Below are 52,649 nucleotides of genomic sequence, written 5' to 3' on the forward strand. Positions count from 1 at the left end.
GCCGGCCCGACGCCCCCAGTAGGCGTCGGGCGGTCATCGGCGCATGGGCGCCCTTGACGTGAACCAGTTCGGGATCGGCGAGATCGACGATGTCCGCCACCAGATTTGCGGTGGATTCGCTGACCATCACCCCGCCGGGCGGGGCGACCGACTCCATCCGCTGCGCGAGCCCCACCTGTTCACCGACCGCGGTGTAACTTGTTGGGCTCGACGTGATGTCACCGGTGATCACCTGGCCCGAGTTCAGGCCGACCCGCAGCTGAAACGGCAGCCCGTCGACCCGCTCGATCTCGGCGGCCAGCTCCCGCGCCTGCTTCTGCATGTCCAACGCCGCCAGGCAGGCGCGCAGCGCATGGTCTTCGAGGGCCGCGGGTGCACCGAAGACCGCCATGATGCCGTCGCCGGTGAATTTGTCGACGGTTCCGCCGTAGCGGGTCACCACCGCGGTGGCCCGCAGGACCAGGCCGGTCATGATCTCTCGCAGCCGCTCGGCCCCCAGCGCCGCGGCGATGTCCATGGACCGCACCACATCGGCGAACAGCACCGTGACCTGCTTGTACTCGGCAGGCAGATCGGCGTCGATCAGTGGTGCACCGCACGAGTCGCAGAATCGTGCGCCGGCGCGCGGGTGGGCGCCGCATGATCGGCACGTCGTCGATTCGACCCCCACTCAACGAGAATAGGCGGGTGCGCGCCGTGCCGACGGCTTATCGGACGCCGGAGGCCACCACTCGCCAGGCCGCCAGCTTGTCGGCATAGGCCATGGTGTGGGCCGGACTCGTCGACGGCAGCCGGTGCCCGCGCACGGGCAGGTCGAGGTTTAGCCTGGTGAAGTTTGCTTCGGCGGCTGCGCCGTTGAAGTACACCTCTTCGACGTGACGCTGGGCGGCGAAGAATGCGCCGAAGTCGTTGGCCACCATGCTGTCCGGTTCGATTGCGGAGTCCAGGCTGCCGACCCGTCTGCAGTGCTTGAGCACGTCCCAGACAGCGATGCCGTGCCGGTTGAGGACCGCGATCCGCTGGTCGTACGGCGCGTCGGGGGTGCCGCCGAACAGGTCGGCGATGATGCGCCAGAACGCATTTCGGGGGTTGCCGTAGTACTGCCCGCCGGCCAGCGACAGCGCGCTGGGCATGTTGCCGAGGATCAGCACCCGTGCAGTCGGCGAGCCGATCGGCGGCAGACCGTGCAGCAGCGGGGATCGTGGCATCGGCACCGACGGTATACGTTGGGTCGGTGACCGACGCCGTCGACCCGGAGACTGCTGGGCTGCTCGACGGGTTGACGGGCGACGCCCGCGCCCAGCGTGCCGAGCTGATCGTCTGGCTGCTCGAGCAGGGCATCACCGTCGAGGAGATCCGGGCTTCGTTCGCGCCGATGCTGCTGCCCGGACGCCGGATTTTCGGTGACGACGGCACCCGCCTGTCAGCCCGCCAGATCAGTGAGAGCACCGGTTTGGACATCGATCTGCTCACCCGCTTCCAACGTGCCAGCGGGCTGTCGACCGTCGACGACCCGGACGCGGCGGTGTTCCTGCGCCCCGACGCCGAGACGGCGGTGCACATCAAGCGTTTTCTCGATCTCGGTATCGACGCCGATCAGCTGCTCACGGTGGTCCGATTGCTGGCCGAAGGGCTTTCGCACGCGGCCGAGGCGATGCGCTACACCGCGGTGGCGACGACGATGCGACACCCGGGGACGACCGAACTCGAGATGGCCCGCGGTGCGAAGGAGCTGGTCGCCGCCGCGGCTCCGCTGCTCGGGCCGATGGTCCAGGACATGCTGGCGCTGCAGCTGCGGCACGCGATGGAGACCGAGGCGGTCAACGCCAACGAGCGGGCCGCCGGCGCTCCGCTGCCCGGTGCCCGTCTGGTGGCGGTGGCCTTCGCCGACCTCGTCGGGTTCACCAGGCTCGGCGAGATCGTTCCGCCCGAGGAGCTCGAGCAACTCGCCAACCGGCTGGGCGACGCCGCCCGCGACGTCGCGGTGCGACCGGTGCGGTTCGTCAAGACCATCGGGGACGCGGTGATGCTGGTGTCGACGAATGCGTCGGCGCTGCTCGATGCGATGTTGACCCTCGTGGAGGCCACCGAGGCGGACGAGGCGCTGCCGCAGCTGCGGGTGGGCGTTTCCTACGGGCCGGCGGTGAGCCGCGCCGGCGACTGGTTCGGCAGCCCGGTCAACCTGGCCAGCCGGGTCACCTCGGCAGCCCGCCCGGGTTCGGTGCTGGTGTCCGAGGCGGCTCGGGAGGCGATCGGTGACGACGATTCCTTCCGGTGGTCGTTTGCCCGGGCACGCCACCTCAAGGGCATCGAGGACGAGGTCAAGCTCTTTCGCGCCCGTCGCTCCGAAAACCCCTGAGCGGTCGGGGTTTCAGCGCTGATCGTGGCACCAGATGACGGTGTCGACGTCGCCGACCATGAGCTGGGGATCGTCCGAACACGGTCCGTGTCGCCGGACCTGAGGAGAACCGCCGCCACTTGCTGAACACCGTTCACCCTCAGCGAAGGACCGCTGACATACGGTGTAATGGTGTAATCATGTAATACATGAAACATCAGTACATGCATCGTCGGCCCGGTCGCCCCGGCGGGTGGCAGCAGGCCGACCAGCCCGACGCGTCCGATGCCGGCGAATGGTTCGCCGGCCGACTTCCCGACGGCTGGTTCGTCGGTGACCCCACGGTCATCGTCGACCGGGAAGAGATCACCGTCATCGGGCGGCTGCCGGAACCCACCGACACGCCGGCCAGCGAGGCGCGTGCGTCGGGCCGGGCGTCGCGGTTCCGGGAGGACACCCGGTCCGATCGGATTCGGATCGCTGAGGAAGCTCAAGACAAGTACGGCCGCAAGGTGTCCTGGGGAGTGGAGGTCGGTGACCCGGCGAATCCCGAGCGAATCCTGTTCACCCACATCGCCGTTCCGGTGATGACCAGACTCAAGCAACCCGAGCGGCAGGTGCTCGACACGTTGGTCGACGCCGGTGTCGCGCGGTCCCGGTCGGACGCGCTCGCCTGGAGCGTGCGTTTGGTCGGCGAACACGCCGAAGAGTGGTTGGCCAAGTTGCGTTCGGCGATGAGCGAGGTCGACAACCTGCGTGCCGAGGGGCCCGGTCTGTAGCCCGACCCGGAAATGCAGTAGCGCACTACTGCTTTGCGCCACTTCCACCCGAGCGATAGTTCTGCCTGAGAGCTGCTTCGGGGGGAGGGGCCGGCTGTGTTCAGTAGTCGACAGTGCGCGCGCAGAGGGTCGTCGGCAGTGTTCGCCGCCGTCGTTGCGGCCGTACTCGGTGTGATCGGGGTATCGGTGGCGCAGCCGGTGCGGGCGGCGACGGCGATCGTTCTCGGGACCACGTTCATCCCTGATTCGGCGCAGCCGAAATATGTCCGCGGCGCCATGGAATTCTTCGTCAAACCGACCACGTTGTGTGGCACGCAGCCGTGCACGGTCGCTCCGGTGCGGACTCCAGAACAGTTTTGGCCGCTGTCGGGCTGGCGGGACATGACGATCGATCAGTCGATTTCACGCGGTCTCGATATCGTCGACGATGCTCTGCTGCACCATCTTTCCGCCGACTCCGAGCCGGTCGTGGTCTTCGGTGATTCACAGAGCTCGACCATCCTGTCGCTGGAGAAGGACCGCCTGTCGGCATTGTCGGACGCCCAGAAGAAGCGGCTGGTCTTCGTGCTGGTGGCAAACCCGAACCGACCCAACGGCGGTCTGCTCGAGCGCATCGCACCGTTCACCATCCCGGTCATCGGTCTCTCCGGCAGTGGCGCCACCGCAACCGATGCCGGTATCAAGACGATCGACATCGCCTGCCAATACGATGGAATCGCCGACTTCCCGCGATATCCGCTGAATGTGTTCGCGATGCTGAACCTGGTTGCCGGTGCCGCGATTCACAGCAGCTACATCACCGGGCCGGTCGGATACACCGAGCAGGAACTCGACAGCGCCAATCAGTCACCGGCCAATCAGCAGATCTACGGCGACACCGTGTACATCACGATCCCGGCCAAGCACCTTCCGCTGGTGGTCCCGCTGCGGTCGTTCGGCAAATGGAGCGGTCTGTCGATGCTCACCACACCGCTGGCCGATCTGATCGAGCCGACGCTGCGGGTTCTCGTCGAACTCGGCTACGACCGCAGCGTGCCGTACGGCCGGCCGGCCAAGTTCGGGCTGTTCCCCGACATCGACCCGGCCACAGTCGCTTTCGATCTGGTCTCGGCCGTGCGCAGCGGCGTCGACGCCGCCCTCCGCGATATCGGGGTGGCCACGCCCGCGGCGGCGCCGCCGGTCGGGGCCGTCCCGGCGGTCAGCGCCCCAGCCAGGGCATCGGCCGTCCGGGTACCGGCGGGCATCCGCGCGACCGGGCGCTCGCCGCGTACGGTGCGCAAGGGCACGCCGACCGGGGCCCCGAAGGCCACAGACCCGACCGGGGCCCGGCCGTCGGGGGTCGGTTCCTCCGGTCGCCGACACGTGCGCTCCCACGGCGGCCGCCCAGTCCCGAGCCGGGCGGGCGCCGGCGGCGCGGACAGCTAGGCCTGGGTCATCGCGTAATAGCGCCCGCGGCGCGCGAGCAACTCCGCGTGGCTTCCTGTCTCGACGATCCGACCAGCCTCCATCACCAGGATGTTGTCGGCGTCGCGGATCGTCGAGAGGCGGTGGGCGATGATGAAACTGGTTCGTTCCCGGCGCAATTCGGTCATCGCGTGCTGGATTAGCAGTTCGGTCCTGGTGTCCACCGAACTGGTCGCCTCGTCGAGGATCAGCAGCTGGGGACGGGCCAGGAAGGCCCGGGCGATGGTGATCAACTGCTTCTCGCCGGCGCTGATGTTGCCGCCGTCGTCGCTGACTCTGGTCTGATAGCCGTCAGGCAGGGTGTGGACGAACCGGTCGACGTAGGCCGCCTGCGCCGCCTCGATCACTTCGTCCTCTGTCGCGTCCGGTTTGCCGTAGGCGATGTTCTCGGCGATGGTGCCGCCGAACAGCCAGGTGTCCTGGAGCACCATGCCGATCCGCGCGCGCAGCGACTCCCGGCTGACATCGGTGATGTCGATTCCGTCGAGCGTGATCCGCCCGGAGTCCACGTCGTAGAACCGCATCAACAGGTTGACCAAGGTGGTCTTGCCGGCGCCGGTCGGTCCGACGATGGCCACCGTGGCGCCCGGTTCGGCGACCAGCGACAGGTCTTCGATCACGGGCGTCCCGGGTAGGTAGCTGAACCAGACGTTCTGGAACTCGACCCGCCCGCGGGCATCGCCGGGAACGGCGTGTGGTGCGTCCGGAGATTCTTCGGGTTCGTCGAGGAAGTCGAAAACCCGTTCCGCGCTGGCCACCCCAGACTGCAGCGAGTTGTACATGCCGGCCACCTGGGTCAGCGGCTGGTTGAACTGGCGGACGTACTGGATGAAGGCCTGGATACTGCCGAGTGTGATCTGGCCGGTGGCGACCTGGTAGCCGCCGACCACCGCCACCGCGACATAGCTGAGGTTGCCGATGAACGTCGTCGCCGGGGACACCAGCCCGGAGAGGAACTGTGCGCCGAAACTGGCGTGATAGACGTCGTCGTTGAAGTCGCGGAACTTCTGCTGGGCGGCGGCGCGATGTCCGAACGTCTTGACCACGGTGAAGCCGCTGTAGGTCTCTTCGATGTGCGCGTTGAGCCGGCCGGTGTTGGTCCACTGCGCGACGAACATCCGCTGCGACCGTCGCGCGATCACCCGAGTCGCCCACAGCGACAACGGAACCGTCGCCACGGTGATCAACGCGAGTAGAGGTGAGATGCTCAGCATCATCGCCAGGACCGCCACCACGGTCAGCACCGACGTCAGCAGCTGACTGATCGTCAGCGACACCGACGACTGAATGTTGTCCACGTCGTTGGTGACCCGGCTCAACAGCTCGCCACGCTGGCGGGAGTCGAAGTAGGACAATGGCAGCCGGTGAACCTTGTCCTCGACTTCGGCGCGGAGCGCGGTGACGGTGCGTTGCACGATCACGTTGAGCAGCCGAGCTTGGCCCCAGACCAACAGTGCGGCAACGATGTACAGTCCCAGCGCGAGCAGCAGCGTGTGGCCCACCGCGGTGAAGTCGACACCGCGGCCGGGCACCACGTTCGTTCCCGACAGCAGGTCGGCGAAAGTGTTGTCGCCGCGGGCTCGGGCGGCGGCGACGGCCTGTTCCTTGGTGATGCCGGCTGGCAACTGCCTGCCGAGGATGCCGTTGAACAACAGATCGGTGGCGTGCCCGAGGATGCGGGGACCGATGACGCCCAAGGCGATTCCGGCGACCGACAACGCGATCACCGCCGCCGTCGGCCACCGTTGCGGCGTGAGTCGGCGGAGCAACCGGAGCGCGGATCCGGTGAAGTCGCGCGAGCGGGCCTGCCGGGGGTCCTGGGCCAGCGTGCGCATCCCGCCGCCGCGCATCGCCGGACCGGTCACGGCGTGCCCCCGACCCCGACGGATTGGGAATCGGCGAACTCGCGATAGGTGTCGCATTCGGCCAGCAGCTCGTCGTGGGTGCCTGCGCCGACCACCCGGCCACCGTCGATCACCACGATGTTGTCGGCCTGCATCACCGTCGAAATGCGTTGGGAAACAATGATCACGGTCGCGTCTGCGGAGACCTCTGCAAGTGCGGCGCGCACCCGCGCATCGGTGTGGACGTCCAGTGCCGAGAACGCGTCGTCGAACAGGTAGATGGCCGGGTGCCGGACCACCGCCCGGGCGATCGCCAGCCGCTGGCGCTGGCCGCCGGAGAAGTTGATGCCGCCCTGGGCCACCCGCATGTTCAGCCCGTCGCGGTGGGCCCGCACGAAGTCGTCGGCGGCGGCCACCTGCAGCGCCGACCAGATGTCGTCGTCGCTGACGAGCTGTCCCGGCGCCGCACCCATCCGCACGTTCTCGGCGACGGTGCCGGAGAACAGATAGCCCCGCTGCGGGACCAGGCCCAGCGTCGACCACAGGGTTTCGGGGTCGTAGTCGCGGACGTCGACGCCATCGACCCGAACCGCGCCGTCGGTGACGTCATAGAGCCGGCAGATCAGCGCGATCAGCGTCGACTTGCCGGAACCGGTGCTGCCGACGATCGCGGTCGTCGTCCCGGGCTCGGCGGTGAACGACACGCCCTCCAGGACCGGGCGCTGGGCCCCTGGGTAGCAGAACGTCGCGGCGTCCAGAGCGACGACACCGCGCGCGGGGCCGTCGGGACGCTGCGGCGCCGCCGGAGGGCCGATCGCGGTCTGGGTGCCCAGCACCTCGGTGATCCGCTCGGCGCACACCGCCGCGCGGGGCAGCATCACCAGGATGAGGGTGGCCATCAACACCGCCATCAGGATCTGCATGAAATAGGACAGGAACGCGATCAGCGAGCCGACCTGCATGTGCCCGGTGTCGATCCGCAGGCCGCCGAACCAGATCAGCGCGACGCTGGAGATGTTGATCGTCAGCGTGGTGACCGGCAGCATCAGCGCCTGCCAGCGTCCGGCGGCCAGCGCGGTGTCGGAGACCGCCCGGTTGGCGACCGCGAACCGGTTGCGCTCGAAGGACTCGCGGGCGAAGGCCCGGATCACCCGGATACCGGAGAGCTGTTCGCGCATCACCCGGTTGATGCCGTCGATGAGGCGTTGCATCCCGCGGAAGATGGGCAGCATCCGCGTCACGATCCAGTAGTTGGAACCGGCCAGCACCGGAACGCTGACCAGTAGCAGCCAGGCCAGCCCGGCGTCCTGGTGGATCGCCATGATGATGCCGCCGACGCACATGATGGGCGCGGTCACCAGCACGGTGGTGGTCATCTGGATCAGCACCTGGATCTGCTGGACGTCGTTGGTGGTCCGGGTCAGCAGCGACGGCGCACCGAAGCGCGCCGTCTCGCGTTCGGAGAACGTGGTGACGTGGTGGAACATCGCCGAGCGCAGGTCGCGGCCGAACCCCATGCCGGTGCGCGAACCGAAATAGACCGCGCCGACCGCACACACCACCTGCAGTCCGGTCACGGCCAGCATGACCAGGCCCAATTCGGCGATCAGGCCGGTGTCGCCCTTGGCCACACCGTCGTCGATGATCGCGGCATTGACGGTGGGCAGATATAAGGACGCCAGTGTGCTGATGGTCTGCAGCGCCATCACCGCCGCGACCAGCCACCGGTACGGCCGGACATACTGTCGCAGCAGTCCCAGGAGCATGTCGCTACTGTCGCATACCGACGCGCCGCCATCGGTCTCCACGGGCCGCGCCCTGTCGGCCGCCATCCCGGGAATGTGTGGCAAAGCGGCAGGTCAACCGGCATGTCGGTGGTTGCGGCAAGGGGTGGCCGCTACAGTGCATGCTGTGACACGCAGCAGGTGCGCATGACAGCGACGCGCAAACTCACGGTGGCCGCGGGGGCCGTGGCCATCGCCGTGGCGATTCCGGCGCTGGGCGCATGCTCCTCGGACTCGGGGAGCGGCCCGGGTCAGCCGGCACCCACTGCGGCCCCGGCGCCGCAGGCCGGCAACGCCAAGCACGGCCCGATGTTCCCCGAGTGCGGGGGCATCACCGACCAGACGATGGCCGAGCAGACCCGGGTCACCGGGTTGGTGAACACGGCGAAGAACTCGGTGGGCTGCCAATGGCTGGCCGGCGGCGGCATCCTGGGGCCGCACTTCTCCTTCACTTGGTACCGGGGCAGCCCGATCGGGCGTGAACGCAAGACCGAGGAGCTGTCGCGGACCAGCGTCGAAGACATCAACATCGAGGGCCACAGCGGATTCATCGCGGTCGGCACCGATCCGACTCTGGGGGACAACCTGTGCGAGGTCGGCATCCAGTTCGACGACGACTTCATCGAGTGGTCGGTCAGCTTCGCCGAGAAGCCCTTTCCGCCGGCCTGCGACGTGGCCAAGGAACTGACCCGGCAATCGATCGTGAACGCCAAATGAGCCCCCGCCGCTCGGCTGCCGCGGTGCTCGCGGTGCTCTCCGCGCTGGCCGTGGTCAGCGGTTGTGCGCGCACGGTCGACGGAACTGCGGCGAAGTCGGGCTCGGGCACCGTCCCGCGCAATGACAACTCCGCGCAGCAGTACCCGAACCTGCTCAAAGAGTGCGACGTCCTGACCACCGACATCCTGGCCAAGACCGTGGGCGCCGATCCGCTCGACATCCAGAGCACGTTCGTCGGCGCGGTCTGCCGCTGGCAGGCCGCCAACCCGGCCGGTCTGGTCGACATCACCCGGTTCTGGTACGAGCAGGGCAGCCTCGACAACGAGCGGGCGGTCGGCCAGTTCCTGAAGTACCAGATCGAGAACCGCTCGATCGCCGGTGTGCCGTCGATCGTGATGCGGACATCCGACCCCAACGGCGGCTGCGGGGTGGCCTCTGATGCGGGCGGCGTCGTCGGATGGTGGGTCAACCCGCAGGCGCCGGGTATCGACGCGTGCGGGCAGGCGATCAAGCTGATGGAGCTGACGCTCGCCACGAACTCCTAGGCCGGCTCAGCGCGGTACGTGGAACGAGGTCAGTTCGGCGCTGCCCAATTGCAGGCCGGGCCAACCGCCGGGCACGCCCAGCACGGCCATGGCCGACGTCGGGAACTTCATCGAGATGCGCTCGGCGGCTGCGCGGTCGGACCGGTTCGGTTCGGCCAGGCCGAGCGCCACGTGGCTCACCGTGGGTTCGTGACCGACCACCAGCAGCGTCGCGATCTCGTCGGCGACCTGGTTGATCTCGTCGATCATCGTTCCCGCGGTGGCGCCGTAGAGCCGCTCGGAGTAGGTCACCGGCGCGTCGATCCCGGTGCGGTCGAGGGTCTGCCGCGTCCTGGTCGCCGAGGAGCACAGCACCAGGTCGATCGCCGGGAGGTTGGCCCGCAGCCAGTCGCCGGCCAGACCGGCCTCCCGGATACCGCGGGCCGCCAGCGGCCGGTCGTGGTCGGCCACCCCGCCGGGGTAGTCCGACTTGGCGTGGCGCATCAGTATCAGGGTCCGTTTGGCGGCAGTCACGCACTAAAGGCTAGAACGTTCGCGCACATGCCGGTCGAGGTCCGCGGACTTGTCGGCGCCGCGCCATACACTCGCCGCAACACTGTCCGAGGAGACGGGAAGGAGGCCCCGGGATGCGATTTCTGCACACCGCCGATTGGCAGCTCGGCATGACCCGACACTTCCTGGAAGGTGAAGCCCAGCCGCGCTACTCGGCGGCCCGCCGCGACGCGGTGGCCGGTCTCGGGGCGCTGGCCGCCCAGACCTCGGCGGAGTTCGTCGTCGTGGCCGGCGACGTCTTCGAGCACAATCAGCTCGCCCCGAAGGTGATCAGTCAGTCCTTGGAAGCTATGCGAGCCATCGGCGTTCCGGTGTATCTGCTGCCCGGCAACCATGATCCGTTGGACGCCTCGTCGGTGTACACCAGCGCGCTGTTCGCGGCGGAGTGCCCGGACAATGTGATCGTCCTGGACCGCGAGGGGGTGTGGGAGGTGCGTCCGGGCGTGCAGCTGGTCGTCGCCCCCTGGCGGACCAAGGCGCCGACGGTCGACCTGACGGCGGCGGTGCTGGCCGACCTGCCCGCCGACGGGACCATCCGCATCCTGGTGGCCCATGGCGGGGTGGACGTGCTCGATCCGGATCCGGGCAAGCCCTCGCTGATCGCGATGGCCAATCTGACCGATGCCGTAGGCCGCGGTGCGGTGCACTATGTCGCGTTGGGGGACAAGCACTCTCGCACCTGCGTCGGCGACAGTGGACGGGTCTGGTACTCGGGTTCGCCCGAGGTGACCAATTTCGACGACGTCGAGGCCGACCCGGGTCATGTGCTGGTGGTCGACATCGACGAGGCGCAGCCCGCCCATCCGGTGACCGTCGAGGCGCAGCACGTCGGCCGGTGGCGGTTCGTCACGCTGCACCGCCAGGTCGACGACAGCCGCGACATCGCCGATCTGGACCTCAACCTCGACCTGTTGCCGGACAAGGAGCGCACGGTCGTGCGGCTGGGACTGACCGGCTCGCTCACCGTCACCGACCGCGCCGCGCTGGACGCCTGCCTGGACAAGTACGCGCGGCTGTTCGCCTGGCTGGGGACCTGGGAGCGGCACACCAGCATCGCGGTGATGCCTGCCGACGGGGAATTCGACGATCTCGGGATCGGCGGGTTCGCGGCAGCTGCGGTCGAGGAACTGGTCAGCACCGCCCGTAGCGGTGACGGTGATGCGGCCCAAGACGCCCAGGGTGCGCTGGGGCTGCTGCTGCGGCTGGCCGGCGGGAGTGCGGCGTGAAACTGCACCGGCTTGTCTTGACCAACTACCGCGGAATCGCACACCGCGACATCGAATTTCCCGAGCACGGCGTGGTGGTCGTCTGCGGCGCCAACGAGATCGGCAAGACCTCGATGATCGAGGCGCTCGACCTGCTGCTCGAGTCCAAGGACCGGTCGACCAAAAAGGAAGTCAAGCAGGTCAAACCGACCCACGCCGACGTCGGTTCGGAGGTGACCGCCGAGATCAGCACGGGCCCATACCGTTTCGTGTACCGCAAGCGGTTCCACAAGAAGTGTGAGACCGAGCTGACAGTTCTGGCGCCGCGCCGCGAACAGCTGACCGGCGACGAGGCTCACGACCGCGTGCTGGCGATGCTGTCCGAGACGGTGGACACCGGCCTGTGGCATGCGCAGCGGGTGTTGCAGACCAGCTCGACCGCGGCGGTGGATCTGTCCGGCTGCGATGCGCTCTCGCGTGCGCTGGACCTGGCTGCCGGTGACGATGCGGCGCTGTCGGGCAGCGAACCGCTCCTGATCGAGCGCATCGACACCGAGTACGGCCGGTATTTCACCGCGACCGGCAGGCCGACGGGCGAGTGGGCGGCGGCGCTCGCCCAGCTGCGCAGTGCCGAGGAGGAGGTGGCGCGGTGCGCCGCCGCGGTCGCTGAAGTGGACCAGCGGGTGCACCGGCATGCCGAACTGGCGGAACGGCTTTCCGGCCTGGCCGATCGACGGCGGGACGTCGCGGGTCGGGTGGCCGCCGCGCAGGCGGCGGCCGACGCACTGGCTGAGCTCGCCGCCGAGCTGCGGCAGGCCGAGCTCGTCGCCGCCGCGGCGCAGGGCACCTGCGCCGCGTCGAGCGCCGCGCAGGCCGAACGGCTCCGGCTGCGCGACGAGGTGGCCGCGCGCACCGCGGCGCTCGGCGAGGTCCAAGCACAGCTTCGTGACGCGCTGGAGGCCGAGTCCACCGCCGCTGAGGTCGCCGAACTGGCCGCTGCGGCAGCGGCGGAGTCGGCCGCGGCGGTGGCCGCCGCCGACGCTGCGGCCGATGAGGCGCGCCGGGTGGTCGATGCCCTGGCCAGTAGCGCGGAAGCCCAGCGGCTGACGGCCCGGCTCGAGCGGATCGAGACCGCCGAGCGGGAGCTGCGCGAGCTGACCCGTCAGCTTGCCGAGATCGCGCTGACCGCGGAGGTGATGGCCGACATCGAATCGGCTGCGGCCCTGGTCGAGCGGATCGAAGCGCAACTCGCGCTGACCGCGACCACGGTGGAGTTCACCGCGGTCGCCGACCTCGAGCTGACGGTGGGGGAGCACACCGTCGGCTTGTCTGCCGGGCAGCGCTGGGCGCCGGCGAGTTCGTCGTCGACCACGGTCGAACTGCCGGGGCTGCTGAGGGTGCGCATCGATCCCGGCGCGACCACGTCCAGTGCGCGCGCCAAACTCGATGCCGCGCAACGCGTTTTGGCCGAAGCGCTGCAACAGGGCGGCGCCGCCGACCTCGAAGGTGCGCGGACGGTCGAGCGGCGCCGCCGCGAACTCACCGCCGACCGCGATCAGGTGGCGGCGACGCTGGCCGGGCTGTGCGACGGCGACGGGGTCAGCGAGATGCGCGGTCGGCTGGCTGCGCTGCGCGCGGCGATCACCCCCGAACTGCTCACCGGCGGCATCGACAACGCTGCGGCGCGCGCGGCGTTCGTCGCCGCCATCGCGGCCCGGGAGAACGCCCGCGCCCAGGCCGATCTGCACGAGCGCGCGGCGGCCGAGGCCAGCGCCCTGCTCACGCAGAAGCACACGGCGACAACAGTTTTGCGGGCGAAGCTGGCCGACGCCACCGGTGAGCTCGACACCGCCACACAGCGTCTGGCCACGCTGCGCGCGGACGTCGGTGACCAGGAGATCGCCGCCCGCTCGGTGGCCGACGCCGAGGCGCAGCAGCAGGCCGACCTCGCGGTCGCCGCGCTGGCACAGCGGTACGCGGCCGCGGATCCCGCTGCCGTACACGCGGAGCTGGCTTCGGCGAAGGATGCCGCCGCGAACCTGGAGCGCGAGCACGCCGCGGTGGGGCAGGCGCTCAACGACATCACCGTCGAACTGGGGGTGATGGGCACCGAGGGGCGCAAGGGCAGCCTGGACCTCGCCCAGATCGCCCGTGAGCACGCCATGGCCGAGCATGCGCGGGTGTCGCGGCGGGCGCGGGCCGCGCAGTTGTTGCGCTCGGTCATGGCCCGGCACCGGGACACCACCCGGCAGCGCTACGTCGCGCCGTTCCGTGCCGAGATCGAACGACTCGGCCGGCCGGTGTTCGGGCCGACATTCGAAGTCGAGGTCGACAGCGACCTGCGCATCTGCAACCGCACGGTGGACGGCCGCACCGTGCCCTACGAATCGCTGTCGGGCGGCGCGAAGGAACAACTCGGCATCCTGGCCCGGCTGGCTGGAGCCGCGCTGGTGGCCAAGGAGGACTCGGTGCCGGTGGTCATCGATGACGCCCTGGGTTTCACCGATCCCGAGCGGCTGACGAAGATGGGTGCGGTGTTCGACACCGTCGGAGACCACGGCCAGGTGATTGTGCTGACCTGTACTCCGACCCGCTACTTAGGAGTGCAGGACGCCCACGTCATCGAGCTGACCGCCTGAGCGGGCAGTACTAGTCCGCCAGCGCCAGGACTTCGTCGAAACCCGCTGCCAGGCAGTCGTAGAACTCCTCGAAGTCCGGGATCGCGCCGGTGTCGACATCGATCCCGAGCGAGCAGGTGTCCACGTAGGTCAACAGCGTGACGTTGACTGCCGAGCCGATGGTCGGGCCGAACGCGTACTGACCGCGCACCCGGGCGCCGCCGAGATACACCTGCACCGGAACGCCCGGCACATCGCTGCACAGGAAGTCGACGTGACGCAGGATCGACCCGATGTACCAGCGCGGCATCATGTTGAGGGCGCCCGCGATCAACTGCGTGTAGGGCAACGACTTCTCGTGGCGCACCCGGCCGGTACGTTCGTGGATGCCGCTGATGCGCGCGGCCGGATCGGCCACCCCGACCGGGACGTCGAAGCGCATCAGGGTGATCCGATTGCCGCCCATGTCGTCACCGTCGCTGCGCAGGCTGATCGGCATCGTCAAGTGCAGATCGCCGACGCCGACGCCGTGCTTGTCGTGGTAGCGGCGCAGGCCGCCCGCCACCCCCGCGACGAACGCATCGTTGAGCGCCCCGCCGCTGCGATGCGCGGCCTCACGGAGCCGCGGCATCGGGACGTCGAGTACCCCGAGCCGACGAATCAGGGTGCGGTTCTTCATCAACGGCGAGCCCGTGGTGTTGACCGGACGAACGGTCCGGTACACCGAGGCGGCCAGCTCGCCTGCCGACTCCGCGGTCTGCAGTGGTTGTCGAATCGTGTTGAGCAGCAACCGCGGCGCGATCTTCACAGATTCGGCCACCACCTTGCCGACCAGGCCTGCGTTGTAGCGCAGCGCGTCGCGATAACCCGCCAGCGGCTCGGCGGCAGGCGCCACCGGCTCGTCCGGGACGGCGCCCATCGCACGCGGATCCTCGGTGAGGTCGAACAGCGTCATCGCGATCTGGACCCCGCCGACCCCGTCGGTCAGAGCGTGGTGGAACTTGCACAGCACCGCCGCGCCGCCGTCGTCGAGTCCGTCGATGAGCGTGGCCTCCCACAGCGGGCGGGCTCGGTCGAAATCGGCCATTGCCGCCAGCCGGGCCATCTCGAGCACACCGTCGAGATTGCCCGGCTCGGGCGCGGAAACCCGGCGCATATGGTAGTCCAGATCGAAATCCGGGGCGTACTCCCAGCGCGGCGGCGCGGGTGGCGGTGAGTTCACCACCCGCTGGCGGAACATCGGCAGCTCCCGGCTGACCAGATCGAATCGTGCCCGCACCAGGTCCCAGTCGGGCGACCGGTCGAGAAGGATGACTGTCACCACGGTGGATCGCAGCCGTGGATCGGCCTCCATCGACCAGGTGAAGGCGTCTGTGTTGCGCATGAATTCGGTCATGATGCTCCGTCACCAAACGTACGACGGAGACCTCATCGACAGAATATCCCGCGGCTGGTTGAGGACTTTCTCCCCTAACACTGGGGCCTTTCTCTGCGATTTCGGCGCGCACACGTTCGCTGAGCGACGGTTTGCGCGCCGAAATCACAGAGGCTCAGGTTCAGGCGGACAGCGGCACGGAGTGGGCACCGACCTTCGAGTCGGCGACGTCGCCCAGTCCGAGGTGGTCACGCAGCGTCGTTCCGGTGTATTCGGTGCGGAACAGGCCACGCCGCTGCAACTCCGGCACCACCGCGTCGACGAAGTCGTTGAAGGTCCCCGGTGTCGTCGCCGACGACACCATGAACCCGTCGGCCTCGCCGGCGCGGAACGATTCCTCGATCTGGTCGGCCACTTGCGCGGCGGTACCGACGAACTGGGGGAGCAGCACACCCTGCGCATACCATGCGCCGACATCTCGCAAAGTCAGGCTGTCCCGGTTGGCTACCCGGCGTACGGCGTCGAAAAGCCCTTGGGTGCCGCTGACTTGGACGTCCTCGACCGGAGCGTCCAGGTCGTAACCGGAGAAGTCGTGGTCGGTGTGCACGCTCAACGTGATCAGTCCGGAGATCGGATCCGCGAGCTCGTTGTGGTAGGCCTGCTTTTCGCGAGCGATGGATTCGGTCTCGCCGATGAACGGGATGAATGCCGGGAAGATCAGGACCTTGTCCGGGTCGCGGCCGAAGTTCACGGCCCGCGACTTGATGTCGTCGTAATATGCGCGCCGGCCCTCAGCAGTGGGGTCGATCTCGAAGATCGCCTCCGCCCAGCGGGCGGCGAAGTCCTTCCCGGTGTTCGACGAGCCGGCTTGAATCAGCACCGGTCGGCTCTGCGGGGAGTGCGGCACGTTCAGCGGGCCTCGGGACCGGAAGTATTGGCCGTGGTGGTTGACGTGCCTTATGCGGCTGGGATCGGCGAACACTCCCGATTCCTTGTCGAGCACCAAGGCGTCGGGCTGCCAGCTCGACCACAGTTCCACCGCGGTGCGGACGAACTCGTCTGCGCGTTCGTAGCGGAACTCGTGCCCGAGATGGTCGTCGTGGCCGAAGTTCTGCGCCTCGCCCTGGGTCAGCGAGGTGACGATGTTCCAGGCCACCCGGCCGCGGGTGAGGTGATCGAGGCTGGCGAAGATGCGAGCCAACTCGTAGGGGTGGAAATACGTGGCCGACTTGGTGATCGCCAACCCCAGTCGAGAGGTAACGGCGGCGATGCTGGCGGCCACGATGGACGGATCCAGGGTGGCGGTCGCCTGGGTTCCGCGCCGCAGTGGCTCGGCGATACCGTCGCCGAAGCGGACCGGCGCGGCGAGCAGGTCGGCGAAGAACAAGAAGTCGAACTTGCCCCGCTCCAGGATCCGTCCGATGCGGTGGTAGTACTCCGGCGTGAGGAACCCGGTGTCGGTGGCCGGGTGGCGCCAGGCGGCGTGGGAGTGGGTCACCTGGGAGGCGATCTGGAATCCGCCCAGGTGCAGTTGTCGGGTCATGGTGGCTCCATCAGGGATGTCGAGATCGACGAAATGGCTGGTTTTACTCGCACTTTCGCGGCGAAATGTCGGTTTGGGCGAGAGGGCGCTCAGAAGTAGGCGTTGGCCGGGATCGGTGTGCCGTGCAACAGGTTCTGGCCGATGACGCGCGCCTTGTACGCCACCGGATTGTGCAGGGTGATGGTGCGGACATTGCGCCAATGCCGGTCGAGATTGCGCTGACGGCTGGCGGCGCTGGCCCCGCCGAGCTCGAGCAGCCGGCTGGCCGCCGCGGGCGCGACATCGTCGAGGTGGACCTTCACCTTGGCTACTTTGAGCTGGGCCTCGACGGCCAGATCGGCGTCGGGCACCCCGTCACGCAGCGAGTCGGTTGCCGCCTCGACCGCCGACGCCGCGTCGAGCACCGCGGCCCGGGCGATGGCGGCGGTGCTGGCCAGCTCGCCGAGCTGGCGCTGATACAGCGGGTCGTCGGCCGGGCTCTCGGCCAGGGCGTGGCTGAAGCTGCGGGTCCGCGAGCGCAGCAGCTCGACACCGTCGTCGACGATCGTCTGCAGCACGCCGGCGACGATGGCGTGGATGTAGAGCTGCAGCGAGGCGTACTGCACGGTCGGCACCGGCTCGGCGTCGTAGGGGGTGTCGCTCAACACCTCGTCGGGTGCCACGTCGACGCTGGTGAAGATCGTGGTGCCGGTGCCGGTCCGGCGCTGGCCGAAGCCGTCCCAGTCGTCGATCAGCCGCACGCCGTCCCGGTCGGCGGGCACGATCACGGTGGCCACCGAGTCGTGGTCGGTGGTGGCGGTGACGGTCAGGTAGTCGGCGAACAGCGTTCCGGTGCTGTAGTACTTCTCGCCGGAGAGCCGGTAGCCTCCGGGAACGGGCAGCAACCGGGTGTTGAACACCAGGCTACCGACGGCGTTCGAGCCCTTCTCGCTGAACGCGTTGCCCACGATCGCGCCATGGGCGACCTTGGCCAGCCACTGGCGCGACCGCGGCTCGGTGAGGGCGCGTAGGCGCTCTTCGACGAACCAGAAGTGGGTGCGGAAGATATGCGCCACAATGGGATCGGCTGCCGCGACGTCGATCACTGTCGAAAATAGCTGGCGGATAGTGAAATTGGCGCCACCAAGCTCTGTGGGAAGACGCAGGGTGCCGAAACCCGCCCGCTTGAGCGTATCGACCTGGTCAAAGGGATTCTCGTCGTTGAGATCTCGGTCCTTGGCGCCGGACCTGATCTGGGCGAGCAGCTCGGCGAATTCTGGTGTGCCGGGCACGATGGCCTGGAGTGGCTCTGCAGTGGTCATCTTCCCGTTGTACCGACGGCCGCCGCGGCGGACACTGCTTTGGCTCACCCCGAACCTAAGCGCGCTGACGGGGCGCATTCCATTCCCGCCGCGGGCGAGGCAGAATCGACCCATGGTGGGCCCGCGGCGATGACGTTGAACGAGAAGCGGCGCCGCGCCCACGACAAACTCGCCGCCCTGCCCGGGGTACGCCCGGTGCGTCGCCCGGTCACTCCGGAGGGCCCCGACGAGTTCGACCTGTACTACGTGCGCACGGGCCGTAAGACCAGGCACCCGCTGGTCATCATCCCGGGCGGCCCGGGAGCCGCCTCGATCGCGCTCTACCGGGGCCTTCGCCGGCGTGCCGCCGCCGAGGGGCTCGACGTGATCATGATCGAGCACCGCGGGGTCGGGATGTCCCGGCACGACGACGCCGGAGCCGACCTGCCGCCGGCGGCACTGACGATCGAGCAGGTCGTCGACGACGTCGCCGCGGTGCTCGACGACGCCCAGGTCGACAGCGCGATCATCTACGGCACCTCCTACGGCACCTACATCGCCGCCGGGGTCGGCGTGCGTCACCCGAAGCGGGTGGCGGCGATGATCCTGGACTCCCCGCTACTGGCCGGTGACGACATCGAGGTGGTGCGGCACAACCTGCGTAGCGTGCTGTGGCACGGACAGCGCGACACCACCGAAGTCGCCGACAAGGTGCGCAAGCTCGTCGACGAAGGGGTGATGACGCCGGCGGCCGCGCAGCTCGCCGCAACCGTTTACGGGTTCGGCGGGGCGCGGCTGCTCGACCGCCAACTGGACCTGCTGCTGGAGGGCCGCAACCTGGTGTGGACGGCGATGGGGCGGGTCGGTGAGCTGATGGTGGGACGAAAGGCGCCGTACCGCAACGAGACCGATCTGGTCGGGCGCATCGGCTTCCGCGAACTCAACTATGCGGCCGACCCGGACGGGCTGCCGCTCGACCCGGCGGTCGCGATGCGTGACCTCGCGGTCGGCGAGGCACCCCGGTTCGAGGCCGAACCGTTCGACCTGGTCGCCGAGATGCCCAAGTTCAGCTGGCCGACGGTGGTGATCTCCGGTGGACGTGACCTCATCACCCCGCCCGCGGTGGCCGAACGAGTTGCCGGTCTCATCGACGGATCGGTGCTGGTGAACCTACCGACCACCGGTCACAGCGTGCTCGACACCAAGGAGCGGGCGGCGTTGCGGATCGCCGAGGCGACCGTCAGCGGCCGCATCGACACGTTGCCGGCCCAGGCGGCTGCGCTGGACGCGTTACCGAGCCGGCCCGCCGTGCGGCTGATGGTCTCGGCTCTGTCGGTGGCGGCCCGCGTCGAGGCCGCACTACCGGTGGCGCTGCAGGCCAAGCCGGCTACTTCATGAATCCGATTGCGGTGTAGTTCAAGTCGCCCAGGCCGGCCGGCCCGTAGTTGGCCAGGTTGCTGCGCACCGCTACGTTGCCTGCGGACTGGAACAGCGGCAGGCTGAACACCTCGCCGAAGATCAGCTTGTCCAGTTCGTTGGCCAGGTCGCGGGCCTTGTCCGGATCGAGTTCGCTGAACACCTGCTCGACCTTGGCGTCGATCTCGGGGCTGCTGATCTTGCCGAAGTTGCTCTCGGCGCCGGTGGTGTAGATCTGGTTCAGGCAGCACAACGCGAAAGCGTCACCCACCCACGAGAACTGCGCGATATCGAAATCACCGGGGATGATGTGGTTGGTGAAGAAGCCATTACCGGGCTTGGCGTCGATCTCCAGCTTCACTCCGATCTGGGCCAGGCTGTTCTGTGCGACGAGGGCCACCTGCCGGGTGGTCTGCGCGTCGTAGAGGACGTCGCGAATGACCAGCTGTTTGCCGTCCTTCTCCCGGAACTGCCCGTTGAGTTTCCAGCCCAGGGCGTCCAGTTCCTGCTTGGCCTTCTCGGGGTCGTAGGCCACCACCTGGCTGTTGTCCTGATAGCCCTTCTGCCCGGCCACGTAGATGTGATTGTTCAGCGGTACGGGCTTGTCGACCAGACCGCGTTGGGTCACGTCGGCGATCGCCTGCCGGTCGATGCCCTTGGCGACCGCGAGCCGCAGCGCCTTGTCCGACAGGATCGCTCCGGGAGCGCCGTTGATGGTGAAGTGATACCAGCTCAGACCCGGTGCCCGCCTGATCGAGACACCCGCAGTGCGCCGGGCGATGGTCAGCTCGTCCAGCGACCCCAGCCCGGTGGCGTCGATCGTGTTGTTTTGCAGCGCAGGGAGTCTCGCCGCGTCGTCGAGCACCAGGAAGGTGAACGAGTCCAGCAGCGGCGGCGTGCCCCACCATTTCGGATTACGGGTCAGCACGATGCGCTGGGCGGTTCGGTCCACCGCCGAGACCACGAACGGGCCCGCCGACGGCCCCGGACCGCTGCGCTGTCCCGTGTTGAACACCTCCGGGTCGCTGGTCATGCTCTTGGGCAGCAGCATCGTGTTGCCGGCGAACATCCCGCGCCAATCGGCGTAATGCTTGGCGAACGTCACCACGGCCTGACGGTCGTCGACGCCCTTGGTCACCGAGGCGACCCGGTCGGCACCGTTGGGCGAGGCGATTGCGAAGCGCTTGTCCTTTCCGCTGGTGGCGTTGATCTGGGCGGCGATGTCCTCCCAGGTGATCGGGGCGCCGTCGGACCAGACCGCCTTGGGGTTGATGGTGTAGGTGACGACCTGCGGGTCGGTGCCGGTCAGCTCGACAGCGGTGAAGTAATCGGGGTTGACCTTCATCGACCCGTCGGCGGCGATGATGAAGGCACGGGGCATGGTGGGCCGCAATATCGCGGCGGTGTCGGCCTCGTTGCCGTCGATGTTGAGGGTGTTCCAGTTCGACGGAAACGAGGACAGCGCCAGCCGCAGGTTGCCGCCGTTGCGCAGGGTGGCCGGGTCCTGCGGGTTGATGTCGCTGCTCGATCCGACTTCGGCGTTGCCGCCGGCCGAGGGCACCTCCCGCTTACTGCTCGAACAGCCGGCCACCACCAGACTCGTCACGACTGCCAGCACTGCCACTCGGCCGGCGTGCCGGCGGATCCATCTCCTCACGCCACTGATGCTAACGGCGAGTGGGATCCGGTTGCGGAATAGCGGCCAGCAACTTCTCGGTGTACTCGTGTTGCGGGTGGGCGAAGATGTCGTCGGCGTCGCCGTACTCGACCATCGCGCCCCGGTACATCACCACCACCCGGTGCGCGAGGTGCTTGACCACCGACAGGTCGTGCGAGACGAACAGATAGGACAGCTCGAATTCGCGCTGGAGGTCCAGGAGCAGGTTGATGATGCCGGCCTGGATGGAGACGTCGAGCGCCGATACCGGTTCGTCGAGGGCCAGGATCTTCGGCTGCAGCGCCAATGCGCGGGCGATGCCGATCCGCTGCTTCTGGCCGCCGGAGAACTCGCCGGCGAACCGGCTGGCGTCGGCGCGGCGCAGACCCACGATCTCCAACAGCTCGGCGACCCGCGCATCGATACTCGATTTGGCGAAACCGTTGGCGCCCAATGGTTCGGCGAGCAATTCGAAGACCGGTAGCCGGGGATCGAGCGAGGCCACCGGATCCTGGAACACCACCTGCAGGTCACGGCGCAGCTCGCGACGGCGGGCGGCGGTGAGGGTGGCGACGTCATTGCCGAGCACTTCGATCGAGCCGGACTGCGGCGCCGCGAGTTCCAGGATCTCGTGCAGGGTGGTCGACTTGCCGGAGCCGGACTCGCCGACGATCCCCAGCGTCTGACCCCGCAGCAGGTCGAAGCTCAGACCGTCGACCGCACGGACCTCGCCGATCTGGCGGCGGAACACCACCCCTTTGGTCAACCGGTAGGTCCGGACCAGGTCGCGCACCCGGATCACCACCTCGGACTGGGCGGGGACCTCGGCAGTCGCCGGCCGGGTCGACACGCCGTAGATCTCCGCGGCCGTTCGCCCGGTCACCTGGTCGGTCCGGATACAGGCCGCCGCATGGCCGTCGGACACCGGCAGCAGCGCGGGCTCGGCGGCGCGGCAGTCGTCGACGGCCAGGGGGCAGCGCGGCGCGAACGGACAGCCCGGCGGGAGGTCGACCAGCGTCGGGGGTGCGCCGGGAATCGGCACCAGCCGGGTGCCCTGCGGCGAGTCCAGCCGGGGGACCGAGCCCAACAGTCCTGCGGTATAGGGCATCCGGCGATCGCGGTACAGGTCGGCGACCGCCGCGACCTCGACCGCGCGCCCGGCGTACATCACCAGGGCGCGGTCGGCGAACTCGGCCACCACGCCAAGGTCGTGGGTGATGATCAGCACCCCGGCGTCGGTGACGTCGCGTGCGGTCTTGAGCACCTCGAGAATCTGCGCCTGGACGGTGACGTCGAGCGCGGTCGTCGGCTCGTCGCAGATCAGCAGGTCCGGGTCGTTGGCGATCGCGATCGCGATCACCACCCGCTGACGTTCGCCGCCGGACAGTTCGTGCGGGAACGCCCGCGCCCGCTGCGCGGGCTGGGCGATGCCGACGAGTTCGAGCAACTCGACGGCCCTGGCGCGGGCCGCCTGCTTGCCGATCGTCCGGTTGTGCACGGTGATGGCCTCGGCGATCTGATCGCCGACGGTGTAGACGGGTGTGAGCGCCGACATCGGATCCTGGAAGACCGTTCCGATGCGCAGTCCGCGGATCTTCGACATCTCGGCATCGGAGCGGCCGAGCAGTTCCTGGCCGGCCAGTCGCACCGAGCCCGACACGGCGGCGTACTCGGGCAGCAGGCCGATCACCGCCATCGCCGCGGCCGATTTGCCCGACCCGGATTCGCCCACCATCGCCACCACCTCGCGTGGCCGGACCTGATAGGTCAGGCCGCGCACCGCGGTCAGCTCGCCGGCGCCGGTCGGGAAGCTGACGGCGAGGTCGGTGACCTCCAGCAGGGGCTCGCTCATGACGTGGTGTTCTTCCGGCGGCTCCGGCGCAAGGTGGCGCTACCGGGGTCGAGGGCGTCGCGAAGACCGTCACCGGTGAGGTTGGCGCACACCAGGATCAACACCAGCACTCCGGCGGGGAACAGGAACACCCACGGGAACGTCGTTGCCGACTTGGTGCCGTCGGCGATCAGGGTGCCCAGCGAGACGTCGGGGGGCTGGATACCGAAACCCAGGAAGCTCAAACCGGTTTCGGCCAGGATCGCGACGGCGACGTTCAACGCGGCGTCGATGATGAGGATCGATGCGACGTTCGGGATGATGTGGCGGATGATGATGCGGCGGTTTGGCACACCCATGTACCGGGCCGCCCGCACGAATTCCCGCTCGCGCAGGCTCATCGTCAGGCCGCGCACCATGCGGGAACTCACCATCCAGCTGAAGCCGGCGAGTAGCACGATCAGCAGCGCGACGTTGGCCGAATTCTTGGTCAGCGGTGTGAGGATCGCGATCAGGATGAAGCTGGGCACCACGAGCAGCAGGTCTACCAACCACATCAGGGTGCGGTCGCGCCAGCCACCGAAGTAGCCGGCGATCGAACCGACGGTGGCCGCGATCCCGGTCGAGATCACCGCCACGCACACGCCGATCAGCATCGATTTCTGCATCCCGCGCAGGATCTGGGCCAGCAGGTCCTGGCCCAATGCGTTGGTACCGAACCAGTGGTCGGCGCTCGGCGGGTCCTGCAAGGCATAGAAGTCGAGATCGGTGTAGGACCAGGGCAGCAGCGGCGGCAGCGCATAACACCCGATGAACAGGACGACCAGGACGATCAACGACACCATCGCCGCCCGGTTGCGGGCGAACCGGCGCAACACCAAGGTGCGCCGGGAGGCGAACTCCTCGGGCTTGACGCCACTTTGGGCCGCGGTGGTGGTGGCTTCGGTCACGTCACCCTCACTCGGGGGTCGAGGATCGCGTAGATGACGTCTGACAACAGCCCGGCCAGCAACACCACCGCGCCGGAGAACACGGTGATGGCCGCAACGATGTTGGTGTCCTGGGTGGCGATGCCCTGGACCACCCACTCGCCCATGCCGTGCCAGCCGAAGATCTTCTCCACGAACACCGCTCCGGTGACCAGTCCCGCGACGCCGTAGGCGAACAGCGTGGCCATCGGGATGAGGGCGGTGCGCAGGCCGTGCTTGAACAGCGCCTGGCGCCTGGTGAGTCCCTTGGCGCGGGCGGTGCGGATGAAATCCTGCCCGAGGACGTCGAGCATCGCATTGCGTTGGTAGCGGCTGTAACCGGCGATCGAGCCGAGCGCCAGGGTGACGGTCGGCAGGATCAGGTGCTGCAACCGGTCGATGAACTGATTCCAGGGACCGCCGATGGCGTCCGGTGAGGTCTCCCCGGTGTATTCGAAAATCTGCAGCCCGAGAATCGAATTGGCTTTCAGCGCGGCCAGGATCATCAGGTTGGCGATGACGAACGTGGGCGTGCTGATCACCAAGAGCGACAGCAGCGTGATCACCCGGTCGGACAGCTGGTATTGGCGAATCGCCCCCCAGGCGCCGACCACCACGCCGATCACGGTGCCCAGCACGGAGCCGATCACCAGCAGCCGCAAGCTGACCCCGATCCGGCGCCAGAGTTCGTCCGACACGGGCTGACCGGTGACCGTCGTGCCGAAATCGCCGCGAACCGCACCCGCGACCCAATGGCCGTACCGCAGCGGTATCGGCTTGTCGAGATCGAGTTCGGCCGCCTTGGCGTCGATCACCGCCTGCGGGGGCCGCGGATTGCGTTGCAGCAGGCTGTTCAACGGCGTGAACGTCAGCGAGGTCAGCGTGAAGGTCAAAAACGACGCCAGCGCCAACAGCACCAGGTAGTTGAGCAGCCGGCGCGCCAGAAATCGCGTCATCGGCCGCTGTCCGCCGCAGGGTGCATGCAGCACAGGGTAGGAGATGACGGCCGAGAACGACGGGAAGCCGGGTGTTTGTGGCCGTGATGTGCGGGTAGGCCAACCAGGTGAATGGCCTCACACGCAGGGTGGCGGCACTGGCCGCGCCGGCGCTGATCGTCGTGAGCGCCTGCGCCGACAAGGGCAGCCCGGTGGAACCGACCACGACGAGCCCCAGCCCGATGACGGTGCAGACGTCCCCGCCGATGCTGCCGAGTTCATCGGTGGCCTCGGCGAGCCCGCAGCCCACCGCCGGGGGCTGACCGGCGAGGGTGCGGCCGGGGCCGAGAGGTTTCGGCCACACAGGTCACGGTTAACCCAATGCCAGCGGACTGGCAGGGAAGCCGGTCTGCGGACACCCACCGAAGACCGATTGGAAGTGTCGAGATGCCGAACATCAAAACGCTGTCCGCCGTGGTCGGCGGCAGTGCCATCGTGGCCATGGGAGCGTTGGCCGTAGCGGTCAGTGCCCCGGGTGGCGGCGGCACGATCGTGTCCGACCCGGGCACCTTCACCTCGCCGGTGACCTCCGAGATGACCACGGGGGAGACCACGAAGTCGTCCACCGCGGAGCCGACCCAGTCGCCCGAGGTGGCCACCCCGCCGGTCACCGCGACCACGCCGGAAGCGCCCTAACGCTCTGCGCTCAGCCGTGCCAGGTTTCGCGGAGCTTGGCCACCGACGCTGCGACGCGCTGCTGTACCGAGTCGACGTCGGCGGGCTGAGGTGCCGCGGCGAACGTGATTGCCAGACCGTCGGCCGCGCGGTCGGCCAGCGGTTGCCACGCCGCCACCCAGCCGTCGATGAGGTCGCGGTTGTCGGTGTTGTGGGCGATTGCATAGCGCGCCAATTCGGCGCTCCACGCCTGACTACGGACGGTGTCGACCCGGGATTCCTGCAGCAGCGCCGCGGTGAGACCGTCGGAATTGGCGGCGGCAAGGCTGACGAACGCCTCCTTGAGAAGGGCGTCGAGGGTGGGTTTGAGCACCAGGTTCAAGGCGGTGAAGGCCTCGCCCCAGTCGTAGGCGAGTAGCACCTTCTCCAGCGCCTCCCGGGCCGGTTGCCAGGCTTCGTCGGTCTCCCAGATTCGCCGGGTGGCTTCGGTATTGGCCAGGTGTGGTCCATGGGTCAGCGACAATGACTTCGCCCGGTAGGCGATCCACTGTAATGCCCGCAGTTCGTCGGCGGCCTGGAAGAAGGCCGCGTTGGTGATGTAGGCGCTGGGGGCCATCTGGCCGACGTACAGCCCGCTGATCTGCAGGATGTGCAGCGCGTAACGTGCTGGGAGGTAAACCCGTTCGAGCACCGCGACCCAGGCCGGGTCAAGGGTCTCGTCGTGGTTCAACTCCTCGTAGTGGTCGACCACACCTTCGGCGTACACCTCGCGGTCATGCTGCAGCGCGATGTAGCGGCGGTAATTCAGCGCCGCGGGGTCGCGGAAGCCCTCCCAATCCGGAGCCTGCAGCGGCGAGCCTTCGCGATGCTTGAGATACCACTGGTTGATCGCGCTGTTCGGGTCCAGGTCGAACGGTGCCGGGGTGCGGTTGAAGTGATAGTGGAATTTGCCGGTGACGGCCTCGTACTCAGTGGGCTTGCGGCGGGTGTCGCCGAGGATGCTCCAGGTCTTGAGCCGGCGGGGTGCGGCGGCGGTCATGTTCAGTCCTCTCGTTCCAGGAACCAGTGCAGTTCGTCGTCGCCGACGTAGCGCATCCGGCCGGCGAATCCGGCGATGGCCGGCTCCAGTGATGCCAACGGAATAGGTTGGCCCGCTGCGTCTTCCAAGCTCGCCCTGGTGACCCGAAGGAACCACGGCGCGTGGATGCGGACGTAGCCGGCATGATCGTCGATGGTGATCTCCGCATCGGGGTTGTCCACTGCGATCGCTTCGGTCAGGGCGTCGACCACGTCGGGGTCGAAGCCCCGCACGATCGGCCCGACAAGCTTGGGCTCGGTGCTTGTCATGTGCTCGCTCCATTCAGCAGGACCGCGATCTGGTCGCCGTCGCGGCGCACCCGGTAGTTGCGCAGCCGGCAACCCGGTGGGTTGACCCCGTTGCCGGTGGTCAAGTCAACTCCCAGCTGTGCGCCGAACAGGTCAGCACGTCGTCGACGACCTCGCCGTCACCGAGTGGGAATCCGGCGTGCGGGCAGGTGCCCTCGTAGGCGCGGATCTCCCCGGTGCGCAAGTGCGCCAACAGGATCGGCTGATCGTCCACGTAGAACTCGGCGACCTCGCCCTCCCAGAGCTCGTCGATGCTGGCCACCGGTGTCCACGCCAGCGTCTCACTCATAAAAGGCCTCGACGTGATCCAGCGGGCCCACTCCGGCCGCTCCGATCGGCGCCGCGGGATCAAGCACCGAACCGTTGTGCCGCAACCGGATCGGTGCATCCCGGCGAGCAACTCGTCGCCCGACCACGTGGTGGGCGATCTGCCGGCCCACCGAGTCGACGGTGTCGCCGTCGTCGACCGGGATGAGCAGTTCCAGGATGTCGCCCTCGAACAGGGCGGTCACGGGAAGCAGTGCCATGGTGTCTCCTACCTCTCGGCCCAGGCGTAGTCGTCGGCGTCGCGGCCCTGTTCGTCGGGGGACAGGCCGAAGTACTCCAGCACCGTGCCCAGGTCGGGCGGGCTGATTTCGCCGGAGAGCACCCGGTCGATCAGCGACTGGTGGCCGGCGAACCGCTCCGGGCGCTGGGTGAAGATCCATCGGCACGGCTCGGAGCAGAACAGGTACTTCCGGCCGTCGTGGACGTGGGTCAGCGGGGCGGGATCGGTGTGGGCGCCGACCAGCACGCCCGCGGACCGCACGATCGGCAGTTGGCACAGGTTGCAGGTGATCGGCAGCGTCTCCGGCAGGGTGGCGGCGATGTCGCCGTTGCGGACGTTCTCGGTGATCACGTCCCAGTGCTTGCCGAAGGTGCGGTTCCAACCGGGGTACTTCTCCTCGAGCCACAACCGTTCCTGAGCGGACACCCCGGCGTCGGGGTTCCACCACACCGTCGGGCGGTAGTTCCACACCCCGAGATGGATGGCGTGGTGATACCAGGTCAGCTCGTCGATGAATTCCTGCCAGTACCAGGGATAGTCGAGGCCGAAGTCGCGGAACTGGTCGGCGAACTGCTTGACCACCCAGTCCTCGATGAACTCCTTGAAGCTCATCCGGCGGCTCTCCAGCGGGGTGTAGTAGTCCATCGACAATCCGGTGAGCAGAGCGAAGATGCGCCACGACCGCCAGAACATGTGGTCGATCAGGAACTGACCCCACTCCTTCTCGCCGTTCTCGATGAGCACCTTGATGGTGGGCTCGCCCTGCTGGGCGTGCCGCGCCTCGTCGGTCTGGATCGAGGAGATCAGCGCGCCGAATTCCAGGTCGCCCACGTCGATCGCGTCGGCGGCCATCCCGAGGAACTGCAGGTTGGTGAACCCGGTCTCCAGCGTGAACGTCAGTTGCAGCGCGATCGAGGTGGCGTCGTTGGCCACGAACATGTCGTCGAACAGGTAGCGCACCGCCAGCACGATCCAGTCGTTGGTGTGAAAGGCCTTGAGCGCCCAGTCCCCGCGCGGCTCCTTGTCGAGCAGGCCGTACGGGAAGAAGGCCTGGATCTGACCGTGCCGGATCTCGTCGAGCGTCCCGAATGTCGCCGTGTTGCGCCAGGCCGCGGCGCGGCCGAACCGGCCCATCCGCGCTTCGCCGATCGAGGCCAGGTACTCGGGCATCGTGATCGCCCCGTAGTGCGCGACGATCACCGACTTCCAGCCGGGGTCGAGTGCGTCGAAGAGCTTGGAGCGGCCGATCGCGTTCTTCAGTGAGTAGGTCGTGGTGTCCTTGGTGACCTGGTTATGGACGTATTCGCGGTAGCCGATCTTGTAGGGCTCGTCCCACTTCAGCCAGCCCTCCGCGGACACGCGGTGCGAGCCGGACAGTGCCTCGGGGAACGCTTCCTCCTCGGTGACGTAGCGAAACGTCCAGTTGGTGTCGCGAGCCAGGTCGTACCAGTCGCTGCGGGAGAGTTTGGGCATGGGACGTAGGCTGCGGGAGATGCCGAGGAATCCTAAGTATTGAAATCGGGCTGATTCTCACTGGTGATCCGGGGCCGTGTGCGGCCTTACGATCCACCCGGAACGCTGTGTGCCACCCGAATCAGGAGGAATCAGTGACCGTCACCGACGAATACCTGGCCAACAACGTCGAGTACGCCAAAACATTTTCCGGACCGCTGCCGCTGCCGCCGAGCAAGCACGTCGCCGTGGTTGCGTGCATGGACGCGCGGCTGGACGTCTATCGGATCCTGGGTCTCAACGACGGGGAAGCGCACGTGATCCGCAACGCCGGCGGGGTGGTCACCGATGACGAGATCCGCTCGCTGGCGATCAGCCAGCGGTTGCTGGGCACCAAGGAGATCATCCTCATCCACCACACCGACTGCGGCATGCTGACGTTCACCGACGATGCCTTCAAGCGTGATCTGCAGGACGAGACCGGCATCAAGCCGGAGTGGGCGGCCGAGGCGTTCCCCGACGTGGAAGAGGATGTCCGGCAGTCGCTGCGCCGCATTGAGCTCAGCCCGTTCGTCACCAAGCACGAGTCGCTGCGCGGGTTCGTCTTCGACGTGGCGACGGGCAAGCTCAACGAGGTCGTTCTCTGAGGCACGGCGAAGAACGACACCCCAGCCTCGACTCGAAGATCGTCGGGGCGCTGGACCGCATCGGGGACGCGCTGCACGTGCTGGCCCGGCGCGCGGCCGAAGCCAACGACCTGTCGAGCACCCAGTTGCGGGTGCTGAGCTGGTTGTACATCGGGCCGCCGCCGGCTGCGCGCAGCACCACGCTGGCGCGCGAGCTCAACGTCTCCGATCCGACCGTCAGCGATGCGATCGGGACGCTGACCCGCAAGGGGTTGATCACCCGGCAGCGCGATCCCGCCGACGGGCGCAGTCATCAGCTGATCCTGACCGCGGCCGGCCGCAAGGTGGCCGCAGCGGTGCATCGGTGGACCGCCCCCGCCGAGATGGCTACATCCAAGCTCGACCGTGCCGAGAGCGAGCAGCTCCTCGACAGTTTGATCGCGGTGCTCGGCCAGCTACATGGTGCGGGGCTGCTGCCGGTGAGCCGGGCGTGCAGCACGTGCACCCATCTGGGGGTGGAGATGCGGCAGCCGCGCAGCTATCGCTGCCTGTTCTACGACACCCCGATGGCGGTGTCGGACCTGCGGGTGGACTGCGCTGACCATGTCACCGCCGGCTGACGTCGTCGGCACATGAACCAAACCCTTGACTTCGCCGAGCCTGCTCGTTAGATTCCGGGTTAGCTTTGTAATTCTGGTCAATCCTACCAACTTTACGAGGAAACCATGACGACGGTCGAACGGCCCATGCCTGGGCAGTACGAGCTGAGCCACCTACGGTCACTCGAGGCCGAGGCAATCCACATCATCCGTGAGGTCGCCGCCGAATTCGAACGGCCGGTACTGCTGTTCTCCGGCGGCAAGGACTCGATCGTGATGCTGCACCTCGCGATCAAGGCGTTCGCCCCCGGGCGGCTGCCGTTCCCGGTCATGCACGTCGACACCGGGCACAACTTCGAAGAGGTGATCGCCACCCGCGACGCACTCGTCGAGCGCTACGGGCTGCGGCTCGTGGTCGCCAGCGTGGAAGAGGACATCGCGGCGGGCCGGGTCGTGGACAACGGGCCCTCGCGCAACCCGCTGCAGACCGTCACCCTGTTGCGTGGCATCCGGGAGAACAAGTTCGACGCCGCGTTCGGCGGTGCCCGGCGCGACGAGGAGAAGGCCCGCGCCAAGGAGCGGGTGTTCAGCTTCCGGGACGAGTTCGGGCAATGGGATCCCAAAGCCCAGCGCCCCGAGCTGTGGAATCTCTACAACGGCCGGCACCGCAAGGGTGAGCACATCCGCGTCTTCCCGTTGTCGAACTGGACCGAATACGACATCTGGGCCTACATCGGCGCCGAGGAGATCACCCTGCCGGCGATCTACTACTCGCACACCCGCCCGGTATTCCAGAGGGACGGAATGCTGCTGGCCGTCCACGAATTCATGCAACCCGGCCCCGACGAGACGGTGTTCGAGACTGCGGTGCGCTTCCGCACCGTCGGCGACGTCACCTGCACGGGATGTGTGGAGTCCACCGCGTCCACCGTCGACGAGGTGATCGCCGAGACCGCGGTGTCCCGGCTGACCGAGCGCGGGGCCACCCGCGCCGACGACCGGATCTCTGAGGCAGGTATGGAAGACCGCAAGCGAGAGGGCTACTTCTGATGAGCACCCTGTTACGCATCGCCACCGCAGGATCCGTCGACGACGGCAAGTCCACCCTGATCGGCCGGTTGCTCTACGACTCCAAGGCCGTGATGGAAGACCAGCTGGCCGCCGTGGAGCGGACTTCGCGCGAGCGGGGCAACGACTACACCGACCTCGCGCTGGTGACCGACGGGTTGCGCTCCGAGCGCGAGCAGGGCATCACGATCGACGTCGCGTACCGCTATTTCGCCACCGCCAAGCGGAAATTCATCATCGCCGACACGCCGGGCCACATCCAGTACACCCGCAACATGGTCACCGGCACCTCGACGGCGCAATTGGTGATCGTGCTCGTCGACGCGCGGCACGGGCTGCTCGAACAGTCCCGCCGGCACGCGTTCCTGGCCTCGCTGCTGGGCGTGCAGCATGTTGTGCTGGCCGTCAACAAGATGGACCTCATCGACTGGGACCGTGAGCGTTTCGAGTGGATCCGGGAGGAGTTCCACGCCTTCGCCGCCCGGCTGGACATCCACGACGTCACCACCATCCCGATGTCGGCGCTCAACGGCGACAACGTCGTCACCAAATCGGACAAGGCTCCCTGGTACGACGGGCAACCGCTGCTGAGCCACCTCGAGGATGTGTACATCGCCGGTGACCGCAACCTGGTCGACGTGCGCTTCCCGGTGCAGTACGTGATCCGTCCGCAGACCAAAGAACACGCCGACCATCGCAGCTACGCGGGCACCATCGCCAGCGGCGTGATGCGCCCGGGCGACGAAGTCGTGGTGCTCCCGAGTGGAAAGTCCAGTCGCATCACCGCCATCGACGGGCCCACCGGTCCCGTCGAAGAGGCATTCCCCCCGATGGCGGTGTCGATCAGCCTCGCCGACGACATCGACATCTCCCGGGGCGATCTGCTGGCCCGGCCGCAGAACCAACCAACGGCCACACAGGAATTCGACGCCACGGTGTGTTGGATGGCCGACGACTCGTCGTTGGAACCGGGGCGCGACTACATCATCAAGCACACCACCCGCACCACGCGGGCCCGGGTCGGCGGCTTGGACTATCGACTGGACGTCAACACCCTGCACCGGGACAAGAGCGCAACAGCGTTGAAGCTCAACGAACTCGGCCGGGTGACGTTGCGTACCCAGGTACCGCTGCTGCTCGACGAGTACTCCCGCAACGCGGCGACCGGGTCGTTCATCCTGATCGACCCCGACACCAATGTGACGGTCGCGGCGGGCATGGTGCGCGACACCGCTCCGTCGGCGGCTCGCACCGCGTCGCCGAACACGGTGCGTCACCAGTCGCTGGTCACCGCCGGTGACCGGCTGACCAAGGGCCGCACCCTGTGGTTCACCGGCCTGTCCGGCTCCGGCAAGTCGTCGGTTGCGGTGCTGGTGGAGCAGAAGCTGCTCGAACACGGTTGCCCGGCCTACATTCTCGACGGGGACAACCTGCGGCATGGGCTCAATGCAGACCTCGGTTTCTCGATGGCCGACCGGGCCGAGAACCTGCGCCGGTTGGCGCACATCGCCACGTTGATGGCCGACGCGGGCTTGACGGTCCTGGTGCCGGTGATCAGCCCGCTCGAGGAACACCGGGAGCTGGCCCGCACGGTGCACGCCGATCAGGGGGTGGACTTCTTCGAGATCTTCGTCGACACCCCGCTGGAGGACTGCGAGCGCCGGGATCCCAAGGGCCTCTACGCCAAGGCCAGGGCGGGGGAGATCACCCACTTCACTGGGATCGACAGCCCGTATCAGCGGCCGAAGAATCCCGATCTGCGGCTCACCCCGGACCACGAGTGCGACGAGCTGGCCCAGCAGGTCATCGACATGCTGGAGAGCCAGCGATGAGTGACGACGACCTGGCCGCCACGCTGGCGACCGAGGCCGGCAAGCTGCTGCTCGACGTGCGTGCCGAGCTCGCCGACGCGCCGGCTGCGGATCGAAAGGCCGCCGGCGACAAGCGCTCTCACGACTATCTGATGGAGGCGCTGGCGAAGGCCAGACCAGCTGACGCCGTGCTCTCCGAGGAGGGCGCCGACGATCCGGTCCGGCTGCGCAGTCAGCGGGTGTGGATCGTGGATCCGCTCGACGGCACCCGGGAGTTCTCCGAGCTCGACCGTGACGACTGGGCCGTGCACGTGGCGTTGTGGCAGGACGGCGAACTGATCGCCGGGGCGGTCGCGCTGCCGGCGCAGAACGTCACCCTGGCGACTCCGGCAGTGCCGGCCCCGCCGCCGGCGCCCGCGGCCCCGCGCATCGTGGTGTCGCGCACCCGCCCGCCGGCGGTCGCGCTGCAGGTGCGTGACGCACTGGACGGCGTGCTGGTCGAAATGGGCTCCGCCGGAGCGAAAGTCGCGGCGGTGGTACAGGGCTTGGCGGATGTGTACGTCCACGCGGGCGGCCAATACGAGTGGGATTCGGCGGCGCCGGTGGCGGTGGCCAGGGCGGCCGGGCTGCACACCTCGCGCATCGACGGCTCACCGCTGCAGTACAACCGGCCCGACCCGCTGCTTCCCGATGTGGTGGTGTGCCGGCCCGAGTACGCCGAGGCGGTACTGGCCGCGACGCAGTAGCGTTGCGGCATGAGCGAACTGTCCACCCTGCGCGCACTGGCGGGGCTTCCGCTGCAACCGCCGAGTCTGGCCGACTCGACGCTGATCCTCATCGACTGCCAGAACACCTACACCCGCGGGGTGATGGAGCTCGACGGCGTGCAGGCGGCCCTGGACGAGGCCGCGGCGTTGTTGGACCGAGCCCGCACGGCCGGCATCCCGATCATCCACATCCAGCATGACGACGGTCCGGGCTCGCTGTATGACATCACCGGCGAGAGCGGGGCGATCGTGCCGCAGGTCGCGCCCCGGGACGGGGAGGCGGTGGTGGTCAAGAACTACCCGAACTCCTTCGTCGAGACCTCCTTGGATGAGCAGCTCAAGGCTCTGGGCGCCACCAATCTGGTGATCGCCGGCTTCATGACGCATATGTGCGTGAACTCCACGGCCCGGGGAGCCTTCAATCTCGGATACGCGCCGACGGTGGTTGCCGGCGCGACCGCGACTCGGGCGTTGCCGGGCCTGGACGGTACGGAGCTGGCTGCGGCGGCGTTGCAGCGCGCGAGCCTGGTGGCGCTCAGCGATTTGTTCGCTGTCGTGGTGCCGGATTCGGCCGCGGTGCCGGGCTGACACGTACGCGGGGCGTTGCCTGAGAGAATTGGGCCACGAATCTGAGAGAAATCGCCGTCGGCGGGCCACATGCGGGGTGAGTGGCGTCGACGTTGGGCCGGCTCGCAAACGATTCAAACTTAGCTGACAGTCGATCACCGCGCGGTTTTCCCATGTCGTCGCTCGGTATTGGCTTCACAAGGAGTTCCCCGTAGGGAATATTGACCACAGCGGCAAATAAATTTTTCGGCAAAACCGTTAATAATCTGTTTCCCTCAGGTTTTTCTCAGGTATCTTCAGCTTTGTCAGTGTTGACCCCCAGGCCCGGGAGGGATTGAAATGCAAATCTCCTTACGCTCACAACTCATTGCAGGAACTGCCGCGGTCGTCGGCGCCAGTGCCATCGCAATGACGCCGGTGACGCACGCCAATCTCGCTTTGCCCACTCTGCAACTGCCGTCCGCCGCCGAGGTCGCGCTGGCCGGATTCGACAGCCCGCTGTCCGAGCTTCTGGGGACTGTCAGCGCCTTCAATCAATGGATGTTGAGCGCGGACAACACCGATGCTGGCTACATCGACCTCGGGGGTCTGGCCACCGGCACCGGTGTCGGTATCGCCCAGACCATCTTCGGCTTCAGCTCCGTTGGGCTGCTGCCCCAGGTGATCAACGATCACATGCCGATCCTCACCCAGGTGGGGCTCAACGGCGCGGAGTCGCTGGAGAGCAGCCTGAACGCCGCGACGACCATCGGGTTGATCGCCAGCGAAGCGGTGTGGAACCTGCCGGGCGCGTGGGTGACGGCCACGCAGCAGGCGCTGTCCGGAAACATCCCCGGCGCCATCGCGACCCTGCAGGCCGCCATCGTGGGCCCCTTCGTGGCAGCCGGCCAGACCGCGCTGGCCGCAGGCAACTTCCTGCTGGACAACGCCGTGGCCAGGACCACGGCCCTGCTGTCGGCCGTTCCCACGCTGGTCAACCTGGTCGTGGAGAGCACCGTCGGGCAGGCTCAGGTGCTCGCGGGCTCGTTCAGCGCAGTCGCCCAGAACGTGATCACCGGCTTGACGAACCTCAACGCCGAGGAGACTTGGAACGCCGTCGTCGACGGATTCCTCGGCAAGAACGGGATCCCGGGCACGGTGCTGAACCTGACCGTCGGCGCCGGCGTGCAAACGGGAATGGCCACCGTGGTTCCCAGCATCCGCGGCGAGATTCAGCTCGCGGTCAAGGGAATCGCGACCGCGCTGTCGCAGACCGGATCCGCGCCGCCGGTTCCGCCGCCCGCCTCGGCTGTGCAGAACCCCTCGGCGTCGGCGTTGCGTGCCGCGGCTGCGCAGGAGTCCTCGCCGGCCGATGAGGGTGGAGTCGCCGCCAGCAACGAAACCGCCAAAGCCGGCGACAGTGCCTCCGCCGGCGACAACGCGGCAGGCGGTCATGCCAAGAGCGACTCGCCGAAGCCGGGATCCAAGCACGGTGTCGGCGGCTCCAAGCGGGCGGCTGCCAAGGCGTCGGCCGACAAGTCCGCGGAGTAATTTGCGGCCTTGACAAGTGCCTCTCCCTTTTTCTGCAAAAAGGGAGAGGTGCTTTGTCTTTCGCCGGCGTCAAGTTTGACGAATTAAATATCCCGAAATTGGGACTCCTCTCTTAGCTTCCTCTCAGGTACTCTTAAGCCGACTAATCGGCCGGGAGTCGCCAGGGGGTGAGCACACCGTGCGGCGGGGTTTTGGTTCGGTCTTCACCACGACAGTGGCGCTCATCGGGGCGACCGTCGTGGTTGCCAATCCGGTGACGGCACCGGCATCGGATGTCCGCGTTCCCGCCGTCACACTCTCGGCAGGCAGCACCGCCTCGCCCGCCGCGCTCGACCGAGCCCTGCTCGATGTGCTCGCCCAGGACCACCCCGAGACGCGGCCCGTGGAGCTGGTGAAGCGATCGCTGGCCGGCGTCGTCGCCGACGTCGCCCTGTTCGGCGGCCAGGCGGTCGAGGGCGCCATCACCCGGCCGGTGGTGGAGCCGAGACCGGTGCCCGCTCCGCCGCCCCTGTCGTCTCCGTCGTCCCGGTCGGTTGCCAACTTGCTCAGTGGGACACCGCCGACCACGCCGGCCGTGCACGTCGCCCCGACCGCGATCGAGAACCCCGCCCTGGCGCAGGCGGTGACATCGGTGGCCGACTACGTCGGCTATGTGAGTGTGCAAGCGGTCGACGCCACCGCCGCAGCCGGAACGATCGGCGCGGCCGGACCCCAGTACATCGCCGACACCCTCGTCGCGCTCACCCACGGCGACGTCGACACGGCCATCACCACTGCGCTGCGGACGGCGGCGGCGCCCCTGCGCCCGCCCTCGGCGGTGGTGACGGCCATCCGCACCGAAGTGCGCAAGCAGTTGACCGAGCTGGCCGACCGGCTCAGGCGGTCGGTGCCGCCCCCGCCGAGAGTCTGGCGGATCCCACGGCCGGCCACCGCCGAGCGCGCGCCGTCGCTGCGCGTCACGCTGGGCCATCGGCGGAACACCACAGCCACAGCCACACCGGCCGCCCCCACGCCGAGCGCCGACCGTGCCGACGCGGAGCCGGCGAAGCCGACGGCGGTCAACGGCGCCACCGATCTGACCGACGGCAACAAGGCCGTCCCGCGCGCCAAGGCCCCACAGGCCGCCCTGCGCCAGCGCACCGTCGCGCCGCTGAACCAGGTGCGTGACTCCCTGCAGCGCCTCGGCGACACCCTGCGCAAGGCCGTGACGCCGCACCGGCCGCACCGAACGCACCGGCACTAAGCGCGGTGAGCGGCCGACCGCGACCGGCGCAGTGGCAGAATTCGCGGCATGCGGATGTCAGCGAAGGCGGAATACGCCGTTCGCGCCATGACCCAGCTCGCATCCGTCGACAGCGGCGTCTTGGTCAAGACCGAGGATCTGGCCAAAGCCCAGGGCATTCCCGCGCAGTTCCTGGTCGACATCTTGTCTGATCTGCGCACCGACCGGCTGGTCCGCAGCCACCGCGGTCGCGACGGCGGGTACGAACTCGGCCGTCCTGCCGCCGAGATCAGCGTCGCCGACGTGCTGCGCTGTATCGACGGACCGCTGGCGAGCGTGCGTGACATCGGCCTGGGCGATCTGCCCTACAGCGGACCGACGGCCGCGCTGACCGACGTCTGGCGTGCGCTGCGCGCCAGCATGCGCGCGGTGCTCGAAGAGACCAGCTTGGCCGACGTGGCCGGCGGACGGCTTCCCGACCACGTCGCCCACCTGGCCCGCGACTACCTCAGTCAGGAGGACCGGCGCGGCCACAGCGGCTGAGCCTCAGCGCGGCCCGGATCCATACGGTCGGGTGATGATCTCCAGGAAGTGGCCGGCGGGATCTCGGAAGTACACGCCGCGACCGCCGTCGTTGCGATTGATCTCGCCCGGCCGAGCCGCCCGCGGGTCGGCCCAGTGCGGCAGCCCGCGATCGCGGATCTTGCGGTAGATCGCGTCGAAGTCCTCGTCTGCGACCAGGAAGGCGTAGTGCTGCGGATGGACGACCTCCCCGGCAGGCACCTCGGCGTAGTCGAGGCTGAGTCCGTGCTCGAGCGTGACAGCCAGAAAGTGGCCCGCGGGCACCGCATCTGGGAGCCCGAACAGCTCGGTCAAGAACCGGGCCGACGAGTGCTTGTCGTGTGCCGCGACGATGGTGTGGTTCAACGCGATGGCCATTAGCGCTACCAGTCAAGCACTTTCGCTGGTAAGGGGCAATGAACACCGGCTCGCCCGATCGCCACCGGTGAATGCCGTACCGTCTCTGGCTTATGGCGACACCGCAGACCCGTGGCGAAGTGCTGGGCAATATCGGGCCCAACTGGTTCGCATCGGTGATGGGCACCGGAATCGTGGCGACTGCGGGCGCGACGCTCCCGGTCCACGTGTGGGGATTGCGGGGCTTCGCCCAAGCGGTGTGGGCCGTCGCCGCGGTGCTGCTGCTGGTGCTGATCGTGGTGGTCGGCGGCCACTGGCTGCGGCACCCGACCGTCGCGCGCAGCCACGCCAGGAACCCGCAGATGGCGCACTTCTACGGGGCGGCGCCGATGGCGCTGCTGACCGTCGGTGGCGGGGCGGTGCTGATCGGCCGTGACCTCATCGGCGTGCGCCTAGCGGTCGACCTGGATTGGGTGCTGTGGACGGCGGGCACGATCGGCGGACTGTTCACCGCGGTCAGCATCCCGTTCTTGATGTTCACCCAGCACAACGTCGAACCTGACGCCGCGTTCGGTGGGTGGCTGATGCCGGTGGTGCCGCCGATGGTGTCGGCGGCCAACGGTGCGTTGCTGATCCCGCACATGGCGCCGGGCACCGGCCGCACCACCATGCTCTACGGCTGCTACGCGATGTTCGGGCTGTCGTTGGTGGCCGCGTTCATCATCATCACGCTGATCTGGAGCAGGCTGGCGCTGTATGGGACATCAGGCACCGCCCGGGTGCCCACGCTGTGGATCGTGCTCGGCCCGCTGGGTCAATCCATCACCGCCGCAGGACTTCTCGGGCTCACCGCGGCGCTGGCCGTCAGCCCGGATCTGGCTGACAACTTCAACGCGTTTGCGATCATCTACGGAGTGCCGGTCTGGGGTTTCGCGGTGCTGTGGATCGCGCTGGCCGCCTCGCTGACGGTGCGCACGCTGCGCCGCGGGATGCCGTTCGCGCTCACCTGGTGGAGCCTGACGTTCCCGGTCGGCACCTTCGTCACCGGCACCACGCAGCTGGCCGTGCACACCGAACTGCCTGCCTTCAAGGTGGCCGCGGTGATCGCCTATGTCGGACTGCTGAGCACCTGGTTGCTGGTCGCGGTGCGCACCGCCCGGGGAAGCCTGCGCGGCAATCTGTTCCAGCCGCCGCCCAATCCCGGGCCGGTGCGGGCGAGCAAGGATCCCGCGCCGTGAGACCCTACTTGCGGGCGATCAGTTCCAGGGCGATGTTGTCGGGGTCCCGAAACTCCAGGATGTAGGCCGCGCCGATGTCCTTGATCGGCTCGTGGCGGATGCCGAGCGAGTCAAGGTGAGCTGCGGCCTGCTCGAGCTCGGGCAGACCGGACAGCCCGAAGGCCAGATGGTCCAGGCCCACCCGGTCCTCGTGGAAGGTCCCGGTGCCGGTCGGGCGCAGCCCGAGCAGCCCCTCGCCGACGCGGTAGATGACGCCGCCGAACAGGAACGACAACCGCTCGCGGGTGGCGGAGTCGGCGTCCGGGGGTAGCTCGGCGTAGACCGGCCAGGCGAAGACGCTGTCGTAGAAGCGGCGGGAGGCGTCGATGTCGGTGACGGTGAGCCGCACGTGAGCGAGGGCGGTGGTGGCGATCGGCATGGGACTCATCGTGTCAGTAGCGGCCGAACCGCGCGGCCACCCCCGGCGGTCGTGCCAGAATCGCGGTCGTGCAGATTGGGATGACCCTGCCGGTGATGGAACCGGACCTCGACGCAAACATCCTCAAGCGGTGGGCCCAGGCCATCGACCAGGGACCGTTCTCCTCGCTGTGCTGGGGTGAGCGGATCGCCTTCGGCAATCCGGACTCGATGACCCTGCTGGGAGCGCTGTCGGGCTGGACCGAGCGAGTTCCGCTCGTGGCCACGGTGGTGGTGCCTCAGCTCCACGATCCGGTGATGCTGGCCAAGGCGCTGGCCACCGGTGACCTGCTCAGCGGCGGACGGCTGACCGTCGGGCTGGGGGTGGGCGGCCGCCACGAGGACTACCGCGCCGCCGGCGCCGACCCCAAGACTCAGACCATGCGGGAGATGGCCGATCGAGTGGCGATCATGAAGCGGGTCTGGGCGGGGGAGAAGGTGACCGAATCGGTGCTGCCGGTCGGACCGCTGCCCGCCCGCGACGGGGGACCGCGGTTGTTGGTCGGCACCACCGGACCCAAGACGCTGCGCAGCGCGGCGCCGTGGGCCGAGGGCATCGCCGGGATCTCCCTGGACCTCGACCTGGACAAGCAGAACGAGCTGTTCGACGTCGCCCGCGAGGCCTGGGCGGCCGCGGACAAGCCCGAACCGCATCTCGCGACGTCGTTCTGGTTCGCCCTCGGCGACGGGGCGGCGCCACGAGCCCAGGTGACCCGGCACCTGCTGCACTACATGAACTGGATTCCGCGCGAGGTGGTCGAAGCGATCGCGCCCACCACCGGGTGGGCGGGCACCGACGAGGAACTCGTCGCCGTGTTACGCGGCTTCGCCGCGATCGGAACCAGCGAGGTCCACCTGATCCCGACCAGCACCGACATCGGCCAGCTGCACCGCGTCGCGGATCTGGTCGGTGAAGTGTCCGCCCCAACCGACGTTTCGGCCTAGGACGAACCATGACCCAGCCGTACGGCAACTACCAGATCGAGATCTACTTCCAGGGACTCACCGGCGTGCTGCCCAGCCTGCCGATGTCCTTTGCCGAGCTGGAAGCCCGTGCTGCCCAGACTCTTTCGCCGTCGATCTGGTCTTATGTCGCCGGCGGCGCCGGCGATGAGCGCACCCAGCGCGCCAACGTGACCGCGTTCGACCAGTGGGGTGTGATCCCGCGGATGCTGGTCGGCGCGACCGAGCGGGATCTGTCGGTTCAGCTGTGGGGGCGGCGCTGGCCGGCCCCGGTGTTCATGGCGCCGATCGGGGTGATCGGTTTGTGCACCGCCGACCGGCACGGCGACCTTGCCGCCGCGCGTGCCGCGGCCGCCACCGGCGTTCCGATGTGCGTCTCGACCCTGACGATGGACCCACTGGAGCAGGTGGCCGCCGAATTCGGAGACACCCCAGGCCTTTTCCAGCTGTACACACCGGTCGACCGTGAGCTGGCAGAGAGCTTCGTCCACCGCGCCGAGGCCGCCGGATACACCGGCATCGTGGTGACCCTGGACACCTGGGTGCCGGGCTGGCGGCCCCGCGACCTGTCGACCGCCAACTTCCCGCAGCTGCGCGGCCTGTGCCTGTCCAACTACACCAGCGACCCGATCTTCCGAGCCAAATGCGACGGCGATGTCGACGCCGACCCCCGCAATGCGGTACTGCCGTGGGTCAGCAACTTCGGGAATTCGTTGAGCTGGAACGACTTGGCGTGGCTGCGGTCGCTGACCTCGCTGCCGCTCATCCTCAAGGGCATCTGCCATCCCGACGATGCCCGCCGCGCCATCGACGCCGGCGTGGACGGCATTTACTGCTCCAATCACGGTGGCCGCCAGGCCAACGGCGGTCTTCCGGCACTCGATTGCCTGCCCGACGTGGTGGAGGCCGCCGGTGATGTGCCGGTGTTGTTCGATTCCGGCGTGCGCTCCGGCGCCGACATCGTCAAGGCGCTGGCGATGGGGGCCGCCGCGGTCGGCATCGGCCGGCCCTACGCCTACGGTGCAGCGCTGGCCGGTACCGACGGGATCGTGCATGTGCTGCGGTCGATGTTGGCCGAGGCGGACCTGATCATGGCGATCGACGGCTACCCGAGCATCGGCGAGCTGACCCGCGCCGCGCTGCGGCCCGTGCGACAGTAAGCGCATGCCGCAACCATCCACCAGGGTCAGTCGCCTGCCGGAGAAGCAGAACACCTCGCGCGCCCGACTCGACGAGCTGCTCGACGCCACACCGCTGGCGACCATCGCATTGATCCGCGACGGCCACCCGGTGATCTTTCCGATCGGCTTCGCCCGGATCGGCGATGAACTGGTGATTCACGGTTCGACCGGTTCGCCGTGGATGCGTCAGCTCGCAGGCGGGGCGCCCGCCGCGGTCTCGGTCACCGCGCTCGACGGAGTCCTGGTGGCGCGCAGCGGTTTCGAATCCTCTTTCCAGTTCCGCAGCGCGGTGCTGTTCGGGGTGTTCGACGCCGTGGCCGATGCCGACAAGGTCCACTACCTGGAGACGCTGACCGACACCTTCATTCCGGGCCGGGTCGCCGAGTTGCGCGCCAGCTCGCGTAAGGAACTCGCCGCGACGATGGTGCTGCGGATGCCGATCGGCGCCGACAATTGGTCGCTCAAGATCGGCGACGGCTGGCCGGAGGACGAAGACGACGACATCGCCGCCGGAGCCTGGGCCGGGGTGGTGCCGCTGACCACGACATACGGCGAGCCGCAACGGGCACCCGACTGTGATCCCGCCACCCCGGTGCCGCCGTCGGTCAGGGCGATGACCGGTGAGCTGTCGAACCGCCGGGGGAGACTGCCTCACTAGCAACGGGTTTGGGCCGCAGGACGAAACTGAACCCGAGCGCGATCACGCCGATGCCGACGACGGTCCACAGCGCTTGGTGGAAGGTCGAATCCGTGCCGGAGCCGACGATCGGTCCCGCCCACGCGAATCCCAGGGAGAAGCCGATACCGTAGCTGGCATTCGCGATACCCGGCAGAGCTCCGGGTTCCTCGTCAGAGGCCTGCAGCACGCCGAGCGAACTCAGCGGGGTGAGAATCACTGCGGTGCAGGTGAATCCGAAGACCAGCATCAGCCCCGCCACCGCGTACTTGTGGTCGGTCAGAACACCCATCAGCGTGACCACCACCACGGTGGCGGCGATCCCGGCCCGCAGCACGGTGACGAAGCCGATACGGACCGCGAGCCGGCCGACGAACGGCGCAGTGAGGACCTGAACGATCGCCCCAGGGGTGAGGAACAGCAACGCCGTCATCGTTGCGTTGAGGCCGAAACCGGAATCGGTGTCCTCGGCCAGGCTGGGCACGATGAAGCCGAGCACCACCATGAACGACCCCATCACCAGAATGGTGACGACGAGCAGGGGCCATGCCTCGCGTGAGCGCAGATGCGTAAGCCCGACCAGGGGATGCTCGACACGGTTGTTGGCCACCACAAATGCCACGGCGGCGGCGACGGTGATCGCCAGGCAGATCAGCGCGGGCGTCGAGGTCCACCCTGCGTGACCGCCGTTGGACAAGAACATCGTCACGCCGCCGACGGTCACCGCGATGAAGACCGCCCCGACCCAGTCCATCCGTCCTTCGGCGCCGGCGCCCTCGTCGGCCGGAACCCACTTCCACACGAACCCGGCGGCGAGCAGGCCGACGACCAGGATCAGCACGAAGATCGAGCGGTAGCCGAACGCGTCGGTCATGATGCCGGCCAGGAACGCGTCGCCGCCGGCCACCCCGCCGTTGATGGAGGCCATCACCCCGCAGCAGACCCCGAACGTGGCTCCGGACAGCCGCGCCCGCAGAATCAGGAAGGCCAGCCCGTAGGTGATGTTCGAGGTGCCCTGCAGGAATCGGCCCACCACCACGATCGGCAGCGACGAACTCAGGCACAGCACCGTGCCGATGCACATCACGATCACGATCCCGATCAGGACCCGTTTGCGGCCGATGTAGTCGCTCCATCGGATCAGGACGACGTTGGCGATCGCCCCGGCGAGGTAGAACGGTGTTGACATCGCCACGAACGCCCCGTGGCCCAGCGTCTCGTTGATGTCCCGGATGGCCGGGGACAGCATGGTGGCGTTGAGCGAGAACGACATCAACCCGAAGACCAATGCGGTCACCAGCAGGACGATCTGGCGGCGGGACAGGGAATCGGTCTCGGGCGGGGCGGCGGGGTGCTGACTCACGAAGCTGACTCCTCAAGCGAGTGACGCTGCGGGGTCGGCCGCCCAGACCGCCGGTGCCCGGCAAATGTCTGTGCATCGTATGCGAGGAGTCGGCGCCTGGGGTGCTATCGGCGACGTCCCCACGGGGTCAGCAGGGTGCGCCAGAGTTTCCGGAACGACTCGGGGAAGACCACGTCCTCGGTGCTACGCGGCGTCGACGGCGGTCGTTTTCGATCTTCCGGTCGGTCGGGATCGCGAGACTCAGTGTCGGACACGGCCGCACCCGGTGGACTGGATCTCGCTTCCGTTGCGCATCTGCCCCCGCTTCGCCGGTTGGCGTCCCAGGCTATCGGACCGCGGCCGTCGCGTCTGGCAAACCCGGGCGGCTCACGCCCGCGCCCGAGTGCTCGGGTGCCGGGCCACCGCCGACAACCATTCGGCGCTGACCGTCAAGTCGTCGAGTTGACGATCGATCCCGTCGACCCTGGTGGACATCTCGCGCAACTGCCTGGCCAACTCGGCTCGCTGCATGACCAGCTTGGACCGCATCCGCTCGAGCATCGCCAACAAGGCCTGCGCTTCCGAACGGGTTGGTGTGTCGGTCGCGTGTGCTGTCATCGGCATCTCCTTTACAGGCTGGCGGAGTACCCCCAGAGTGCGCCGATCAGACCTCCCGATGCCAGGAGTTTGGGACACCGGCAGGCGGTTGGCAGCCCGCGCAGAGCAACGCTCAGGCGAGAACCCGGTTGGCCTCCCGCATTCCGCTCAGGTAGGCGCCGTGCACTGTGCCGAACCATTCCGGATTGGTGGCTTCACCGGCGAACATCAGCCGCTCGCCGACCGGCTCGCCGAGCGCCGCCATGTCGTCGGGGCTCGACCCGACGGCCAGGAAACTGTACGAGCCGCGAGCGTATTGATCTGTGCCCCAACGAGTCACGATCGAGCCGATGGGTGACGGCGCCCCGAGCGCGGTGACCACTTCGGTCACTGCATCCTGATCGGAGAGCGATTCGCGAGACCACGCGGCTTGGCCGCCGCGCAACCCCACCAGCAGCGGCTTGTCGGCGAACACCAACCCGTTGACCAGATCGGTGACGGGCTGGTTGTTGCCGACCAGCCCGATCATCGGGATCGATTCCGGCCAGAACGGAGTGTCGAAGACGACGACGACCTTGTTCAGCAGCCCGAAGCCGAGCCGCGCGATGGCCGCGCGTTTGGTCTGCGGCAGCGGCGGGTCGAAGGTGATGGCGCCGGCCTTGAGCACACCGAGCGGGACGGTGACGATGACTCGGTCGGCGGTGACGGCGCCCTGCGCGGTGTCGAGGCGAACCTGGTTGCCGCCGTGGTCGATTCGCGTGACCGCCATGTTCTGCCGGATGTCGAGGCCCTTGGCCAGGTGCTGCGAGAGCTGGGTGTAGCCGCCCGGCAGGATCACGTCGGGACCCTTGAACTGTCCCTCGCTGCCCAGCCAGCGCAGCGACATCTGGTCGGGATCGGCCGCGTACTCGCCGGCGATCCGGGAGGTGACGTTCCAGGCGACCAGCGGGTCGTCGAGGTTCGCGATTCCGACCAGGCCGTCGGTAACCGACTCGCCCGCGCCGGCGTCGGCACTGAGTTCGTCGAGGCGGTCGGCGATCCGGTGCCAGTCGTCGACCGAGGCGGCGGCCGCCTGGGGATCCACCGGCCGGCGATTCTCGAGCAGGACGAAGTCCTCGAAATCGGTGGACACAGTCCTGGCCCCGACGTCGTGGGCGAGTGCGGTCAGCGGGTTGGCATCGGTGCCGTGGATCCAGGATGCGCCGATATCGATCGGCACCCCCAGAGAGGTGTCGGTACGGGTCCGCCCGCCGATCCGGTCCCGGGCCTCGAGCACCGTGACGCGCACACCGGCGTCGGCCAGCCGCCGCCCCGCCGCCAGCCCAGCGAAGCCGGCGCCCACGACCACGACGTGTTCAGCGGTCTTGTCGTCATCGCCGCCGCATCCGGGGAGCAGAGGGGTGGCCGCGAGCGCGCCGAAACCCAGCAGGAAGCCGCGCCGCCCGACCGAACGCATGGCGGTGACGCTATCCCGCGGCACCGTCGGTGATCTGTGAAATCACCGATGTCGAGGGCGGTTCCCCGGTGCGAGACATCGACCTTTGCTATGCACGTACGGTGCAATCCGCGTCGCGCGACTCGGCGGTCGGGCCGCCGACCACATCCACCCCCGTGGTCGTCCGGCGCTGCCGCGCGCTGATCGCCAATCCGGTCTTCGAAACCGCGATCGTGATCGTCATTGTGATCAACGCCACAATGCTCGGGCTGGAGACGTTCGATTCGGTCGCCGACGGCTGCCACGGGGTCTTCGATGTGCTCTACAACGTCATCCTCGCGGTGTATGTGATCGAGTTGCTGATCCGGTTCACCGCAGCCGGCTGGAGTGTCCGGGAGTTCGCCGGGACGCACTGGAACGTCTTCGACTTTGTCGTCATCGCGGCGTCGTTCATTCCGGGCCTGCGGGCCACCGCGATGCTGCTGCGTCTGGTGCGGCTGGCGCGGATCGTCCGTATCATCCGGTTCCTGCCCGACCTGCACGTGGTCATCGGCGCAATCGCCCGAAGCATCCCCGGGGTGGCCTCGCTGGCGGCGGCCACCGCACTGCTCATCTACATCTACGGGATGCTCGGCTGGGTGCTGTTCGCCGCCCACGACCCGGAGCACTACGGGAACATCGGCCGCGCGATGCTGACCATGTACATCATGCTCACGCTGGAGAACCTGCCCGACAACGTCGCGATGGGACTCGAGGTCTCGCCCTGGTCGGTGCTGTTTTTCATCAGTTACACCGTGATGCTGAGTTTCTTGGTGTTCAACCTGTTCATCGGCATCGTGCTGAACTCGATGGAAGAGGCTCGGGCGGTCGATCGTGCCAGACACGAGACCGACGACCTGCTCGGCAGGCTGCGGGCAGCGCGCGAGGCGCTCGCGGATGCCGAGCGGGAGCTGGCCCGCTCGCACCGCGACGATCGCGGCCGGTGATCAGGGCATCCGGGCCGGCTGCCGACCGGGCGGGCGCGGCCGAAACCTGAGCATCACCCCACGAGAGAGACCGTTTCGCCCACGCCAGGGAATCGGCGTGCTTAACTTGCCCGCGGTCCCGCGAGGCCCACTCCCGGCAAATGAAGAGGCGCCTGTCCATGAAATCAGCCCGATGCTTACGAACTGTCGTCATAGTCGGCGCTCTGACGGCGGCGATTCCGCTTTCGGCCACGGGCTCCGCGTCGGCGGACCCGATGACGGACGCGCTGGCTAACACGCCCTGCAGCTACGCGCAGGTGACGGCCGCTCTGGATGCGCAGGCGCCGGCGCTCGCCATGCAGCTCAGCCGGCGGCCGGACATGCAGGCCAATCTGCAGCAGTTCCTGGCCATGCCGGTAGATCAGCGCCAGCAGCAGCTGGCTCAGCAGCAAGCAGCCAACCCCCAGCTGCAGGCGATCCTGGCCGCCCAGATCGGCCCCCAGGTCACGCAGGTCGCCAACACCTGCATGAATTACTGATCCCGCGTTCGGTCGATCCCGGGCCGACCGCCAGCACCCCAGCGGCGGGGGCAACCGCACACCGTAAACAGGGTTATGGTATCGACGTTGCCCCTTGCCCGGCCTGATCCGGCGACCGGGCCGGTGCGCGATCGCCGGTATCCACATTTGCTGTCCGTACCCGTCGGCGGCCCACATCGGGAACAGAAAACGATCGCCCGCGTGTCGTTTCGGCAACGACCACACCGGGTGGCGGCGTACGATCCTCACAGAGTTACCGCCGGGTAGGTCGCCGGCTGGGAGAACGTGTTCTAAAACCGGGATTTGTCGCGCGCGTAAAGCTAGAGTCCCTCCTCATGCAGGCCACCTTGGCTAACTCTCATCCGACGAATGGCGCCTCGGTAGCGCTGCTTGATCGACCCGATGTCGGCGAGGCGCTGGCAGCAATTCGGCGCCCGGTTGCCGTCGTCAACTCCGCCCAGGGGCCGCGGGCTGTGTTGCTGGACGGCGCGGGGCAACTCACGCCCGAGATCCTGAGCCAAGATCTGCTCGCCGTCCTGCCACCGATCTACCCCGAGTGGCTGGGTGACCGCAGTTTCACCGCGACGCACGGTGTGCGTTTCCCCTATGTCGTCGGAGAGATGGCCCGTGGCATCGCGACGCCGCGGATGACGGTCGAAGGCGTGCGTGCCGGCGGGATGGCGTTCTACGGCAGCGCCGGGCTGGACCTGGCCACCGTGGAAGCCGGCGTGCTCGAGATCCAGGCCGCACTCGGCCGTGACTCGCTGGGATGGGGGGCCAACCTGATCCACAACGTGCAGAGTGACGGCCTCGAACTCGCGACGGTTGACCTGTTCCACCGCCTGGGCGTCCGCTACGTGTCCGCGTCGGCGTTCATGAAGCTGACCCCCGCCGTCGTGCTCTACGCGGCCAAAGGCCTGCGCCGCGATGCACACGGGCACGTCGTGCGCTCCGGGCACATCTTCGCCAAGGTCTCGCGGGACGAGGTCGCGCGGCAGTTCCTGTCGCCGGCTCCGGAAGCCATGCTGGCTGCTCTGGTGGCCGAGGGCCGGCTCACCGCGGAGGAAGCGGCGCTGGCCGGCGGGATCCCGGTGGCCGAAGACATCACCGCCGAAGCGGATTCCGGCGGCCACACCGACAACCGAGCGTTGACCGTGCTGCTGCCGCGGCTGATCAGCCTGCGCGACGAAATCGCCGCCGCCTACGGTTATCCCACCCTGCCGCGGGTGGGCGCGGCCGGCGGACTGGGCACCCCGGCCGCCGTCGCGGCGGCGTTCGCGGCCGGTGCGGCCTACGTCTTGACCGGGTCGGTCAACCAGTCCGCGGTGGAAAGCGGCTTGTCACCGGACGCGCGAACCCTGCTCGGGCTGGCCGAATCCACCGACGTGGCAATGGCACCCGCGGCCGACATGTTCGAGATGGGGGTGACCGTGCAGGTGCTCAAGCGCGGCACCATGTTCGCCCAGCGCGGCCACCGGCTCGCCGACTTCTACCGTCGCTATTCCTCGCTCGAGGAGGCACCAGCCGAGGAGCTCGCCAATCTGGAGAAGACGGTGCTGGGCCGCAGCGTCGCCGACATCTGGGCCGACACCGAGGCGTTCTTCGCCAAGAGTGACCCTCGGCAGGTGGAGCGTGCGGCGGCCGATCCCCGGCATCGCATGGCCCTGGTCTTTCGCTGGTACCTGTTCACCGGGTCGCAGTGGGCACGTGACGGCAACACCGAGCGCCGTGCCGACTACCAGATCTGGTGCGGTCCGGCGATGGGCGCCTTCAACCAGTGGGTGCGGGGAAGTTTCCTCGAGCCGGTGGAGGCGCGCACGGTTCGTCAGATCGCGCTCAACCTCCTCGAGGGAGCCGCAACGGTGACCCGCGCCGGTCAGTTACGCGCCGCCGGAGTCACCATGCCGCCGTCCGCCTTTGATTTCCGTCCACGTCCACTCGGATAAGGGTTACCTTGACTGACAACACGCCCCAGCCCACTGCCACTCCGATCGCGGTCGTCGCCATGTCGGCGATCTACCCGGGGGAGTCGGGGCTCACCGGCTTCTGGCGCACCATCACCGCCGGCCGTGACGCCATCAGCGAGGTCCCACCCTCGCACTGGCTGATCGAGGACTACTACGACGCCGACCCGAAGACGCCGGACAAGACCTACTGCAAGCGTGGCGGATTCATCGAGCCGGTCAACTTCGACCCGGTGCAGTTCGGCTTGCCGCCCAACGCGTTGCCGTCCACCGATACCGGCCAGATCCTTGCCCTGATCGCTGCCCGCCAGCTGCTCGACGAGGTGCAGCGCGGCGGCGCGGAGGTCGACCTGGACCGGGTCGATGTGGTGCTCGGTGTCGCCTCCACGACCGAGCTCGTGGTGCAGATGGGTTCGCGGATGCAGCGGCCGATCTGGCGAAAGGCCATGCTGGAGAACGGATTGGCCGAGGACGAGGCCGACGAGATCTGCCAGGACATCGCCGACCACTACGTACCGTGGCAGGAAAGCACGTTCCCCGGCCTACTCGGCAACGTCATCGCCGGCCGGGTCGCCAACCGGCTCAATCTCGGCGGCGCCAATTTCGTCACCGACGCCGCCTGCGGTAGTTCGCTTGCGGCGCTGCAGTCGGCATTGCACCGGCTGTATCTGCACGAGTCGGATGTGGTGCTGACCGGGGGCGTCGACGCTCTGAACGACGTGATGATGTACATGTGCTTTTCCAAGACGCCGGCCTTCTCGGCGACCGGTGACTGCCGGCCGTTCTCCGAGAGTGCCGACGGCACGATCATCGGTGAGGGCGTGGGCATGGTGGCCCTCAAGCGCCTCGCCGACGCCGAGCGGGACGGGGACCAGATCCATGCGGTCATCCGCGGCCTGGGCTCGTCGTCCGATGGGCGGGCGTCCAGCGTCTACGCACCCCGTTCCGAAGGGCAGGCCAAGGCGTTGCGCCGCGCGTACGAGCGGGCCGGCTACGACCCGTCGACCGTCGAACTCGTCGAGGCGCACGGCACCGCGACCAAAGCCGGTGACGTGGCCGAGTTCGCCGGACTGAAGTCGGTGTTCACCGACAGCTCCGCGCGCATCGCACTGGGCTCGGTGAAGTCTCAGATCGGCCACACCAAGGCTGCGGCGGGTGCTGCGGGACTCATCAAAGCGGTTCTTGCGCTGCAGCATTCGACACTGCCCGGCACGTTGAAGGTGGATAGCCCGAATCCCGCAATGGGGATTGAAGAATCACCGTTCTACGTCAACGCCGCGACCCGCCCGTGGGTCCGCAAGAGCGATCAGCCGCGTCGCGCGTCGGTCAGCTCGTTCGGCTTCGGCGGCAGCAATTTCCACGTGACGCTGGAGGAGTACCAGGGCGAGCACCGCGCCAAGCGGCTGCGGACGCTGCCGAGCGAACTTGTGGTGCTCAGCGCACCGTCGGAGGCCGCGCTGCAGAAGCGCGCCGCGGACATCGTCGCGGCCGCTCGCTCTGGCGACAGCCTGGCCCGCATCGCATTCGAGGCCGCCGAAGAGTTCGATGCCTCGCAGCCGGCACGGGCCGGTCTGGTCGCCACCGACGCCGAATCGCTGGCGACGGTGGCCGACCGGTTGCGCGGCGCACTGGCCGACGGCACCGCCGCGGGGCTCAAGGATGCCAATATTGCGATCGGCTTCGGTCCGGCCCGTGACGGCAAGACCGCCTTCCTGTTCCCCGGCCAGGGCAGTCAGTACGTGGGAATGGGTGGCGACCTCGCGCTCTCCTTCCCCGAAGCGCTCGCGGTGTGGGACGGCCTCGAGGGCGATCTGACCGATCTGTCCGGCGTGGTCTTCCCGGAGCCGGCGTTCGACGCCGCCACCGCCGACGCGCAGAAGAAAGAGCTCACCGCGATGGCCAACGCGCAGCCGGCCATCGCCGCGACCAGCCTGGCCCAGCTCGCCCTGCTCGACCTGCTCGGAGTGAGCGCGTCGGCAGCGGCCGGCCACAGCTTCGGTGAGGTCACAGCGCTGGCCGCGGCCGGCGTGCTGCCGACCGAGCGCCTGGTCGAAACCGCCCGCACCCGTGGCACATTGATGAACGAAGCGGGCCAGGGCAAGGACGGCGCCATGCTGGCCGTCTCGGCCAGCGCCGACGACGTCCGCGCGCTGCTGGACAGCGGCGAGTCGGGATCGCTGGTCATCGCCAACGACAACGCGCCCACCCAGGTGGTCTTGGCCGGCTACGAGTCCGACATCGCCTGGGCGCAAACGGCGGCCAAAGCCAAGGGCTGGACCGCGGTTCGGCTGCCGGTCGCCTCGGCGTTCCACTCGGAGATCGTGGCCGCCAGCTCGGCTCCGCTGACCTCGTATCTGAAGACACTGAAGATCGGGCAGCCCAACTTCCCGGTCTACGCGAACGCCACCGCCCAGCAGTACGGCGAGAACGTCGCCGAGCAGCTCGGTGATCAGGTCCAGCAAGTGGTGCGGTTCCGCGAGATGATCCAGGCGATGGCCCGCGACGGGGTCACCCGGTTCATCGAGGTCGGGCCCGGCCGGGTGCTGACCGGTCTGGTCAACAAGATCCTGGACTCCTCCGGGCACCTCGCGGTGGCCCTCGACGACCCCAAGGCCGACGGACTGCTCGGCTGGCATCGGGGACTGGCCGCGCTGGCGGCGGACGGCGTGGCGCTGGATCTGGTCGCCCTGTTCGATGCCTACGAAGAGCCGGTGAAGTTCGTTCCGGCGCCCAAGCATGTCGTCAAGGTCGGCGGAGCCAACCTCGGCAAGCCCTACCCGCCGGTGGACGGCAAGGTGACGATCACGTCCAAGCGCACCCGGGCCAGCGTGCAGAGTGTGCCCTCCGCTCCCGCACCGGTGGCGACCGCGCCCGCCGCGGCGGTTCAGCGGATGGAAGTGCCGGCGGCGCAGGCGCCCGCGCCGCTGGTGCAGCCGCAACCGCCGGTGGTCCAGCAGCAGGCGCCGGTGGTGCACCAGCAGGCCGAGGTTCAGGCCGAGATCATCGAGGCGCCGCTGTCCGGTGACGTGTGGAGCATCATCGACAGCATCCAGAGGGAGACCGCCGAGCAACATCGGCGCTACATGGATGTGGTGACGCACAGTCACCAGGCCTTCCTGGACATGTCCACCCAGATGATGGCGCAGATCGTGGGCCAGCCGGCCGCGGTCGCACAGCCGACCTGGTCGCTGCCCAGCGTTGCGCCGCAGGCTGTTTCGGTAACGGCCGCCGCTGCGCCGGTGCTCGCACCACCGGTGGCGGCCGCCCCGGTGGC

The 52,649-nt window shown here is 68.1% G+C and carries 49 protein-coding genes; 27 read left to right on the forward strand and 22 right to left on the reverse strand.

Annotated elements, in window-relative coordinates; translation table 11 throughout:
* Together MSZK_RS33145 and MSZK_RS20535 are read right to left on the reverse strand one after the other, a co-directional pair.
* On the reverse strand, positions 1–670 hold a 670-nt coding region (locus MSZK_RS33145; RefSeq protein ID WP_304528961.1), incomplete at its 3' end, for an adenylate/guanylate cyclase domain-containing protein.
* Between the two features lie 37 nt (positions 671–707).
* Positions 708–1,208, reverse strand: coding sequence for a DNA-deoxyinosine glycosylase (locus MSZK_RS20535; protein WP_099250512.1), 501 nt, complete (start codon positions 1,206–1,208; stop codon positions 708–710).
* Between the two features lie 26 nt (positions 1,209–1,234).
* Here MSZK_RS20535 and MSZK_RS20540 point away from each other — a divergent pair, with 26 nt between their 5' ends.
* The 3 genes from MSZK_RS20540 (at position 1,235) to MSZK_RS20550 (ending at position 4,542) form a co-directional block, all read left to right on the forward strand.
* Entirely contained in the window at positions 1,235–2,359 is a 1,125-nt protein-coding gene (locus MSZK_RS20540; protein WP_099250472.1) for an adenylate/guanylate cyclase domain-containing protein, read from the forward strand.
* A 188-nt stretch (positions 2,360–2,547) separates the two neighbouring features.
* Positions 2,548–3,117, forward strand: coding sequence for a hypothetical protein (locus MSZK_RS20545; RefSeq protein WP_099250473.1), 570 nt, complete (start codon positions 2,548–2,550; stop codon positions 3,115–3,117).
* Positions 3,118–3,255: 138 nt separating this feature from the next.
* Complete coding sequence (locus MSZK_RS20550; RefSeq protein ID WP_099250474.1) at positions 3,256–4,542, forward strand: PE-PPE domain-containing protein; 1,287 nt, start codon at positions 3,256–3,258, stop codon at positions 4,540–4,542.
* On the opposite strand, the gene MSZK_RS20555 is transcribed toward MSZK_RS20550, so the two are convergent.
* A complete protein-coding gene (locus tag MSZK_RS20555) occupies positions 4,539–6,431 on the reverse strand; it encodes an ABC transporter ATP-binding protein (protein WP_099250513.1) in 1,893 nt (630 codons plus the stop codon). The genes MSZK_RS20550 and MSZK_RS20555 overlap by 4 nt on opposite strands.
* Before the next feature lie 11 nt (positions 6,432–6,442).
* Positions 6,443–8,191, reverse strand: a complete 1,749-nt coding sequence (locus MSZK_RS20560; RefSeq protein ID WP_199203417.1) for an ABC transporter ATP-binding protein — start codon at positions 8,189–8,191, stop codon at positions 6,443–6,445.
* Positions 8,192–8,356: 165 nt separating this feature from the next.
* Here MSZK_RS20560 and MSZK_RS20565 point away from each other — a divergent pair, with 165 nt between their 5' ends.
* Both MSZK_RS20565 and MSZK_RS20570 read left to right on the forward strand, forming a co-directional pair.
* The gene (locus tag MSZK_RS20565; RefSeq protein WP_233211420.1) at positions 8,357–8,926 is read left to right on the forward strand and encodes a DUF3558 domain-containing protein; all 570 of its coding nucleotides are present in this window, start codon (positions 8,357–8,359) and stop codon (positions 8,924–8,926) included.
* Positions 8,923–9,471: a DUF3558 domain-containing protein gene (locus tag MSZK_RS20570; RefSeq protein ID WP_099250476.1), complete on the forward strand. Its 549-nt coding sequence runs from the start codon at positions 8,923–8,925 to the stop codon at positions 9,469–9,471. Before MSZK_RS20565 ends, MSZK_RS20570 begins: the two co-directional genes overlap by 4 nt.
* A gap of 6 nt (positions 9,472–9,477) precedes the next feature.
* Here MSZK_RS20570 and MSZK_RS20575 read toward each other — a convergent pair whose 3' ends face one another.
* Positions 9,478–9,984: a histidine phosphatase family protein gene (locus MSZK_RS20575; RefSeq protein ID WP_099250477.1), complete on the reverse strand. Its 507-nt coding sequence runs from the start codon at positions 9,982–9,984 to the stop codon at positions 9,478–9,480.
* 113 nt (positions 9,985–10,097) lie between these two features.
* Between MSZK_RS20575 and MSZK_RS20580 the strand changes: the two genes are divergently transcribed.
* Together MSZK_RS20580 and MSZK_RS20585 are read left to right on the forward strand one after the other, a co-directional pair.
* Positions 10,098–11,249, forward strand: coding sequence for an exonuclease SbcCD subunit D (locus tag MSZK_RS20580; protein WP_099250478.1), 1,152 nt, complete (start codon positions 10,098–10,100; stop codon positions 11,247–11,249).
* A complete protein-coding gene (locus MSZK_RS20585) occupies positions 11,246–13,867 on the forward strand; it encodes an ATP-binding protein (RefSeq protein WP_099250479.1) in 2,622 nt (873 codons plus the stop codon). The genes MSZK_RS20580 and MSZK_RS20585 overlap by 4 nt, the downstream gene beginning before the upstream one ends.
* 10 nt (positions 13,868–13,877) lie before the next feature.
* Here MSZK_RS20585 and MSZK_RS20590 read toward each other — a convergent pair whose 3' ends face one another.
* The 3 genes from MSZK_RS20590 to MSZK_RS20600 form a co-directional block, all read right to left on the reverse strand.
* Complete coding sequence (locus MSZK_RS20590; RefSeq protein WP_099250480.1) at positions 13,878–15,242, reverse strand: wax ester/triacylglycerol synthase domain-containing protein; 1,365 nt, start codon at positions 15,240–15,242, stop codon at positions 13,878–13,880.
* 160 nt (positions 15,243–15,402) lie between these two features.
* A complete protein-coding gene (locus tag MSZK_RS20595; RefSeq protein WP_099250481.1) occupies positions 15,403–16,764 on the reverse strand; it encodes an LLM class flavin-dependent oxidoreductase in 1,362 nt (453 codons plus the stop codon).
* A gap of 89 nt (positions 16,765–16,853) precedes the next feature.
* Positions 16,854–18,065 carry an acyl-CoA dehydrogenase family protein gene (locus tag MSZK_RS20600; RefSeq protein ID WP_099250482.1) on the reverse strand — a complete coding sequence of 404 codons (1,212 nt, stop codon included), beginning with the start codon at positions 18,063–18,065 and terminating at the stop codon, positions 16,854–16,856.
* 129 nt (positions 18,066–18,194) lie between these two features.
* Between MSZK_RS20600 and MSZK_RS20605 the strand changes: the two genes are divergently transcribed.
* The gene (locus MSZK_RS20605; protein WP_099250483.1) at positions 18,195–19,442 is read left to right on the forward strand and encodes an alpha/beta hydrolase; all 1,248 of its coding nucleotides are present in this window, start codon (positions 18,195–18,197) and stop codon (positions 19,440–19,442) included.
* Here the strand turns inward: MSZK_RS20605 and MSZK_RS20610 are convergent.
* The 4 genes from MSZK_RS20610 to MSZK_RS20625 are packed head-to-tail and all read right to left on the reverse strand — an operon-like array spanning position 19,432 to position 24,872.
* Positions 19,432–21,078: an ABC transporter family substrate-binding protein gene (locus tag MSZK_RS20610; RefSeq protein ID WP_371411371.1), complete on the reverse strand. Its 1,647-nt coding sequence runs from the start codon at positions 21,076–21,078 to the stop codon at positions 19,432–19,434. The two genes, MSZK_RS20605 and MSZK_RS20610, sit on opposite strands and share 11 nt — an antisense overlap.
* Before the next feature lie 49 nt (positions 21,079–21,127).
* Positions 21,128–22,969 (reverse strand): ABC transporter ATP-binding protein, encoded by a 1,842-nt coding sequence (locus MSZK_RS20615; protein ID WP_099250485.1) that lies wholly within the window; start codon positions 22,967–22,969, stop codon positions 21,128–21,130.
* Complete coding sequence (locus tag MSZK_RS20620) at positions 22,966–23,898, reverse strand: ABC transporter permease (protein ID WP_099250486.1); 933 nt, start codon at positions 23,896–23,898, stop codon at positions 22,966–22,968. The genes MSZK_RS20615 and MSZK_RS20620 overlap by 4 nt, the downstream gene beginning before the upstream one ends.
* Positions 23,895–24,872 (reverse strand): ABC transporter permease, encoded by a 978-nt coding sequence (locus MSZK_RS20625; protein ID WP_099250515.1) that lies wholly within the window; start codon positions 24,870–24,872, stop codon positions 23,895–23,897. The genes MSZK_RS20620 and MSZK_RS20625 overlap by 4 nt, the downstream gene beginning before the upstream one ends.
* Before the next feature lie 107 nt (positions 24,873–24,979).
* Here MSZK_RS20625 and MSZK_RS32110 point away from each other — a divergent pair, with 107 nt between their 5' ends.
* Complete coding sequence (locus tag MSZK_RS32110) at positions 24,980–25,174, forward strand: hypothetical protein (RefSeq protein WP_142389966.1); 195 nt, start codon at positions 24,980–24,982, stop codon at positions 25,172–25,174.
* Between the two features lie 124 nt (positions 25,175–25,298).
* Positions 25,299–25,547, forward strand: a complete 249-nt coding sequence (locus MSZK_RS20630) for a hypothetical protein (protein ID WP_099250487.1) — start codon at positions 25,299–25,301, stop codon at positions 25,545–25,547.
* A 10-nt stretch (positions 25,548–25,557) separates the two neighbouring features.
* Here MSZK_RS20630 and MSZK_RS20635 read toward each other — a convergent pair whose 3' ends face one another.
* The 5 genes from MSZK_RS20635 to MSZK_RS20655 all read right to left on the reverse strand — a co-directional run bounded on the left by MSZK_RS20635 (position 25,558) and on the right by MSZK_RS20655 (position 28,932).
* Positions 25,558–26,565, reverse strand: coding sequence for an aromatic/alkene monooxygenase hydroxylase subunit beta (locus tag MSZK_RS20635; protein WP_099250488.1), 1,008 nt, complete (start codon positions 26,563–26,565; stop codon positions 25,558–25,560).
* Positions 26,566–26,567: 2 nt separating this feature from the next.
* On the reverse strand, positions 26,568–26,873 hold the full coding sequence (locus MSZK_RS20640; protein ID WP_099250489.1) for an MmoB/DmpM family protein: 306 nt from the start codon (positions 26,871–26,873) through the stop codon (positions 26,568–26,570).
* 100 nt (positions 26,874–26,973) lie between these two features.
* Positions 26,974–27,201, reverse strand: coding sequence for a Rieske 2Fe-2S domain-containing protein (locus MSZK_RS20645; protein ID WP_233211422.1), 228 nt, complete (start codon positions 27,199–27,201; stop codon positions 26,974–26,976).
* Entirely contained in the window at positions 27,194–27,439 is a 246-nt protein-coding gene (locus tag MSZK_RS20650) for a toluene-4-monooxygenase system B family protein (RefSeq protein ID WP_099250490.1), read from the reverse strand. Before MSZK_RS20650 ends, MSZK_RS20645 begins: the two co-directional genes overlap by 8 nt.
* Positions 27,440–27,447: 8 nt before the next feature.
* Entirely contained in the window at positions 27,448–28,932 is a 1,485-nt protein-coding gene (locus tag MSZK_RS20655; RefSeq protein WP_099250491.1) for a YHS domain-containing protein, read from the reverse strand.
* Between the two features lie 134 nt (positions 28,933–29,066).
* Here MSZK_RS20655 and MSZK_RS20660 point away from each other — a divergent pair, with 134 nt between their 5' ends.
* The 9 genes from MSZK_RS20660 to MSZK_RS20700 all read left to right on the forward strand — a co-directional run bounded on the left by MSZK_RS20660 (position 29,067) and on the right by MSZK_RS20700 (position 37,644).
* Complete coding sequence (locus MSZK_RS20660) at positions 29,067–29,558, forward strand: carbonic anhydrase (protein WP_099250516.1); 492 nt, start codon at positions 29,067–29,069, stop codon at positions 29,556–29,558.
* Between the two features lie 77 nt (positions 29,559–29,635).
* On the forward strand, positions 29,636–30,157 hold the full coding sequence (locus tag MSZK_RS20665) for a MarR family winged helix-turn-helix transcriptional regulator (protein ID WP_099250492.1): 522 nt from the start codon (positions 29,636–29,638) through the stop codon (positions 30,155–30,157).
* A 105-nt stretch (positions 30,158–30,262) separates the two neighbouring features.
* Positions 30,263–31,186 carry a sulfate adenylyltransferase subunit CysD gene (gene cysD / locus MSZK_RS20670; RefSeq protein ID WP_099250493.1) on the forward strand — a complete coding sequence of 308 codons (924 nt, stop codon included), beginning with the start codon at positions 30,263–30,265 and terminating at the stop codon, positions 31,184–31,186.
* The gene (gene cysC, locus MSZK_RS20675; RefSeq protein ID WP_099250494.1) at positions 31,186–33,036 is read left to right on the forward strand and encodes an adenylyl-sulfate kinase; all 1,851 of its coding nucleotides are present in this window, start codon (positions 31,186–31,188) and stop codon (positions 33,034–33,036) included. Before cysD ends, cysC begins: the two co-directional genes overlap by 1 nt.
* Complete coding sequence (locus tag MSZK_RS20680) at positions 33,033–33,761, forward strand: 3'(2'),5'-bisphosphate nucleotidase CysQ (protein ID WP_099250495.1); 729 nt, start codon at positions 33,033–33,035, stop codon at positions 33,759–33,761. Before cysC ends, MSZK_RS20680 begins: the two co-directional genes overlap by 4 nt.
* A gap of 9 nt (positions 33,762–33,770) precedes the next feature.
* Positions 33,771–34,370, forward strand: a complete 600-nt coding sequence (locus MSZK_RS20685; protein ID WP_099250496.1) for a cysteine hydrolase family protein — start codon at positions 33,771–33,773, stop codon at positions 34,368–34,370.
* Positions 34,371–34,766: 396 nt separating this feature from the next.
* Positions 34,767–35,879, forward strand: coding sequence for a hypothetical protein (locus MSZK_RS20690; RefSeq protein WP_142389967.1), 1,113 nt, complete (start codon positions 34,767–34,769; stop codon positions 35,877–35,879).
* 178 nt (positions 35,880–36,057) lie between these two features.
* A complete protein-coding gene (locus MSZK_RS20695) occupies positions 36,058–37,122 on the forward strand; it encodes a hypothetical protein (protein WP_142389968.1) in 1,065 nt (354 codons plus the stop codon).
* A gap of 48 nt (positions 37,123–37,170) precedes the next feature.
* On the forward strand, positions 37,171–37,644 hold the full coding sequence (locus MSZK_RS20700) for an RrF2 family transcriptional regulator (protein WP_099250499.1): 474 nt from the start codon (positions 37,171–37,173) through the stop codon (positions 37,642–37,644).
* Between the two features lie 3 nt (positions 37,645–37,647).
* On the opposite strand, the gene MSZK_RS20705 is transcribed toward MSZK_RS20700, so the two are convergent.
* Positions 37,648–38,040 carry a VOC family protein gene (locus MSZK_RS20705; protein ID WP_099250500.1) on the reverse strand — a complete coding sequence of 131 codons (393 nt, stop codon included), beginning with the start codon at positions 38,038–38,040 and terminating at the stop codon, positions 37,648–37,650.
* A gap of 92 nt (positions 38,041–38,132) precedes the next feature.
* Here MSZK_RS20705 and MSZK_RS20710 point away from each other — a divergent pair, with 92 nt between their 5' ends.
* On the forward strand, positions 38,133–39,257 hold the full coding sequence (locus tag MSZK_RS20710) for a TDT family transporter (protein WP_233211423.1): 1,125 nt from the start codon (positions 38,133–38,135) through the stop codon (positions 39,255–39,257).
* A gap of 4 nt (positions 39,258–39,261) precedes the next feature.
* Here MSZK_RS20710 and MSZK_RS20715 read toward each other — a convergent pair whose 3' ends face one another.
* Positions 39,262–39,675, reverse strand: coding sequence for a VOC family protein (locus MSZK_RS20715; RefSeq protein ID WP_099250502.1), 414 nt, complete (start codon positions 39,673–39,675; stop codon positions 39,262–39,264).
* A gap of 80 nt (positions 39,676–39,755) precedes the next feature.
* On the opposite strand from MSZK_RS20715, the gene MSZK_RS20720 reads away from it, so the two are divergent.
* From MSZK_RS20720 to MSZK_RS20730, 3 genes are read left to right on the forward strand one after another with little or no spacing between them, the layout of a single operon-like run.
* Positions 39,756–40,658, forward strand: coding sequence for an LLM class flavin-dependent oxidoreductase (locus tag MSZK_RS20720; RefSeq protein WP_199203421.1), 903 nt, complete (start codon positions 39,756–39,758; stop codon positions 40,656–40,658).
* Between the two features lie 8 nt (positions 40,659–40,666).
* A complete protein-coding gene (locus tag MSZK_RS20725; protein WP_099250504.1) occupies positions 40,667–41,836 on the forward strand; it encodes an alpha-hydroxy-acid oxidizing protein in 1,170 nt (389 codons plus the stop codon).
* Between the two features lie 4 nt (positions 41,837–41,840).
* A complete protein-coding gene (locus MSZK_RS20730; RefSeq protein ID WP_099250505.1) occupies positions 41,841–42,515 on the forward strand; it encodes a pyridoxamine 5'-phosphate oxidase family protein in 675 nt (224 codons plus the stop codon).
* Here the strand turns inward: MSZK_RS20730 and MSZK_RS20735 are convergent.
* The 3 genes from MSZK_RS20735 to MSZK_RS20745 form a co-directional block, all read right to left on the reverse strand.
* Positions 42,463–43,896 (reverse strand): MFS transporter, encoded by a 1,434-nt coding sequence (locus tag MSZK_RS20735; protein WP_233211424.1) that lies wholly within the window; start codon positions 43,894–43,896, stop codon positions 42,463–42,465. The genes MSZK_RS20730 and MSZK_RS20735 overlap by 53 nt on opposite strands.
* Positions 43,897–44,262: 366 nt before the next feature.
* On the reverse strand, positions 44,263–44,493 hold the full coding sequence (locus MSZK_RS20740) for a hypothetical protein (RefSeq protein WP_142389969.1): 231 nt from the start codon (positions 44,491–44,493) through the stop codon (positions 44,263–44,265).
* 112 nt (positions 44,494–44,605) lie between these two features.
* Positions 44,606–45,928: an FAD-dependent oxidoreductase gene (locus MSZK_RS20745; protein WP_099250507.1), complete on the reverse strand. Its 1,323-nt coding sequence runs from the start codon at positions 45,926–45,928 to the stop codon at positions 44,606–44,608.
* Between the two features lie 101 nt (positions 45,929–46,029).
* Here MSZK_RS20745 and MSZK_RS20750 point away from each other — a divergent pair, with 101 nt between their 5' ends.
* From MSZK_RS20750 to MSZK_RS20765, 4 genes are all read left to right on the forward strand, one after another.
* Positions 46,030–46,893, forward strand: a complete 864-nt coding sequence (locus MSZK_RS20750) for an ion transporter (protein WP_099250518.1) — start codon at positions 46,030–46,032, stop codon at positions 46,891–46,893.
* A gap of 254 nt (positions 46,894–47,147) precedes the next feature.
* Positions 47,148–47,411: a hemophore-related protein gene (locus MSZK_RS20755; RefSeq protein ID WP_233211425.1), complete on the forward strand. Its 264-nt coding sequence runs from the start codon at positions 47,148–47,150 to the stop codon at positions 47,409–47,411.
* A 335-nt stretch (positions 47,412–47,746) separates the two neighbouring features.
* Positions 47,747–49,357, forward strand: coding sequence for a PfaD family polyunsaturated fatty acid/polyketide biosynthesis protein (locus MSZK_RS20760; protein WP_099250508.1), 1,611 nt, complete (start codon positions 47,747–47,749; stop codon positions 49,355–49,357).
* An 8-nt stretch (positions 49,358–49,365) separates the two neighbouring features.
* Positions 49,366–52,649, forward strand: a 3,284-nt coding sequence (locus tag MSZK_RS20765) for a type I polyketide synthase (protein WP_142389970.1), incomplete at its 3' end; no start/stop codon positions are given.

Source organism: Mycobacterium sp. shizuoka-1 (genome assembly GCF_002723835.1).
Taxonomy (GTDB): domain Bacteria; phylum Actinomycetota; class Actinomycetes; order Mycobacteriales; family Mycobacteriaceae; genus Mycobacterium.

What these genes read in the sequence shown, in the direction of transcription:
- MSZK_RS20760 (WP_099250508.1), top strand. Translation starts at nt 47,747, where the DNA reads ATGCAGGCCACCTTGGCTAACTCTCATCCGACGAATGGCGCCTCGGTA.
- MSZK_RS20725 (WP_099250504.1), top strand. Translation starts at nt 40,667, where the DNA reads ATGACCCAGCCGTACGGCAACTACCAGATCGAGATCTACTTCCAGGGA.
- MSZK_RS20705 (WP_099250500.1), bottom strand. Translation starts at nt 38,040, where the DNA reads ATGGCCATCGCGTTGAACCACACCATCGTCGCGGCACACGACAAGCAC.
- MSZK_RS20650 (WP_099250490.1), bottom strand. Translation starts at nt 27,439, where the DNA reads ATGGCACTGCTTCCCGTGACCGCCCTGTTCGAGGGCGACATCCTGGAA.
- cysC (WP_099250494.1), top strand. Translation starts at nt 31,186, where the DNA reads ATGAGCACCCTGTTACGCATCGCCACCGCAGGATCCGTCGACGACGGC.
- MSZK_RS20580 (WP_099250478.1), top strand. Translation starts at nt 10,098, where the DNA reads ATGCGATTTCTGCACACCGCCGATTGGCAGCTCGGCATGACCCGACAC.
- MSZK_RS20755 (WP_233211425.1), top strand. Translation starts at nt 47,148, where the DNA reads ATGACGGACGCGCTGGCTAACACGCCCTGCAGCTACGCGCAGGTGACG.
- MSZK_RS20535 (WP_099250512.1), bottom strand. Translation starts at nt 1,208, where the DNA reads ATGCCACGATCCCCGCTGCTGCACGGTCTGCCGCCGATCGGCTCGCCG.
- MSZK_RS20555 (WP_099250513.1), bottom strand. Translation starts at nt 6,431, where the DNA reads ATGCGCGGCGGCGGGATGCGCACGCTGGCCCAGGACCCCCGGCAGGCC.
- MSZK_RS20740 (WP_142389969.1), bottom strand. Translation starts at nt 44,493, where the DNA reads ATGACAGCACACGCGACCGACACACCAACCCGTTCGGAAGCGCAGGCC.
- MSZK_RS20545 (WP_099250473.1), top strand. Translation starts at nt 2,548, where the DNA reads ATGAAACATCAGTACATGCATCGTCGGCCCGGTCGCCCCGGCGGGTGG.
- MSZK_RS20640 (WP_099250489.1), bottom strand. Translation starts at nt 26,873, where the DNA reads ATGACAAGCACCGAGCCCAAGCTTGTCGGGCCGATCGTGCGGGGCTTC.
- MSZK_RS20600 (WP_099250482.1), bottom strand. Translation starts at nt 18,065, where the DNA reads ATGACCACTGCAGAGCCACTCCAGGCCATCGTGCCCGGCACACCAGAA.
- MSZK_RS20645 (WP_233211422.1), bottom strand. Translation starts at nt 27,201, where the DNA reads ATGAGTGAGACGCTGGCGTGGACACCGGTGGCCAGCATCGACGAGCTC.
- MSZK_RS20685 (WP_099250496.1), top strand. Translation starts at nt 33,771, where the DNA reads ATGAGCGAACTGTCCACCCTGCGCGCACTGGCGGGGCTTCCGCTGCAA.
- MSZK_RS20700 (WP_099250499.1), top strand. Translation starts at nt 37,171, where the DNA reads ATGCGGATGTCAGCGAAGGCGGAATACGCCGTTCGCGCCATGACCCAG.
- MSZK_RS20635 (WP_099250488.1), bottom strand. Translation starts at nt 26,565, where the DNA reads ATGACCGCCGCCGCACCCCGCCGGCTCAAGACCTGGAGCATCCTCGGC.
- MSZK_RS20615 (WP_099250485.1), bottom strand. Translation starts at nt 22,969, where the DNA reads ATGAGCGAGCCCCTGCTGGAGGTCACCGACCTCGCCGTCAGCTTCCCG.
- MSZK_RS20590 (WP_099250480.1), bottom strand. Translation starts at nt 15,242, where the DNA reads ATGACCGAATTCATGCGCAACACAGACGCCTTCACCTGGTCGATGGAG.
- MSZK_RS20560 (WP_199203417.1), bottom strand. Translation starts at nt 8,191, where the DNA reads ATGCTCCTGGGACTGCTGCGACAGTATGTCCGGCCGTACCGGTGGCTG.
- MSZK_RS20745 (WP_099250507.1), bottom strand. Translation starts at nt 45,928, where the DNA reads ATGCGTTCGGTCGGGCGGCGCGGCTTCCTGCTGGGTTTCGGCGCGCTC.
- MSZK_RS20680 (WP_099250495.1), top strand. Translation starts at nt 33,033, where the DNA reads ATGAGTGACGACGACCTGGCCGCCACGCTGGCGACCGAGGCCGGCAAG.
- MSZK_RS20565 (WP_233211420.1), top strand. Translation starts at nt 8,357, where the DNA reads ATGACAGCGACGCGCAAACTCACGGTGGCCGCGGGGGCCGTGGCCATC.
- MSZK_RS20625 (WP_099250515.1), bottom strand. Translation starts at nt 24,872, where the DNA reads ATGACGCGATTTCTGGCGCGCCGGCTGCTCAACTACCTGGTGCTGTTG.
- MSZK_RS20630 (WP_099250487.1), top strand. Translation starts at nt 25,299, where the DNA reads ATGCCGAACATCAAAACGCTGTCCGCCGTGGTCGGCGGCAGTGCCATC.
- MSZK_RS20570 (WP_099250476.1), top strand. Translation starts at nt 8,923, where the DNA reads ATGAGCCCCCGCCGCTCGGCTGCCGCGGTGCTCGCGGTGCTCTCCGCG.
- MSZK_RS20715 (WP_099250502.1), bottom strand. Translation starts at nt 39,675, where the DNA reads ATGCCGATCGCCACCACCGCCCTCGCTCACGTGCGGCTCACCGTCACC.
- MSZK_RS20655 (WP_099250491.1), bottom strand. Translation starts at nt 28,932, where the DNA reads ATGCCCAAACTCTCCCGCAGCGACTGGTACGACCTGGCTCGCGACACC.
- cysD (WP_099250493.1), top strand. Translation starts at nt 30,263, where the DNA reads ATGACGACGGTCGAACGGCCCATGCCTGGGCAGTACGAGCTGAGCCAC.
- MSZK_RS20710 (WP_233211423.1), top strand. Translation starts at nt 38,133, where the DNA reads ATGGCGACACCGCAGACCCGTGGCGAAGTGCTGGGCAATATCGGGCCC.
- MSZK_RS20730 (WP_099250505.1), top strand. Translation starts at nt 41,841, where the DNA reads ATGCCGCAACCATCCACCAGGGTCAGTCGCCTGCCGGAGAAGCAGAAC.
- MSZK_RS20720 (WP_199203421.1), top strand. Translation starts at nt 39,756, where the DNA reads ATGACCCTGCCGGTGATGGAACCGGACCTCGACGCAAACATCCTCAAG.
- MSZK_RS20605 (WP_099250483.1), top strand. Translation starts at nt 18,195, where the DNA reads ATGACGTTGAACGAGAAGCGGCGCCGCGCCCACGACAAACTCGCCGCC.
- MSZK_RS20595 (WP_099250481.1), bottom strand. Translation starts at nt 16,764, where the DNA reads ATGACCCGACAACTGCACCTGGGCGGATTCCAGATCGCCTCCCAGGTG.